Raw genomic sequence first — 46,099 nt, forward strand, 5'->3', positions numbered from 1 at the left:
GCTGTCCAGCTCCGGCAGCTTGATGCGTTGGCCCAGACTTCCCAGCAGGCCGCTTTTTCTGGGCGGCTTATTTTCCGGTCGGACTTGGGGCTCGGGAGCGGAGGAGGGCGGTGGAGGAGGCATTTGAGCCGCCTGAGGGAAGAAGGCTTCAAAACCATCTCCCTGAAAATAGCGGTCATACATGGGCTCATCTCCTTTCCAGCCCGCCCAGGGCTTCTTGGGCTGCCCGGGCCAGATTGGCCATTTTCACCGCCCGGTCGATGTCCGGTGCCCGCCGCTGCCCCAGATAGGGCTTGAGGGCCCGCAGCAGATTGACCTTTTCCGGCTTGAGATAATTGGCGTCGCCGGAAAAAGCCATCATCAGCCGGGGGAGCAGGGCCGGATCCATTCCCCTTTGTTTTTCCGTGTTTTCTTCGGCGGAGGAAGAGCCCTTTCCAAACAGCGAGAACAAAGAGGAAAGATCCAGACCTCCTTCTTTTTTTTGCTCATTTCCGGCAGGCGGGGAAGAAAGGCTCTTTCCCAAAGAGGCCAGAAGAGAAGAGAGATCCCCGCTTTTTGGTTCCTCGGATGGGGGCTTGGGTGTTTGCGCCGGAGAAGGAAACAGGGCTCCCAGCCCTCCAAAGTCAGGGGATGGGCTGGGGGCAGCATCCTGTTTTTGCAGCGCCGGAGCCAGGCCGGCGGCCAGATCGGTGACTTTTTTCATGCTTTCCGGATCGGAAAACAGTTTTTGAAGGGCATCCTGGATGTCGGCCATGGGTTCCGTCCTTTCTCCGCCCTTTCAGGAAAACACCCAGGCGGCCGGCGCGGAAGGCCGCCTGGGAGCAAAAGTCAGCGGCCCACCACTTCGATGATTTTAGCTGCCAGCTGTGCCCCTTCCGGGCTGGAAAGCAAAGTGGAGAGCAGCACACGGGCCTGATCCTGGTCGCCGCTGGCCGCGGCTGCTGCGGCGTTTTTGATGGCGTCGCCACCGTCGCTGGCCAGCATGGCAATGAGCTGACGGCCGCTTTCGGTGCTCACCACACTGTTGAGCTTATCCAGACTTTTTACAATTTTGGCCCCTTGGGGACTGGCCATGAGGACCTTGGCAAGGTTTTCGTAATCGTTTTGCATGATGTATCTCCTCCCATGGGCTTTTCAACACAGTATATGCATTGAAAAACCCTTCGGTTCCGAAAAAACGAAAAAATTTCCGCTGCCCCCTTTCTTTTTTCATGCAAGTGATGTATCCTAAAAGCCAAGATCAAACAAAACGGAAAAGAGGAGGGATGGGATGAAGCTGTGCGTGGCTTCCGACTCCCACGGGAATTTCGATGCACTGTGCCGGATGTTGGAGAAAGAAAATCCCCACTGTCTGCTTTTTTTGGGTGATGGTGTGCGGGACGCAGAGGATGCGGGAATGCTGTTCGGCTGCCAGGTGCTGGCGGTGGCGGGCAACTGCGATCTGATGTGCCAGGAGCCTTTGACCAGGACGCCTCAGCCGGAGGGGGTGCGGCTTTTTCTCAGCCACGGCCACCGTTTTGGCGTCAAGGATGGGCTGGATGAATTTCTTCGGGCGGCCCAGCAGGCTGGTGCCCAGGCAGCTTTTTTCGGTCATACCCATCAGCCGGTAGCGCTAGAAAAGTGGCCGGTCCCTTTGTATAATCCGGGAAGCATTGGTTATGGAGGTACTTATCTTCGTCTGGAGATCGACCAGGGCCAATTTTCCTGTAGTTTAGAAAGGATCGATAAGGATGTATAAACAGATTTTGCAAGGCTTCCACCGCAAGGCGGTGCCCTTTTCCCTGTGGGTAGGTTTTTTTCTGCTGATGATCAGCTTTTATGAGGCCATTTGGCAGACTCCCTACGCCACGCCGGTGCATTTTCTCATTCCGGCGCTGCTGTTTTGTCTGGTCACGGTGGTGATCTGCGGTTATTCTTTTGTATCCTATGAATACCGGCTGATGCACGATCACCTGTTTATCCGCCTCCAGCTGATGGGACATCCTATAAAGGCCAAAGTGATTGCGTTGGGAAACCCGGAATGTATTCTGGTGGAGAGCTGCTCCATCGGCAGCACGCTGGGGAGAGGCAAACAGCATTACTATCTGCCCCTCATTGGCCGGGATCGGTGCTGTATGCTTCGTTACCGGGACAAGGGCGTACTGCGGTATTTGGTGTTTCGTCCTTGCTCTGTGCTGGTGGATATGATCCGCCTTCAGCTGGAAAGCGAGCGGGCCAGCCGGAGAGAAGAGGAAGAAAAACGGGAAAATGAAAAATAGGCTATAGATGCAAGAGCAGGGAGAGGAAGTGTTTCCTCTCCCTGCTCTTTACTTTTGGATATGGCGGTGATATATTGAAATTAGTACAGAAAAATATAACTGCATTATGGTGAGGAGGTATGGGTGTGAAGAGGAAATGTTCTTTGTTGCTGGCCATCCTGTTTTGTCTTACATTGCTGCCGTTTTCGTCCTTGCCGGCGCAGGGCGCGGGAGAGACCGAAAAAACGCTGGATTTTCAGAACCAGCGCACGGTCACAGAAAATTATTTTGTCATGGAGAATGGGGACCTGTATCATGGGAACTCCCGGGCGTATGAAGGCCAGCTGACAGAAGGGTCAAATACATACACGGGCCAGTGCCAGTTTGAAAAAGTAGAAGGAATTTCCAATGTCATCCATGTGGCGGAATCGCTGAATCAGACCCTGGCCGTCACAGAGGATGGCAGCCTGTACACCTGGGGGAAAAATCACAATGGGCAGTTGGGCCTGGGTGATACAGTGGATCGGGATACTCCTCAGAAGGTGGAAGGTCTTCCTCCTGTGATTTCGGCAGATATTTCTGAGACGCATGGGATTGCCGTCACAGAGGATGGCAGTGTCTATGTGTGGGGAAGTGTCTACATGGGAGACGATGCAAAATGGAACCCGATCTGGAAAAAGTACACCTCACCCCACAAAGTGGAGGGTGTTCCTGCTGGCCTCCAGGTTTCCACTGGAGGGGGTAATTTCACTTTGGTGACCCAGAATGGTGATCTGTATACCTGGGGCGTGGGTCAAAATGGCTATGCAGAGGGGCTTCCTCAATACAGCCCTGTGCCAACAAAGATTCTTTCCAATGTGAAGATGGCAGTGAGCAGAAAGTGGAGTAGCTATGCCATTACCAACAATGGGACTTTATATGGCTGGGGTGAAAACTGGGATAGCTCTCTGGGGCTTTCGGGAGGGAAAGTTTGGGAGCCCACCCGAATTATGACCCATGTGAGCCGGGTGAGTATGGACTGGTATAAATCTGCCATTGCTATTACTGAGAGCGGAGAGCTTTATATGTGGGGATTCTATGGCGATAGAGCCTATGAAAATCATGAGATGGATGAATGGTCCTTCTCTATCCCCGAGAAGGTTGACTGCGGCGATACCGCTGTGGCCGATGTGGTGGCCCAGGGGACAGACACCCTGATTCTCACCCAGGACGGCGGGTTATATCTGTGGAATATCGGTCCGGTCTATGATGTTGGCTGGGATCTCAAACAGGTGACCACCGGCGTGATGGTGCCGGAGCAGCTGCAAAGGGAGCCGAACCCGCCGGAGGAACCTGGAAACCGCCCCTTGGATCAAAAAGGAATCTTTGATGCAGAGTATTTTGTGGACCCCGCAGGGGATCTTTATTCCTTTGGCGATGGGAGTGAAAAGCAAGTGACAACCCCTGGCAAGGTGGCCTATTGCGATGATGACCTGATCATCACCCGGGATGGCAGCCTGTATCTGTGGGAAGGCAAGTGGGTGAAGAAGGAGGGCCTGCCTCCTGTGCTCAAGGCAGACCGTTGGAAAGAAAACGGCATAGCGATAACGATGAACGGGGTCTATGTCTGGGGAAATGTGTATACCGGGGATGATGCAAACTGGAATCCCATTATAGAAAAATGGGACACGCCCCAAAATATCAACTGGTCCGCTGCGGATGTGGCCTGCGGCCCTGGTGTTTTTGCCCTTGTTACAGCAGATGGAAAACTGTATACCTGGGGCATGGGTCCCATGGGTGAGACCGGCTATGGGGAAGGAAATCCCAAGAACAGTGCAGAACCTCGTTGGATTCTTTCCGATGTACTCACAGTGCAGTGTGATGAATACACCTGCCAGGCTCTCACCGAAGATGGAGACCTTTATGTGTGGGGCGGCAATTTTGAACATCGGTCTCTGGGGATGGATGACTTCTATGTGATGGAGCCCACCCGGCTGATGCGGAATGTGCAGCAGGCCGAGCTGGATCGCTTTTCCGGCGCAGCCCTGACCCAGGATGGACAGCTGTATCTGTGGGGCTATTACCAGGGAAAGGACAACGATCCTCAGGAAGAGCAATACCGGCTGCCGGAACCCACATTGGTGGATACGGGCGATCTGCGCTTTACCGAGCTGGCCTATGGCGGAACCCGGAGCGCCCTTCTGGCCACCGATGGAACACTGTGGCAGTGGAACATCGATGGCGTGACAAAGGATCAGCTGGGTAAACAGAGCCTGACCAAGGTTGCAGAGGAAATCAGGATGCTTGGTGCCGCTTGTGGGTCGATGGACAATTTTGTTCAGGAGCGGACCTATCAGCAAGGTCAGTTCTCCGATGTGGATGAAAACGCCTGGTATGGGGCGAATCAGCAGGGCGCCATTCAGGGGGCCTATGAGCTGGGCCTGATGGATGGCATGGGAGATGGAACCTTTGCCCCGGGAGAGTACTTGTCTTGCAGCGAAGCCATTAAAATGGCCAGTGTGGTGCGCAGCATTTATACAGATGATGGTGTGGACCTGACTGGCGGGGAACCTTGGGATGCTCCCTATCGGGCTTACAGTATTTTGGAGGGAATCATCCCCTTTGAAAGGAAGAGTGAATTTTATTGGCGGTGCAGCCGTAGCCAGATGGCCTATCTCTTTGCCCGCGCTCTGCCGGAAGAGGAACTGGAACCGGTGGAGGGTGCGATCCTGCCGCCCGATGTGAGTGATGACCAGACCTACGCCAAGGAGATCCGGCTTTTGTATCAGGCAGGGATTTTGCAGGGAAGTGATGCAGAAGGCAACTTCCATCCCGGTGATTGGATCACCCGGGCGGAAGCGACCGCAATTCTCAACCGGCTGTGCCAGAAGGATGCACGGATAGGTGCATAGCAGCAAATTGTTCATGGAAAACATCCATCCAATAGAAACAGCCCGGACAGAAGCCTGTCCGGGCTGTTTTTGTGAAAATGAGACTATTTCTGGTTTTCAGGGAAAAGCTCTTCCAGCAGCTCTTCTGCCTGCGTTTTGCTCTTCGGCGGGACATGAATCCGGAGCCGCTCCTGCACACCGCCCCGCATGACAAGACCAGCACCATAGACTGGCACAGAGGTGGCGGGAATACCTGCCTTTTGCAATGCTTCCATCAGCATTTCTGCCCACATGGCCTCTTTTTCAGTGAGAAAAACATAACTGGTTTCCATCCTGTTCCTCCTTTCTTGATGGGGGGGAGCTTATGCTTTTTTCATCGTTATCACTTGGTGATAATCTTAGGTTTGCCATTTTGATAGAAAAGCCAAATGGACGATACAAGTGCGGCAATCAATCCCACCGCCAAAATCCAATTTGCCTTGATGACAAACATGGAAAGCATCAGGTTTGAAAATCCATGGAAGATTGCACAGCAAAATACACTGGCCGTCTTCTGGTACAGCACAGCAAGCCAAAAACTCAGAATCAAACCGTAGATGCAATACAGACCGAAGTGGATGTTTTGGTGAGACATGCCTTCTATGAACCAAAGGGGGATATGCCACATCATCCATACACAGCCGGTTATCAATGCTGCAACGGGGAATGGGAACTTTTTTTCAAGCTCAGGCTGCATCGTGCCGCGCCATCCCAGCTCTTCATTGCCGCCGCTGACCAATGTGGCAGATAACAGCACGACCGGCGCTGTATACCAGGGGAGCTGAGGGTTGAGTTCCATGGAGGAAAGGCCGATGACGGCTGCCTGTATAACACAGAATAGCAGCAGATACCAGAAGCTATTTTTTTGACAGGAGAAAATGAAGCGCAACACCGGTTTGGGCCCTTTTTCAGGCAGCAGCAAGATGGCAGAAATCGTCGGCCCGAAACCACCGATGGCAAACAAAAGAGTAAACAGGCCTTGGGAAGAATGAAGAATGTTCCGGTTTGTTAGCAATGCCAGGCCCCACCAGAATGTATAGGTGATGGCAAAGGTGATCACTATATATGTGATGATTTTTTTCCTGTTCATCGGTGTCACTCCTTGTGTGAATAGGTATATGTAGGCAGGGCGGCAGAACAAAAACAGCGGTGCAGCCCCTTCTTATTTGCGGGCACGGCTGGTATCCGTCCTTTTATTTCCCTTGCCCCTGGGGACAGATGTCCAGCAGGAAACAGGCAGTGCATTTGGGAGAGCGGGCGGTGCAGATATCCCGGCCAAAGTGGACGAAACGATGACAGGTGTCGTTTTGATCGGCTGGAGCAATGAGCTTTTTCAGATCCATCTCCACCTGATAGGGGTCCTTGCTTTTGGTCAGCCCCAGCCGGCCGGAGATGCGGATACAGTGGGTATCGGCCACAATGGCCGGCTTACCGAACAGATCGCCCAGGATCAGGTTGGCCGTTTTGCGTCCCACACCGGGCAGTTTGAGCAGTTCCTCCATGGTGTCGGGGACTTTGCCCTCATGGTTTTCCAGCAGAGCCTGGGCGCATTTTTGAATATCCATGGCCTTGACCCGGTACAGGCCACAGGGCTTGACCACTTCCATCAGTTCCGAAAGATCGGCTCCGGCGATGGCCTCCAGGCTGTCCCAACGGGAAAACAGTTCTTTGGTTACCACATTCACCCGGGCATCGGTGCATTGGGCCGACAGCCGGGTGGCAAATAAAAGCTCATAGTCCTTCCGGGCCACCAGGGAACAGGAGGCAGGATAATGTTCTTTCAGGGCTTCGACGATCAGAGCTGCTCGTTCTTTTTTTCGCATAGCGATTCACCGTCCAAAGAAAATATTTTGTCACATGGTAGCTCATTCCGTTTGCAGCGGGAAAAGGTCGGGCAAAATGCACAGGGCACCTGGGGATTGCCTTGGAAATTTCGACGAAGAAATGGGAGAGATGTGGGGAAAACCCGTTTTTCCACATTTTACACCGTCAAATATGGCCGAAAATAAGAATTTTCATAGGAATGAGGGGATGGATTCCATTATAGCAAAGAGTTGAAATAAAAACAATTCGAGTATATAATGGAACCAAGGTTTCGGCCTTTGATCAATGAAAATAAGGAGGTTGGATGCGCCATGTTTCGAGAGAATATGGATTTGGTGAAGCAGTTCGATCCGGAGGTGGGCCAGGCCATTGAGCAGGAATACAACCGGCAGCGCCGCAATATCGAGCTGATCGCGTCAGAAAACATCGTCAGCCCCGCGGTCATGGCGGCTATGGGTACAGTCCTGACCAATAAATATGCGGAGGGATATCCCCGCAAACGCTATTATGGTGGTTGTGAATGTGTGGATGTGGTGGAAGACATCGCCCGGGACCGGGCCTGCAAGCTGTTTTCTGCTGATCATGCCAATGTGCAGCCCCACAGCGGTGCTTCGGCCAACATTGCCGTTTATTATGCTCTGGTCAAGCCCGGCGATACCGTTCTGGGCATGAACCTGGCCAACGGCGGTCACCTGACCCACGGCAGCCCGGTAAATATTTCGGGTAATTATTATAATGTGGTTCCCTATAACCTGAACCCTGAAACCGAGACCATCGATTATGATGAGGTTCGCAAGCTGGCCAAGGAGCACAAGCCCAAGATGATCATCGCCGGCGCTTCTGCCTATCCCCGGGAGATCCGCTTTGATATCTTTGCCGATATCGCCAAAGAAGTGGGCGCCTATCTCTTTGTAGATATGGCCCATATCGCCGGTCTGGTGGCAGCTGGTCTGCATATGAGCCCGGTGCCCTATGCCGATGTGGTGAGCACCACCACCCATAAGACGCTGCGGGGTCCCCGCGGCGGCCTGATCCTTTGCAAGGAAGAGCTGGCAAAGCAGATCGACAAGGCCGTGTTCCCCGGCACCCAGGGCGGTCCGCTGGAGCATATCATCGCAGCCAAGGCCGTCTGCTTCGGCGAGGCCATGAAGCCGGAGTTCAAGACTTATCAGGAGCAGGTAGTGAAAAACGCCAAGGCTCTGGCCGATGCGTTGCTCAAGGAAGGATTCGACCTGATGAGCGGCGGCACAGACAACCATCTGATGCTGGTGGATCTGCGCAACTTCCATGTTACCGGCAAGGAGATGCAGAAGCGGCTGGACGAAGTGTATATCACTGCCAACAAAAACTCCATCGCCAACGATCCGGAGAGCCCCTTTGTCACAAGCGGCATCCGTATCGGCACACCGGCCATTACCACCCGGGGCTTCAAGGAAGAGGATATGCCCAAGGTGGCTGAGCTGATCAAGCTGGCCGCGGTGGACTTTGAGAACAAGGCCGATTATATCCGCAGCGAAGTGAACAAGCTGTGTGAAAAATATCCCCTGTTTGATTAAATGAGAAAGAAGAAAGGGCGCAAGGCTGGGCCTTGCGCCCTTTTTGTTCCTTTTGAGAGGAGACGCCAATGGAAAGACTACGAAATTTTCGCCGGGCCATCGGCTATGTGCTGATGTTTCTGGCGATCCAGTTTGCCTGTACCCTGGCAGCCGGCATCGGTGCACAGGTGTATTTTCAGGCGGTGGCGCCGGATGGAGCGGCAGAGCTGTATGAGGCCTTTGCCAGCGATTACAGCACAGTGATTTTGCTAAGCAGTCAGGTGCTCACCATTTTGATTATTATGGCCTTGGCCAAGCTGCGGGGGATGACGCTGTGGGATCTGGTGCAGGGCGGACAGAATATTGGGCGGCGGCAGGTAGCCTGTTTGCTGCTGGCCGGTGCCTGCGGCAATATTCTGGTCTCCGGTGCTATGGATCTGCTGCCTTTGCCCCAGCAGTTGATGGAGTCTTACAACCAGGCTTCCCAAGGACTGAATACCTCCCTTTTGTGGGCCGATCTGCTGTCAGTGGCTGTATTTGCCCCCCTGGTGGAAGAGATGATTTTCCGGGGATTGGTGTTTTCCCGGCTGCGGAAAGCCTTGCCTGGCTGGTTGGCGGTGGTTTTGCAGGGGTTGGTGTTCGGCTTTGTCCATGGGCAGCTGGTGTGGATCGTCTATGCCACATTGTTCGGCCTTCTGCTGGGGTATGTCCGCCTGCGCACCGGCAGTCTCAAAGCCAGTATTTTGCTTCATCTGGGATTCAATTTATCCTCCTTCTTCATCGGTATCGTCTTTTATCTGGCTCCTCAGAATTTCCTGGGCCAGCTTTCGGTGACGCTGCTGGGCGGCATTATGCTGGCTGGTTTTTTGTCCATCGCCTTTCAGGGGCTGGAGCAAGAGCCGGATGAGCAGGATCCGCCGGAGTGGGAAAACTGAAGATTGCAGAAAAAGCCCGCACCTATGGCGGGCTTTTTTCATTGGTATGAAAGCAGATCGCCGGCCTGCCGGCAGCAAAGGAGTCACCCCACGGAAAAGATGCCGCCTACGGAAACAAAGAAAAGGATGGAGTCCAGGCCAGGGGCCTGTCTTGCTTTTCCATGGCTGGGAGAGCTTGGGGGAAAGGATATTTGTATACCTTTTCCCTTGTGTCAAAAGGGAAAATAGGGTAAAATAAGCGGTGTATATTTGATATAGAGAGGGATGTCGGTTATTCGTATCAAAATTATGGCTGTGGCCTTTGACAATGTGACCATGGATGAAGCCGTGGGCTATGCCATGGAGCAGATCCAGAGCCGGAGCAAATGCATGGTGGTCACACCCAATGCAGAGATCGCCCAGGCTTGTGTCACCAATGACAAGCTGCGGGACATCGTATCCCGGGCGGGATTGGTGCTGCCCGATGGGATCGGCGTGATCTATGCCTCCCGCATCCTTCGCCGTCCCCTGAAGGGCCGGGTGCCCGGGGTGGAGTTTGGAGAAAATCTTCTGTCCGCCTTGCGGGATACAGGAAAGAGTGTCTATTTTCTGGGCAGCAAGCCGGGGGTGGCCGAAGAAGCCGCCCGGCGGATGCAGGTGAAATACCCCGGACTGAAAGTGGCCGGCTGCCATGACGGCTATTTTAAAGAAGACAGTCAGGCAATCGAAGCGGTGAATGCCGCCCATCCGGATGCCTTGTTTGTCTGTCTGGGGTCTCCCCGTCAGGAATATTTTATCGATGAACATTTCCAGGAGCTGAATGCCACTCTGATGGTGGGTCTGGGAGGATCCCTGGATGTGTATGCCGGAAAAGTGGAGCGTGCGCCGGATCTTTTCATCAAGCTGGGCCTGGAGTGGCTGTACCGTCTGCTGAAGCAGCCCAGCCGCCTGGGACGCATGATGAAACTGCCTCAATATATGTTTGCGGCTTTCCGCTGGCGCATTAGGGGAGAAGAATGATATGACGCCAAAAGTGACTTTGCTTTCTCATACGCCCCAGCCGGAAAAGCTGGTGGCCGCCGCGGCCCGGATGTGCTATTCCGCTGCCAGTGCGGACACTATCTGGGAGGGGCTGGACGAGGAAAAAACACAGAACTTCATCGATATGCTGGCGGAGATCGGCCATGAAAGCCCGGTGGAGCACGCCAGCTTCACCTTTGCCATCGAAGGGGTATCCCGTTCGCTGCTGGCCCAGATCACCCGCCACCGCATTGCGTCTTTCAGCGTGCAGTCCCAGCGATATGTGCGGGAAAAAGCATTTGAATATGTGCTGCCTCCTTCCATTGGGGACGATCCTCACTGCCGGGAGATTTTTGAAAAGGCCATGGCGGAGGATCAGCGTCTGTATGATGAGCTGGCTGCGGCCCTCACAGATCGCCATGCCGCCCGTCTGGAAGAGCAGGGAATGGCCCCGGAGGAAGCACGGAAAGCGGCTCGGAAAATGGCCAATGAGGATGCCCGGTTTGTGCTGCCCAATGCCTGCTGCACCAAAATGATGGTGACCATGAACACCCGGTCACTGTATAATTTCTTCCGCCTGCGCTGCTGCAACCGGGCCCAGTGGGAGATCCGGGAGGTGGCCCGGCAGATGCTGGAGGAGTGCCGCAAGGCGGCGCCCCATCTCTTTCGGAAGGCCGGCCCGGCCTGCCTTTATGGCCCCTGCCCGGAAGGGAAGATGAGCTGTGGTAAAATGGCTCAGGTGCGCCGGCTGTATGGGGTGGAGTGATGGCAGGACAGCTGATTGTCATTGAAGGCACCGACGGGTCGGGAAAATCCACCCAGTTTGCCCGGCTGTGTCAGCGGCTCCAGCAGGAAAAGATCGATTTTCGCAAAGCGGTTTTTCCCCGGTATCACCAGCCCTCGGCGGCCCTTCTGGAGATGTATCTGGGCGGGGCTTTCGGCACAAAGCCGGAGAGCGTCAATCCCTATGCGGCATCCACTTTTTTTGCGGTGGACCGGTATGCTTCCTATAAGACCGATTGGCAGGAATACCATCAACAGGGCGGGCTGATGCTTTGTGACCGGTATACCACCTCCAATGCAGTGCATCAGGCCGCAAAACTTCCCAAAGAGGAAACCGGGCCTTTTTTGGATTGGCTCTTTGATTTTGAGTATAATAAACTTGGGCTTCCTGCGCCCACTCTGGTTTTTTTCCTGGATATGCCGGCCCATCTCACATTCCAGCTGCTTTGCAAGCGCCAGGGGAACGAGGGAGATATCCACGAAAAGGATCACGATTATCTGGCCCGCTGCCGGGAAGGGGCGCTGGAAATCTGCCGGCGGTATGGCTGGCAGGTCATCTCCTGCGCACAGGAAGGGACACCTTTGACGGTGGAGCAGATCCACGGGAAGATCTGGGATCGGGTGTGCCATCATCTGGGCCAGGCCGGACAATAACCCATCAAAACTGAAAAGGAAAAATGGTGAAATAATGCTTCCTTTCCGAGAAATTTCCATAGAAGACAAGAAGCAGATCGAAGAAAAGCTCAATCTGGAACCGGCACGCATGACCGAACGGTGTTTTACCGATTTGTTCATCTGGCGCTGCCGGTACCGGACATTGTTCGCCATACAGGGCGAATTTCTGTATATGCTCTTCCTGGGAGAGGACGCTCCCTGCCTCATCTATCTGTTCCCTGTGGGAAAGGGGGACCGGAAAGCCGCTCTTCAGGTCATTGACCAGGATGCCAGGGAACGGGGAAAGCCTTATCGGATTCTGGGCTGCACCCAGGCCCAGAAGGAAGAAGCGGAAAAACTCCTGCCCGGCCGATATGCCTTTACAGAGGACCGGGACAATTTTGACTATATTTACTCCACAGAAGATCTGGCCACACTCAAAGGGAAAAAGCTTCACTCCAAGCGGAACTTCATCAATCGTTTTTTGCAGGAGCATGAAAACAACTGGCATTATGAAAAGCTGGAGCCTGCAAAGCATCGGGAAGAGATCCTGAAATTCCATCATCTCTGGTGCGAGCGCCACGATGCAAACACAGCGGATACAGTGGTTTACGAACACTGTGCGGTGTGGCAGGCGCTGGAGCATTACGAGGCTCTGGCCATGCGGGGCGGGGTGCTTTATGTGGATGGGCGTATGGCCGCCTTTACCATGGGAAGCCCATCTTGCAGCGATGCCTTTACCGTGCAGATCGAAAAGGCCATGGCCGACATCCCCGGGGCCTATCCCCTGATCAACCGGGAGTTTATCGCCCATGAGGTCATGGATTTCCCCTATGTGAACCGGGAGGAAGATATGGGCATCGAAGGACTGCGCAAAGCCAAGCTTTCCTATCGGCCGGTGGAGCTGACGGCAAAATACCGTATGGAGCCTCTGCCATGATCCGCCTGGGGAAAAAAGAAGACCGAAAGGGTCTGGAAGAGCTGTTTGATCTGTGCTTTCCCGGGGAAAAGGACTTTACCCACTGGTTTTTTCAAAGAGTCTGGAAGGCGGAAAATACGCTTCTCTATGAAGAAGGATACATCCAGGCCATGCTTCAGGTTCTTCCGGTGCAGCTGCGCCAGGGAGAGTTCCATGGCCGGGGTCTGTATGTATATGGAGTGGGTACGCATCCCGCCTGCCGGGGCAAAGGTCTGGCGGGCGCACTGCTGGAGGAAGCCCGGAAAGAGGGGACAGAGCGGGGAATGGATTTGCTGATGCTCATTCCTCAGGAGCCTTCTTTGTTTGATTATTACCGGCGCTTTGGTTACCGCACCGCCTTTTGGGTGGAAGAGCGGCAAGTCAAGGCCCGCAGGGAGGAAGAAGGCCGGTTGTCTTCGGCCGGGCCGGAGGATCTTCCGGAGGTGGCAGAGCTTTATGGCAAGGCTCTGGGCACTTTGTTTTCCGTGGATCGCACGCCGGAGGACTTTGCTCTTCAGCAGGAGCTTTACGGGGACAAGGCCCTGGTGCTGCGGCGGGATGGCCGCCTTACGGCCTGGGGATGTATCGAACCGGCGGGAGAAGCCTGGCGGGTCTGTGAAGCTCTGGGGCCCGATGCTTTGCGCCTGGCCGCTGCTGCATTGGAGCGGGTGGGGGCCCAAACAGGGCTGTGCCGGTTGCTGCCGCAAAACGATCCCAAGCCCTTTGCCATGGCGCTGCCTTTGACACCGGCCGGAGAAAAACTCCTGGAACAGAAGGCAGGCTACTGCAATCTGCTGTTTAACTGAGAAAAAGGAGACCATGGATGGATAAAAAAGAATGCCGCCGGCAGGCACGGTCCCGGCTGGCCAGCCTTTCCGATGCCGATGTCCGGGGGAGAGGGGAAGCCTTTGCCCGGGCACTGGGGGAAAGGCCGGAATACAGGCAGGCCGGCACTGTTTTTTGCTATTTGTCGGTGGACAGAGAACCGGACACCTTTGCCTTTCTCCGCATGGCGCTGGAGGACGGGAAACGGGTGTGCGCGCCGGTGTGCATCGGCAAAGGCGTGATGCGGGCCAGGCATCTTTCCCATCTGGACAGGCTTCAGGAGGGGAAGTACGGTATCCCGGTGCCGCCGGAAGGAGAAAGCTGGGTGGAGCCGGAAGAAATCGATTTTGCCGTGATTCCCTGTGTGGCCTGCGGCGAGGATGGCACCCGCCTGGGTCACGGCGCCGGATTCTATGACCGGTTTTTGCAGAAGGGGCGGTTTTTCCGGGCGGCTTTGTGCCATGAGGAATTGCTGCTGCCCCATGTGCCGGTGGAAGAGCATGACGAGAAGATGGATTTGATCTGCACCCAGTCCCGGGTCCTTACCTTTGGGAAAGGTCGGGATGGACAATGAAGGCTCTGATCTATTCCCTGATGCCGCCGGTGGCCATGGGCATTTTGCTCATTCTGGGTGCGCTGCCGGAAAACAACCGATGGCTTTCTCCTTTGGCCATGGCGGCCCTGGGAGAAGTGGTGGCTTTTTTTCTGTCTCTGCTGGTATTCTGGCTGTTGGGAAGAAAAGGCCCATGCCCGATGAATCTCCGCTTGGGGAGAAGCCGGCTGCGGTTTGCTCCCTTCGTCTTTTTTTCCTCTCTGGCAGTGTCCCTTTTGTCCTTTTTCCTCAATTACCTGGTGGCTCTTTTTACTGGCGGCACATTGCTGGAGGACACGGCATACAGCGCCTGGAGCCAGTATGGAGGCACCCCCACCTGGATTTTGGTGCTGGTCATTGCCTTTTTGCCCGCTTTGACGGAAGAGCTGTTTTTCCGGGGCGGATTGCTTTCCGGCCTGGAAGGGTGGGGACAGACATCGGCTATTTTGATTTCGGCCCTGTGCTTTGCCATGATCCATGGCACAACGGCCAATTTCCTGGGGCCGCTCACGGCCGGACTGCTGTTTGGATATATGACCGTGATCACCGGCTCGGTGTGGCCGGCGGTGTTTGGCCACTGCTTCAACAATGTGTTTTACCTGGTGGTGAGCTATTTGTTCAAGCGGTATGCCGCTTTCGGCATCTGGCCCTACTTTGTCATGCTGGCCGCAGCGGTGCTGTTTCTCAGCATCTATGGAGCGGCGTCCTGCCTGGAAAGCCTGATCGAAAAAGGGCGGGTACCCCGGCTGCGGGGCAGCGGCGGCGCCAAAGCAGTGGTGCGTTCGGTGCTTTGCCCCGGTGTGCTGGCTGTGGCGGTGCTGTTTGTGCTGAAAGCCCTGTTGACTTAACCGATAACCAATAGGAGGTGTATCATGAGCCGTACCAGCGGAGAATATGAGCAGAGCCCGGCTCCCCGGGCTGGCAAGAGAAGAAAAAAACGCCGGAAAAACCGGGCGGGGAGTATGATGCATGCGGTGAGCTATCTGGTGTTCATCCTGGGTGTCTCCCTGATTCTTTCCGGTTTCGGCATCTACATAGCAAATGATATGTTTGCTCTGGTCAAACCGGAAAAAACAGCCATGCTGGAACTGAGCAAGGACACCACCCATGGAGAGGTGGCAAAAATGCTCAAGGAAGAAGGGATCATCCGCTGCCGGTGGGCCTTCACGCTGTATGCCAATTTTTCCAATGGAGACAAAACCTTTGACTCGGGAAAATTTGAAGTCAGTGCAGATATGGACTATGGCCAGATCATCAACACCCTCAACCGGGTGTCCACCTATACCGAGGTGGCCGAGGTGACCATTCCCGAAGGCTATACCATCCAGCAGATTGCCCAGCTTCTGGAAGATGCCCGGGTGTGCGGCGCCGAGGATATCATTGAAACGGCCAATACCTATCCCTTCAAGCATGAAATGCTTCAGGATGTGCCCATGGAGGAAAACCGTCTGGAAGGGTTCCTCTATCCCGACACCTATCAGTTCTATATCAATGACAATCCGGTGCGGGTGCTCAACACCATGCTGAATAACTTCAACAACAAATATACTTCCGAAATGCGGGAACTGACCGAGCAGTCGGGCTACTCCATGCGGCAGATTCTCACCATTGCTTCCATGGTGGAGCGGGAAGCGGTGCTGCCTGAGGAACAGGCCACCATTGCCGGGGTCATCTATAACCGGTTGAATGATCCTCAGAATTTCCCCCATCTGGATATCGATGCCACCGTGCAATATGCTCTGGGAGAACACAAGGAAAACCTGACCTATGAGGATCTGGAGATCGACAGTCCTTATAATACCTATAAGGTCACCGGTCTTCCCAAAGGGCCCATCTGCAATCCTGGTGTGCCTGCTATTCTGGCGGCATTGCAGCCGGAGAATCACAATTATTATTTCTATGTGGCCGATCCGGAAGACCAAAGCCATCTGTTTGCCCAGACTTACAGCGAGCATGAAGCCAATGTGGCTGCCATGCAGGAAAAGAAGGAGCAGATGGGATGAGAAAACCGGAACTGCTCAGCCCGGCCGGAGACTTTGAACGGCTGGAATACGCCCTTGCTTATGGGGCGGACGCCTGTTATCTGGCGGGCAAGGATTTTGGGATGCGTACAGCACCGGGGAATTTTACCGGTGAAGAATTGGAAAAGGCCTGCAAGCTGGCCCATAGCCTGGGAAAACGGGTGTATGTGACGGTAAATACCATGCCCCGCAGCGAAGAAGCCGAACGAATCCCCGCTTTTCTGGATTCCCTCCAGCAAGCGGGGGCCGATGCTGCCATTATCGCCGACCTGGGCGTGCTGGAAATGTGCAAGCAGTATGCCCCGCGCCTGGAGCGGCACATCAGCACCCAGGCCAACATCACCAACTACCAGGCCGCAGAAGCCTGGCACAAGCTGGGGGCTCATCGGGTGGTGCTGGCACGGGAACTTTCCCTTGGGGAGGTAGCTCTGATCCGGGAAAAGACTTCGCCGGAACTGGCCATTGAAGTGTTTGTTCACGGGGCTATGTGCATGTCTTATTCCGGCCGGTGTTATCTGTCCGCTTATCTCACTGGGCGGGACGGAAACCGGGGAGCCTGTGCCCAGCCCTGCCGCTGGCAGTATTCCCTGGTGGAGCGTCAGCGTCCAGGCCAGGTGATGGATGTATTCGAAGGGGAGGAAGGGGCCTACATCCTCAACTCCAAGGACCTTTGCATGCTGGATCACATTCCGGAACTGATCGAAGCCGGGGTGGACAGCTTCAAGATCGAAGGCCGGGCCAAAACCGCCTATTATACTGCCATTACCGCCAATGCCTATCGCAGGGCCATCGACCTGTATTGCAAAGATCCAGCCGGATATGTTTTGCCGGACTGGGTGCGGCAGGAAGTGGAGAAGGTCAGCCACCGGGAATATTACACCGGTTTCTATTTCGGAGATACGGACAGCCAGCGGCCGGAGGACGGTGGATATCAGCGGCCTTGGGAGGTGAGTGCCCTGTCTCTGGGAGAGCAGGGGCCCTATGGGCCGGTGTTTCTCCAGAAAAACCGGTTTTCCCTGGGGGATGCGCTGGAGCTGATCGACCCTGTGGGGGCGCCGGTGGCCTTCCAGGTGGAAAGACTTTTGGATGAGGAAGGACAGGAACTTACCTGCGCTCCCCACCCCCACCAGCGTCTGGTGCTGCCTCAACTGACACAAGTGCACGAAAAAGCCTTTTTACGCCGCCGGGCGAAAAAGGAAGAAAAATAGCAAGGATGGAGAGAAGAACCATGGAAAAATTGGGACTCAATGAAATCAGAGAGCGGTTTCTCCGCTTTTTTGAAAGCAAGGGCCACCTGCGGCTGAAAAGCTTTCCCCTGGTGCCCCAGAACGACAATTCCCTGTTGCTGATCAATGCCGGTATGGCGCCGCTGAAGCACTATTTCACCGGTGAACTGACCCCGCCGGCCAGCCGGGTCACCGACTGCCAGAAGTGCATTCGCACTCTGGACATCGACAGCGTGGGCAAGGATGCCCGCCATGGCACCTATTTTGAGATGCTGGGCAACTTTTCCTTTGGCGATTACTTCAAGCGGGAAGCCTGTCAGTGGGCCTGGGAGTTTATTACCCAGGAAATGAAGATGCCGGTGGACAAGCTGTATGTATCGGTGTTTCTGGACGATGACGAAGCCTATGACATCTGGACAAAGGAGATCGGCGTCCAGGAGGATCACATGGTGCGCCTGGGCCGGGAGGACAATTTCTGGGAGATCGGCTCCGGCCCCTGCGGCCCCTGCTCGGAGATCTATTTCGACCGGGGCGAGAAATACGGCTGCGGCAGCCCGGACTGCGCCCCCGGCTGCGACTGTGACCGGTATGTGGAGTTCTGGAATCTGGTATTCAGCCAGTTCAGTAGCGACGGCAAGGGCAACTACACCCCTCTGGCCCGGAAGAATATCGATACCGGTATGGGCATTGAGCGTCTGGCCTGCATTATGCAGGATGTGGACAGCCTGTTTGATGTGGATACCGTTCATCGGATCCTGGATCATGTGGCGCAGCTGGCCGGCGTCACCTATGGCAAGGACAAGAAGCAGGATGTATCCCTGCGTATCATCACCGATCATATCCGCAGCAGCGTTATGCTGGTGTGTGACGGCGTCATTCCCTCCAACGAAGGCCGGGGCTATGTGCTGCGCCGCCTGCTGCGCCGGGCCGCCCGTCATGGCCGCCTGTTGGGACTGACCCAGCCTTTCCTGGCGGAAGTGGCCGAAACGGTCATCCAGGAGAACGAGGGCGCTTACCCCGAGCTGCGGGAAAAAGAAGAATATATCAAAAAGCTCATCCGCACCGAGGAAGAGCGCTTTGCCGCCACGGTGGAAAGCGGTCTTGTAAAGCTGGATGAGATGATCGCCGCTCTCCGGGGCAATGGGGATACCCTGTCCGGTGAGGACGCCTTCAAGCTGTATGACACCTATGGATTCCCGGTGGATCTGACAGTGGAGATCCTGGAAGAGCAGGGCTTTAAGCTGGCCCAGGAAGCTTTTGAAGAGATGATGCGCGCCCAGCGGGAGCGGGCCCGCCAGGCCCGGGGCAACACGGTAGGTCTGGGCTGGGCCGGGGACGATGTGTCCCTCAAGGAGCTGCCTGCCACTGTGTTCACCGGCTATGACAAGCTGGAGGATATGGGAAAGGTGCTGGCCATTGTCACCGAAGGGGAACTGGCCGGTTCCCTCAGCCAGGGGGCCCAGGGCACTCTGGTGCTGGATCAGACTCCCTTCTATGCAGAAAGCGGCGGACAGAGCTGGGATACCGGTATGCTGAGCCGGGAAGGAGTTATGCTTCGGGTGTTGGCTGTGCGCAAGACGGCCGACGGCAAGTTCCTCCATCAGGTGGAATCCCTGGAGGGAACGGTGAATGTGGACGACACTCTGTGCGCTCATGTGGATGAGTCTCGCCGCCGGGCCATTATGCGGGCCCACTCGGCTACCCATCTGCTGCAGAAGGCGCTGCGCAGTGTGCTGGGCAACCATGTGGAGCAGGCCGGTTCCTTGGTGGAGCCCGACCGTCTCCGTTTTGACTTCACCCATTTCAGCGCCGTTACCCCGGAAGAGCTGATGGAAGTGGAAAAGCAGGTGAATGAGGAGATCCTGCGGGATGATCAGGTGGACATTTCGGAAATGCCCATTGACGAAGCCAAGAAGCTGGGGGCCATGGCTCTGTTCGGCGAGAAATACGGCGATCAGGTCCGGGTGGTCCGGATGGGCGATTATTCCATCGAGCTGTGCGGCGGTACCCATGTGCCCAATACCGCACGGGTAGGTCTGCTGAAGATCGTCAGCGAAGCCTCGGTAGCCGCCGGGGTCCGCCGTATCGAAGCCGTTGTGGGCAGCCAGGTAACTGCCATGCTCCATGAAAAAGAGCAAACCATTGCCCAGGCTGCGGCGGCCATCAAGTCCTCTCCCATGGAACTGGTGAACAAGGCCCAGCAGACCATGAACGAGCTGCGCCAGGCTCTCCACAAGGTGGACAAGCTCAGCGCCCGGGTGGCTGCACTCCGGTCGGTGGAAATGCTCAACTTTGCCCATACTGCCGGGGACAGCGATATCAATGTGCTGGCCATGAAGGTGGACGATATGAGCGCCGATATGCTGCGTACCCTCAGCGATGATCTGCGGGATAAGGCTCCCAATCTGGTGAGTGTGCTGGCTCTGGTCACAGAGGAAGGCAAGATCAACTTTGTGGCGGCCTGCGGCAAGGAAGCGGTGAAGAAGGGGGCCCATGCAGGCAACATCCTCAAGCAGGTGGCCAAGATGACCGGCGGTGGCGGCGGCGGACGCCCGGACAGCGCCACAGCGGGCGGCAAAGACCCCTCCAAGCTGGAAGCGGCTCTGGAAGCAGTGAACAACATCGTGGAAGAAATGGTAAAGTGAGGGATTTGTAATGGATTGCCTGTTTTGTAAGATCGTAAAGGGAGAGATCCCTTCCAAAAAGGTTTATGAAGATGAGAAGGTCTATGCCTTCTATGACATCGAGCCGGCAGCGCCGGTACATTTCCTGGTCATTCCCAAAGAGCATATTATGAGCTCCTGCAATGAGGTGACCGAGGAAAACAGCGCCATCATCGGCCATATTTATCAGGTGATTGCCAAACTGGCCCGGGAGCTGAAGCTGGATAAGGGCTATCGGGTGGTGACCAACTGCGGCGAAGATGCGGGACAGACGGTGCAGCACATCCATTTCCATGTGTTGGCCGGCGGGCCTCTGGGCAAGATGGCCTGATTTGAGATGAAGCAGTGGCTGGAACGGTTTCCGGTGCAGCGGCCCCTTTGCTGGGCCGCTGCCGGTGCTGTCTGCGCCATGTTTGGCAGTGCGCTGGCATTTTGCCACGGCTTCGCTTTGGGAAAGCTGGCATTGGCCGCAGCACTGTTTTTCGGTTTGTTTCTGCTGACCCTGCCTTGGGGCCGCCGGAATGGGCTTCTGCTGTGCCTGGCCTTTGTGGGGCTGGGCACAGCCTTTTTCGGATTTTGGCGTCTTGTCCGGGCTGAAGCCCAGCTGGCCTTCAGCGGTTGGTCGGGGGCCATGGAGTGTATGGCCTTGGAGGAGGCTCAGGGTGAAGGCAGCTATGGGCTGGTACAGGTGCGTGCTTTGGCTCTGGGGGAGCAGGAGGTGGATTTTTCTCTGCCTCTTTATCTGGAGGACGCCTCTCCTGAAATAGAGGCCGGAGAGCACCTTACAGTGGAAGTGCGCCTGTCCAGAGCACCTTTGGAAACCGAGCGGGGCTTTTCACCGGAGGGGATCTTTTTGCAGGCATCCCAGACCGGAGCACTTGAGAAGAGGGATGGAGAAAAGCCTTGGCGGCTTCGTTTGCAAAGTTTGAGCCAGCAGGTGTCAGAAGTGGCTGGGAAATGGCTTCCTCAAAGGGAAAGTGCTTTGCTCACCGGCATCATCACGGGCAATAAGGAGGACTTTACTGCCCAGCAAAGGCGGGATCTGAATCTGAGCGGAACGGCTCATTTGGCAGCGGTGTCCGGGCTTCATGTGTCCAGTCTGCTGGGTGTAGCTTTTGCCTTTTTCGGAAAAAAGGGCGGAAGTCTTGTGGGCATCCCGCTTTGTCTGATGATGATGGCCTTGGCCGGAGGAACACCTTCGGTGCTGCGTGCGGTGATCATGGCCTTTTTAGGTATGGCTGCTTTTTGGATGGGCCGGGAAAAGGACACGCTGACTTCTCTTTCGGCGGCGCTTTTGCTGCTGCTTATGATTTCGCCCATGGGTGTGCTGGATGTGGGATTGCAGCTTTCCTTTGCTTCGGTACTGGGAATCGCACTGCTCTTCCCGCCGATGCAGCAGGCCATACAGGAAAAATTGGGCGGAAAACATCCCCTGTGGAGAAAAGCTTTGGAGAGCATGGCGGTGACGCTGGCGGCTCAGGCTTTTACTCTGCCCATTTCCGTGCTGGTATTTCAGAGGGTATCTCTGGTGGCTTTGGTTTCCAACCTGCTCGTTGTACCGTTGCTGGCGCCGGTGCTTTTGCTGGGGTTTTGCTTTGTGTTGGCCGGAAGTTTCTGGCCTGTATTGGGAAGGGGATTTTCCTTTGTGCTTTACCCCATGCTGCATCTGATCGATCTGGTGCAGCGTAAAACTGCGGCACTCCCTTTTTCTTCGGTGAGCAGTGGCGGTGTGATGCTGTTCTTTTCTCTTTTGGGATTGGGCGTGGCTCTTTTCTTTTTCCGAAAGAAAGAGGGCGTGGTACGAGGGCTTGCCACTTATTTTCTCTGTGGGTTTCTCTGTCTCAGCGGAATCGGAATGGAACAGACGCTGACCCTTTCTCTGTCGGTTGTCAATTGCGGCGGAAGCGGACTTTTGCTGGTGGGAGAGGCGGGACAGCTTACCGCATTCAGCGCAGGGGATCTGAAAGGGGACGATTTTTATCAGGGTGCGCAGAATACCTTGGATCGGATGGGGCTGGCCCAGGTATCCCGTTTGTGGCTGACAAATCCAGACGGAATCGCTCCCATTGCACCGCCGGAAGACCGGTGGGCCGGAGTGCAGCGGGTGATTGCGCCCAAAGGAGTCCATCCTTCGCTGCTGTTGGGGGAAGAAACACAGGTCTATGAGCAGGGAGGACGCTTTTTCTTTCAGGGAGGGGAAGGTGCTTTGATCCCTGGGACAAAAGGCTATTTGCTTCAGCTGGCTTTGCCCGCCTGTACCGTGCTGGCCACCTGTGGTCAGGAGATGGGAAAGGTGCTGACGGCGGTAAAAGAGCAGTCTCTCCAGTGTGAGATCTTGCTGGTGGATCAAAAAGCGGCAGAAGATCTGCCCCGGCTGACAGCCATTTGCCGCCGCACCGGCTGTGAAACGCTGGTGTGTGTCCGTTCCTCTTACGGAGAGGAAAGTGTCTCATTGGGAGCAGCCTTTTCCGGGCCTATTCTTTACTTGGAAGAGGGGGAGCGGATGGATATGGAGATGTGGGCGGCTGGGGCCGCCAGGGAGGGAGAAGGATGAAAAAGGGCGAAAAGAACACGGCCTATGATAAATTGCGTCAGGATGTGGATCAGGGCAGTCTGGAAAAGCTTTACCTGTTTTTCGGGGAAGAAAGCTATCTGAAGGAGCATTACCGGGACAGGATCTTTTCTCTGATAGGAGGAGAAGGCTTTGCCCAGTTCAATCAGGTGGTGCTGGATGGGGACAGTCTGACCCTGGACGAGCTGATCGACAGTGTGGAGAGCTTGCCTGTGATGAGCGATAAAAAGCTGATCTTCATCCGGGATCTGAATCTCAGCCGTCCGCCGGCCGGGCTGCGGGAGCAGCTGCCAGAGATCTTTGAAAATCTGCCGGACACCCTGTGCATGATTCTCTATTTTGACGCTCTGGAATATAAGCCGGACAAAAGGCTGAAAACCTGGCAGGCCGCTTTGAAAGCCGGGCAGGCGGTGGAATTTTCCAGGGCACCCCAGCAGGAGCTGACGCCGTGGATCAAGCGGCGCTTTGCTGCATTGGAAAAGGAAATTGACAGCAGAGAATGTGAATATCTCACTTTTGTCTGCGGCAGCCTGATGACCAATCTGGCCAGTGAAATTGATAAAATTGCCGCTGGAACCATGAAAAAACAGATCGACCGGCAGGCCATTGACCAGCTGGCATCACGGGCGTTGGAAGCCCAGATCTATCAGCTGACAGACTGTGTTTCCAAAGGGGATACGGTGGCGGCCATCCGCACATTGCGGGATCTGCTGGCGCTGAAATTTGAGCCGGTGGTGCTGGCCGGGGCCATCGGCAAGCAGGTGCAGAAGCTGTACGGGGCAAAACTCACGCAGCAGGCAGGTCTGGGAGAGAGCGCCCTCATGGAACTGTTCCATATGCGCTCCAGTTATCCGGCCAAGCTGTTGCGCCAGGCGGCAGGAAAACGCAGTCTGCCCTGGCTGCGCCGGGCGCTGCTTTTGTGTGATCAGGCCGACAAAGAGCTGAAAAGCAACAATGCAGATGGCGCTCGGGTGCTGGAACTGCTGCTGCTGCGTATGGCGGCAGAAAAGGAGCGGGTATCGTGATATCCATTGAACCGGTCATCATTGTGGAAGGCCGTTATGACAAGAATAAGATCAAACAGATTTTTGATACAGTGGTACTGGAGACAGCAGGGTTCGGCATTTTCAAGGACAAGGAAAAAGCTGCCCTCATTCGCCGTCTGGCCCGGACACGGGGGATTTTGGTGCTCACCGACCCGGATCATGCCGGTTTTCTCATTCGGGGATATCTGAAAAACATTGCAGCAGAGGGAAAGGTGTACCATGCCTATATTCCCGATCGTCTGGGGAAGGAAAAGAGGAAAGCCCATCCTTCCCGGGAGGGAAAGCTGGGAGTGGAAGGGGTTACCGAAGAGGAAATCATTCAGGCGGTGCGGCGCAGCGGTGTGGCCATGGACGGCCGGCAAGAAGCAAGAGAAGAAACACCAGTGACCAAAGCCGACCTTTATGCCTTGGGACTGTCCGGCGGCCCGGACAGCAAGGAGAAACGCCGCCTGCTGCTGAAAAAGTTGGATCTGCCGGAGAATATGACAGCAGGAGCCCTTCTGGAGATGATCAACATCCTGGGCGGGGCGCCTCTTTTGAAGCAAGTGATGGAAGAAATCTGAATATGCAGCAAAAAAGCCGCCAGAATGGCGGCTTTTTTGCTGTGTGAGATGATGAGGATAAGAGTACAGAAGGATCTCCGCCTGTCCCAGAGGGCAGTCCGGGAAAATAGCGGAAACGGATGGCATAAAACCGGGGGCTTGATACCACCCGTTTCGGTTATTTTGGAAGCAAGGAAGGAGAATATCCTCAGTTTCCTGAGGCCAGAGGCATGGGATAGGGCAAAAGAGCGGTAAGAGCCTGCTTTCCTTCGGGAGAAAGGGAGGAAACTACAGTCATGGCTTCCTGCTCTGCCGATTGGGGAGAAAGGCCCAGCTGGACAAACAGACGATGGAAAGTCTGTTGTTCTCTTTGGTACTGGAGGGCCAATCGCCGGCCCAAAGGGGACAGGCGCGCCTTGCCATAGTGGGCTTTTTCCACCAAGCCTTCTTCCGTAAGCTGAGAAAGGGTTTTGGCCACGCTGGAACGGGTTACATTCAGCTGACGGGAAATGGCCACCGAAGGGATGGGGCGGTTGTCCGGACTCAGACGATGAATGATGAGCAAATAGCGAATCACAGTGGATGAAAGCATAAAATTCACCTTTTTCAGAAGGAGGACGGCAGGGGCCTTCCGGCCCCCGCCGGCGGAGATCATCCCCGCTAAACAGTAAGATCACATCAAAGGATCCAGGATCAACAGAGAATCCAAAATCAGGCCAGTGCTTTGCCCAGGGCAATGCAGCGGGCTTCGTCCTCACCAGCAGGAGCGCCACAGACAGCTAAACCCTCACCGCCGACGAGAGAGGCCCCGGCGGCCAGGCACCGGTCCTGCCAGGAGCGCATCCACTCTCCGTCGCCCCAGCCGAAGGAGCCGAAAATAGCCAGAGTGCGCCCTTGCAGGTGGCTTTCCAGCTGGGTGAAGAAGGGTTCGAACTCGGCTTCCTCCAGCACTTCCGCGCCCATGGCCGGGCAGCCCAGAGCCAGTCCGTCATATTCCAGAGCCTGCTCCGGTGTCAGGGAGGATACCGGCATGCATTCCACCTGTGCTCCCCCCTCCAATGCGCCCTGAGCAATCAGCTGGGCCATTTGCTGGGTGTTGCCCGTCTGGGACCAATAGATCACAGCGACTTTTTTCATAGGTATATTGCCTCCTATATCATAGATGGTATACGATCAAGCACATTCAAGAACCTGGGGAATGGTTTCACCCCGGGCCACGCGGGAACAGAGATAGTCCCGACAGGAGTCGTAGCGGCGGAAGAGAAGCCTGGCACGGCATAAGCCGGAATAGACCTTCCAATAGCCGCACAATTTGCAGCATCGTCCCTGGTTTTGCTGAAAAGCCAGTACATCTCTGGGAGGATACCCCAGAAAAAGACCGATCTCATGGGGGAAATCCTGGCTTTCTGCCAGCCGGGATTGGAGGAAAAGCAGCTGATGGCTCAGCTCATCCAAAGGATATCCCTGCTGAAAGAGCATCCGGCGGCAGGACTCCTGATCCAGATGCCGCTTTAAACCGGCAGGGGAATAGATCAGTAGCAGAACGGTTTCACACCGGCGGGTTAAGGTGAGAAACCGCAGTCCACGCTGGCGAAGCACATGGCTGTACCAGGCAATCTGTGGAGCCAGAAGCCGGTATTCTTCCCAGGTCAGTCCGATCAGATTGGCAGGTTTGACCCCCAGAAGAGCCGGGGCACAGTGGCGGGCCAGCAGCCGGTCCAAGGATTGTTCCATGAGCACCTCCTGTGGTTAGCGTAAGCTAACCTTAACTGAAAAAACAAAGGGAGACCACTCCCGATTCATCCCGTGGTTAGTCTTTGCTAACCACGGGTACATAATACCATGCCAGATGGAGAATGTCAAGGGGTATTTGGCTTTTTTTCAAAGACATCCGATTGCCCGGGAAGGCATAGCGTGCTACAATAGAATCAGATGGAAACAGGTTTGGCGGCTCATTGCTGCCAAAGGGTAAAAAAGAGAAAGGATGATCCTCATGAGTGTGATGGAAGCCATTTTGCAGCGGAAGAGCATTCGGGCCTACCAGGATAAGCCCATCGAGCAGGAGAAGCTGGAAAAGATCCTGGAAGCCGGTAGAATGGCGCCTTCGGCCACAAACCAGCAGGCGTGGAAGTTTGTAGTAGTCACCGATCCGGCCCTGCGCCATGAACTGGTGGCAGCTTGCCGGAATCAGGCTTTTGTAGAGCAGGCCCCGGTGGTCATGGTCCTTTGCGCCGACGAAGTGCGGGATATGGCCTGCGGACAGCCGGCGCGCACCATTGATTGTTCCATCGCTCTGTCCTATATGCAGCTGCAGGCGGCTGAACTGGGCATTGGAAGCTGTTGGCTGGGGGCTTTTTCCGCACCGGATGTGGCAAAACTGCTGAAGATCCCTGCTGGATTCCAGGTGGTGGCGGTATCTCCTTTTGGCTATCCTGCCGAAGAAGGCCGGGTGCGCAGCCGCAAACCCATGGATGATATTGTGCGGTATGATGCCTGGGAAACGAAAAATAAATAAGGTTTTGTAACAAAGAAAAGACCCCAAGAAATGTTCTTGGGGTCTTTTGTAGTGAAAGGCCATAGAGCAGAGAGTGTTCTTGCATTTTAAAAGCCGGCCTTTTCAATATGGGCTTTCAGTTTTTCAAAAGTTTCATTGCTGATATCGTGTTCCATACGGCAAGCGTCTTCGGCGGCCACCTCAGGGGACACTCCCAGAGCCGTCAGCCATTTGGTCAGCAGCCGGTGGCGTTCGTAAATACGGGAGGCCACTTCCATACCGCTTTCCGTCAGCTGAATCCAGCCTTCCTTGTCCATGGTGATGTATCCGTTTTCCCGCAGAAGCCCCATGGCCCGGCTGACGCTGGGTTTGGAGAAATTCATTTGCCGGACAATATCGATGGAACGGACCGATCCTTTGCTTTCTTTCAGCATCAGGATGGTTTCCAGATAGTTTTCACCAGATTCCAGTATTTTCACTTGATGACCTCCTTGGGAAATGGATTGGCAAATTTTATTGTATCACGAATCTTGTTTCTGCTCAAGGGTGGAAGGACTGTGCATTTGTTCCTGTTGGGGAGCGTTGGGCCGGGCCCCCAGCTTGTTGACCCCGTAAACGCCCAGCAAAATCAAAGCAACGGCAATGACCTGCAATATGGAAAAGGGTTCATGGAGCAGCAGCACGCCGGCCAGCACCGATACCACAGTAGTGAGATTGCTGAAAGAGGCGGTAACGGTGACGCTGATATGGGTCAGAGCGTAGTTGATCATCAGGAAGGCTATCACCGAAGAGATCACCGACAAATAAAGGATGGCTCCCCAGAAAGAGAGGGAGGACAGGGCCTGGGCTGTGCGATGGAAAAGCTCACCCCGGTTTTCCACAATGGCCAGCAGCACGAAAGAACAGGAGGACACTGCAAAGGTCACATAGGTCCGGTCAAAGGCGGTGAAATCCTGAGAGTATTTCCGGGTGAGCAAGGTATAGCAGGCGCTGCTGATGACAGCGCCGATCAGCAAGAGAAAACCGGGCAGAGTGACGGTGCCACCCTTTTGCCCCCACACCGATATGAGAATCACACCGGCAATGGAGCAGAGCATGGAAAGGGTTTGCAGCAAAGTGGGTTTTTCTTTGAGAAAGACGGCGCCCAAAGCCATAGCGGCCACCGGAATGAGAGCAATCACTGAGCCGGAAAAAGAAGCGGAAGTCCATTTGATGCCGTAGCTTTCACAGATGAAATACAGAGTGGGCTCCAGCAGACTGACCAGGAGCAGTTTGCGGATATCCCGTCCGCCGATGCGCAGGCGTACCACTTTGCACAAAACCAGCACATTCAAAAGGGCAAATGCCAGCAAAAAGCGGATGGACAGGGCAATCATGGGGCTGGTTTGGGAAAAAGCAATTTTGGAAAAAAGGAAGCTGAAGCCAAAGATCACATTGGCGGCCAGCAAGCAAAGCAAAGCCTTGTGTTTTTGGGACACAGGAAAACACTCCCTTCTCAGGTGGAATAAAAAGATAGAAAGAAAAGGCGCCGGTTTCCCGGCGCCTTTTTCAAAGGTATCAGATTTGATTGTTGTTAGAATACACGACCGGCGCCGATGTAATTTCTGGTGTAATAGCTGCTGTTCATGGATTCGATGCACACGGTCTTGCCGCTGGAGGGGGAATGGATAAACTGGTTGTTGCCTATGTACATTCCCACATGGCTGACGCTGCCGCTTCCGAAGAACACCAGATCGCCAGGCTTCAGCTCGCTGCGGCTGACTTTGGCCAGGTAATTGTACTGGGCCGAAGAGGTACGGGGAAGGGTGATGCCGAACTGCTTGTACACATAGCCGGTATAGCCGGAGCAGTCAAAACCGCTGGGGGTGGAACCGCCATACACATAAGGGGTACCGATGAACTGCTTGGCATAATCCACAATGCTGCTGGTCACAGAAGTGACAGTGGACTGGGGAGTCTGGGTGGCAGGAACCACTTCCACATAATCGGGGCTGATATAACCCTGCACGCCGTTGTATGTAACCCGGTACCAGCCCCGGTTGACGCCGTCAATGGTGGCCACAGCGCCCTGAGGAATCTGGGTGAGCACGGTGCTGCTGGTGGAAGGATAGGAGCGAACATTCAGGGAAGAAGCGGTGACCTTGGCGCCGCCGCCGTTCACATCCATCACATCCAGGATGTCCAGATATTCGGCGCTTACATAACCGGGATTGCCGTTGCAGGTGATGCTGGCCCAGCCATTGTCGATGCCGAGAATACATACTCTGTAATCGTCGTACAGACTATCGATTATCGACGCCGACTGAGAGGGGGCGCTGCGGAAATTCAGAGAGCTGGTGGTGTCCACAATACCGCCCTTGACTCCTGCGGCCTGGGCAGTGGCCATGACGGTCACGGCCAAAGCCGCAGTCGTCATAGCCGTTTTCAAAACCTTGATACCTTCGTAAAGCATTTGTACCTCCTATGGTTGCAAAAGACGGATTATTTCTGGTGAAGCGCCCGCTCCAGCCAGATGGAAGCGATGTCCATGGCATTGTAAAGTCCGTCTTTCTCGGTGGATTTTACGACCTTGTCTGTGGCAGAAATATCGGGATCGGTGAGCTGGAGTTCCACCCGGACTTTGGTGCCCACAGGCAAGTCCTTGTTTTTGGCACTCTCCAGAACCTTGAGCATGATGATGTATTTTTCGGTCATGCTGCCATAGTAGATCGTGTCGTCTTTTCTCATCAAAGGGCGGCCCTTGTAAGTGAGGGGCCACTGCGCTGTTGTGTTCTTTGTCGTCATGTGCTTACCTCCGACAGTAATTATTATATCAAAAGAGTAACAAATGTCAAACAAAATAGTTACAAAAGATAAACAAAAATTCTGTTACTTTTTTGTAACCCGTTGGGGCCCAAGGGGTTTGGAGGTACAAAATGCAATAAATTGGCAAAAGGCAAAGGCGGTATTTTGTTATCAATGTGCATTGTTATGCGGGAAAACGCATGATAGGCGGCAAAGGGACCCCTGCCTGGGCGGACAGGAGTCCCCGCTGAAGCCGTAATGGATCAATCGTTGAGATAATGGCGTACCAGTTCCTGCAGCAGCTCGTCCCGATCGATGCGGCGGATCAGGCTGCGTGCATTGTTGTGGTTTGTGATATAGGTGGGATCCTCAGAAAGGATATAGCCTACGATCTGGTTGATGGGGTTGTAACCCTTTTCCCGGAGAGCATCATACACCGTGGTGAGGATGCGCTTCATCTCTTTGTCAGAGTCATCCATGATGGCAAATTTTCGTGTTCCGTCAAACAAGTTGGTGCCCTCCTTTTGTGGGTGTGTATCCCAAATGAAACCCATAGTCCATTATACACAGTTTTGGTACAAATGTAAAGGCGGAGACGGGGGAAATCCATGGGCACTGGGAAAAAGACCGGCTCTTTTCATAAAAGAGCCGGTCTTGAAAAAACAGGTCGATCAGCGGCGGATCAGAGCACCGCACTCTTTTTCCAGAGCATGGAGTACACGCTGCATCACTTCATCCGACTCTTTGTCGGTGAGAGTGTGGTCGGGGGAGCGCAGGGCCAGGGAGAAGGCTACGCTCTTCTTGCCCTTTTCCACCTGCTCGCCCTGGTATACATCGAAGAGCTCCAGATGTTCCAGCGGATCTCCGGCCGCCTGACGGATGGCCTTTTCCAAAGCCAGAACCGGCAGCTTTTCGTCGCAAAGCAGAGCCAGGTCACGGGTGACGGCGGGGAACTTGGGCAGAGGCTTGTATTCCTTCCGCCGGTCTACCAGCCCGAAGAGGGAAGGAAGGTCCACCTGGCACAGATAGGTCTCGCTGCCCAGGCCATACTCCCGCATCACCAGGGGATGAGCCTGGCCCACCGTGCCCAGCTTTTGCTCGCCGGCCATGATGGAGGCAGTGCGGCCCGGATGATAGGAAGGATCGTTTGTGCAGGGTACAAACTCAATGTTATGGATGGAAAGCTGCTGGAAGACGGCTTCCAGAGCACCCTTCAGAGTGAAGAAATCACCGCTGCCATACAGACCCATTACCAACTGGGGCCGTTCGTCGGGCAGGGTATCCAGATCGGCTTTGCCCTCCTTCACCTGGGGCAGATAGATTTTGCTCAGCTCAAAGAACCGTCCGGCAGGGACCCGGCGGTTGTAGTTGCGGGCGCAGATCTCCAGCATGGCAGGCAGGGGAGTGGTGCGCATCAGGCTCTGGTCCTCGCCCAAGGGGTTCTGGATCACTGTGGCGATGCGCAGAGGGGAATCCTCGGGCAGGCGCAGCTTGTCAAAGGCTTTGGGACTGAGGAAGGACAGAGAGATCACTTCGTTATACCCTGCGGCCATGCAGGCGCCTGATACATCCCGCTCGAACTGCTGGTAAGGAGTGAGGCCGCCCTGGGTGGTGGTGCCGGCAAACAGGGTGGGCTGGATCTTGTCATAGCCATAGATCCGGGCCACTTCCTCGGCAATGTCGGCCATGGTTTCCACATCGTCCCGCCAGGAAGGCACGGTGATGGTGCGGCCTTCTACGGTGAACTGAAGATCACGCAGATAGCGGACCATATCTTCTTCGGAAATCTGAGCGCCCAGGAAGCGGCAGATCTTCTCCGGCTCCAGGGGCAGCTGGCGCACCTGTTTGTGCTCCGGGTAGGCATCGATGACACCGGTGATGATTTCGCCGGCTCCCAGCTCTTCCACCAGCTGGCAGGCCCGCATCAGGGCCGGCATGGTGTTTTCGCAGTCCAGGCCCTTTTCATACCGGCCGGATGCCTCGGTGCGCAGGCCCAGCTTCCGGGATGTCACCCGGATGGAGGGGCCGTGGAAAGTGGCCGACTCAAAGACGATCATCTGGGTGTTTTCGGTGATCTCGCTGTTGAGACCACCCATGACACCGGCTACGCCCACCGGCTTTGTAGGATCGGTGATCAGCAGCATATTTTCGTCCAGCTGCCGCTCCACGCCGTCCAGAGTGGTGGCTTTTTCTCCGGCATGGGCCCGGCGGACGATGATGGCGTCCTCAGCGATGCACCGGTAGTCAAAGGCGTGCATGGGCTGGCCATATTCCAGCATGACAAAGTTTGTGATGTCCACGATGTTGTTGATGGGCCGCACACCGGCTTCCCGCAGACGGTCCCGCATCCACTTGGGAGAGGGAGCGATCTTGATGTTTTTGGCCATGGCGGCACAGTAACGGGGGCACAGGTCGGCGTCCTCAATGGTCACCTTCAGCAGGTTTTCGATTTCCCCCTTTTCTTCCCGGGCCGGAGGGGCGGGAAGATTCAGCGGCAGTTCGAAGGAAGCGGCGGTCTCCCGGGCCAGGCCGATGACACTGAGACAGTCGGGACGGTTGGGGGTGATTTCAAACTCAAAGACGGTATCATCCAGGCCCAGGGCCTTGGTGACGCTTTCACCCAGCACTGCTTCTTCCCCTTCGTTCTGGTATACCAGGATGCCGTTGGGGTCGGCATAGGGCAGGTCGTTGTGGGTCAGGCCCAGTTCGGCAAAGGAGCAGAGCATGCCGTTGGATTCCACGCCCCGCATATCGGTTTTCTTGATTACAACGCCCCCGGGGAGTTTGGCGCCGTCCAGACAGGCAGGCACCACATCGCCCACCTTCAGGTTCTTGGCGCCGGTGACGATCTGCACCTGCTTTGTGCCCACATCCACCTGGCAAACTACCAGTTTGTCGGCATCAGGGTGCTTTTCGATGGAGAGGATTTTTCCCCATACCACATTTTCGATCGCATCGGCGGCATTCTCCCAGCCTTCGATCTTGGAGCCGGTCATGGTCATACGGGCGGCATAGGTTTTGGGATCTTTGTCGATCTTTACATAGTCATTGAGCCATTTGTAAGGCAGATTCATTTCCCACTTGCTCCTTTCACTTAAAACTGGGTCAAAAACCGCAGGTCGTTTTCATAGAACAGCCGCAGGTCATCGATCTTGTACCGCTGCATGACGATACGCTCCAGGCCGATGCCGAAGGCAAAGCCGGAATAGACCTCCGGGTCGATGTCGCAGCCCAGAAGCACCTTGGGGTGAACCATGCCGCAGCCCAGGATCTCAATATAGCCCTCGCCTTTGCACAGAGGACAGCCTTTGCCGTGGCATTTGAAGCAGGTCACATCCATTTCGGCAGAAGGCTCGGTGAAGGGGAAGTGGTGGGGACGGAAGCGCACGCCGGTGTCCTCGCCATACAGGCGCTTGGCAAATACTTCCAGGGTTCCCTTCAGATCGCCCATGGTGATGCCTTTGTCCACCACCAGGCCTTCGATCTGATGGAACACAGGGGAGTGAGTGGCGTCCACGGCGTCACTGCGGTAAACACGGCCGGGAGCGATGACCCGGATGGGAGGGCGCTGTTTCTCCATGGTGCGCACCTGCATGGGGCTGGTCTGGGTGCGCAGGACGATGTTGTCATTGATATAGAATGTGTCCTGGGTATCCCGGGCCGGGTGGTTTTTGGGGATATTCAGGGCTTCGAAGTTGTAGTAATCGTATTCCACTTCCGGGCCTTCAGCGATGGAAAAGCCCATGCCGGTGAAGATGTCATAAAGTTCGTGAAGCACGGTGTTCAGGGGATGCTGTTTGCCCAGAAGCACCTTCTGGCCGGGCATGGTCACATCGATCTGTTCCTTTTCCAGCTTGGCCGCGATGAGACGCTGGGCCATGTCCTGCTGGGCCTTTTCGATGGCCTGCTCGATCTGCGCCCGCACCTCGTTGGCCAGCTGGCCGATCACCGGCCGCTCTTCGGCGGAGAGTTTGCCCATGCCCCGCAGGATGCCGGTGAGTTCTCCCTTTTTGCCCAGGAATTTCACCCGGACCGCTTCCAGCTCTTGCTGAGAAGTCACCGAAGACACCTGCCCAAGAGCCTGGGAAAGGATCTGGTTGAGCTGCTCTTTCATGTTCTGCACTCCTTTTGTGAGTTTGGATAATTTTGATGCTGCCGCCAGGGGCAGGTATAAAAAAAGCCTTCGCCCCCAAAAAGGGACGAAAGCCAAGCTTCCGCGGTACCACCCTGATTCCCGCCTCAAAAAAGCGGGCACTCCACAGCCTTAACGCGGCCGGACGCCGTGGCCTACTCCGTTCAGCCCGGTGCTCAAAAGTGAACTTCGCTGCGCTCTTCCGCAGGCGGCTTACAGCCGGTGACCGCCATTCTCTCGCCGGAGGGGGCGCAGGTACTCTCTTTCTCATCGCATTTTCCAGTTGTTTGCGGTAAAAAATACATCTCCATTATATATAGCACAAGGGCGAAAAAATTGCAAGCCCCCCGGCATAAAGCCTGGCAGGTGCCGTATAGATAGGGTGGAGAGTGATGAAAAGTGGTGAAGCAAAAGAAGAATATTTTTGTTGTTTTTGTTTTTCTGTGGATTTTGCTGTTGGCCTTTGCCGGATGCAAAGGCCAGGAAAGCCCCCAGCAGAAGGTGAGCGAATATTATAGCTCCCTGACCCAAGGGTCGGTGGGGGCCATTGTCACGGCCGACTCCGGTGTGATTATGGAATATGAACTGTCGGTTTCCTGGGAAGGGGAGGAAAGCCAGTGCACTGTGGTATCCCCGGAGGAGATTGCCGGGGTCAGCTGCCACATCAGCCAGGGGGGAGCCACCCTTCAGTTTGAGGATGTGCAGCTGGATACACTGCTGGCTCCCATCCGGGGATTTACGCCGGTGGACTGCACCGACGGCCTTCTGCGGACCCTGGCCGGGGCGGCGCCCACCCAGTGGGGAAGGGAGAAAAAGGAAGGGCAGGAGTGCATCAGCCTGACTTATGAGATGGAGGCTGACGGCAGGCAGGCCGTCAAGCAGGTGTGGCTGCGGGAGGACACTTTAGAGCCGGTGTGCGCCCGGTGGTTTCTGGAGGGGGATCAGATCATGCACGCTGTGTTTTCCGGATTTTCCGGGGTGAAAGAATAAAAATGGCATTTTTCCGGGAAGGTTGCTCCGGGGAGAAAAGTATGGTACACTAAAAAATAAGTTCGGCTTTCAAGGGAAGCACCGGACAGTCTCCCTTTGCATAAGATGCAAACGGGGGAAGATGCTGCGCGCCGCCCACCGGTGCAAATTGCGGTGAAGATGATTAAAACCGGGATTTGCGTGGAAAAATAAAAAAGCGGTTTAACCGACTTTACCGGCGGAGCGTGAGTGAAATTGGATCATTTTTCTTCCAATGTCAGACGAGGTGACATTTATTATGCCGACCTGAGCCCGGTGGTGGGCAGCGAACAGGGCGGTATGCGCCCGGTGCTCATTGTGCAGAACAATGTGGGCAACCGGTATAGCCCTACCGTCATCGCGGCGGCCATCACCTCGCAGCTGAACAAAGCAAAACTGCCTACCCATATTGAAATCGAGGCCCGCACCTATGGCCTTTCCAAGGATTCTGTCATTTTGCTGGAGCAGGTGAGAACATTGGACAAACGGCGGCTACGGGAAAAGATGGGACGCCTGGACGAACAGGTGATGGGACAGGTGGACGATGCCATTGCCGTCAGCTTCGGGCTGCGAAGCGGCGGACAGGAAAGAACCCAGCGATAAGGAGCGACTGCAATGAAGAGGAAGTTTATGGTATCGGCCATGGGCGCTTTGTGCGTGCTGGCCATGGGGGGGATCTTTACGGCGCTGGCGGCCGGCGGATATGGTTCCCAGGATGATCCTCTGGTGACCCTGAGCTACATAACCGATGTAGCGGTGCCGGAGGCCAACGCCCGGATCGATTCGGTGTTTTCCCAAAAAGAGACGGCGGTCAAATTGGATATCCAGAGCAAAATGGATTCGGTACGCTCTCAGCTGGAAAGCCAGATCTCCCAGCTTCAGAATGTGAGCCAGGACACCATCAACCAGGTGGTAGAGCTGGTGAAGGACCAGATCGGCTCTTCCTCCGGCAGCAGCACCTGGAAGATGATCACCCTGCAAAATGGCCAGCAGATCAAGGCCGGTGTGGGTACCCAGCTTCTTTTGCGCCGGGGCAGTGCCAACTGTTATTCCGGCATGATCAATCTGTCCAGCGGGGAGATCCTCACCCATGGACAGTCTGTGCTTCAGAACAATATGTATCTTGTCGGCACCGACGGCTGCGGATTCATCGCCAAGGGAGAATGTACCGTTCTGGTGGATGGAACCTATACCATCGGCTGAGACGCATGGTTTCAGAGCCTTCTGCATACAATGGTGTGCAGAAGGCTTTTTCTTTTGCGGCGATGACAGAGGGAAAGGGGGAGACCCCATGGAGCAATGGGATCTGTGGTTGGGAGAAAAGCGGGTGGGAACGGTCTCCGGCCGGGAAACCGGATGGGGGTATACCCTTTTGGCCGTTTGCCCGGCGGAAGAGGGGTATATCTACCGGGTGGCATTGGACCGGGAGAATGAGAATGTTCTGGTGGCCGGGGTCATGCTGCCCCAGGGCCAGGAGTTTTGGCTGGAAAAAAAGATGGATGGGCATTTTGCACCGGAAAAAGTAAGAGGCGCATTTATCCTTCGGTCAAAGCCCGGGGAATATACCGGGTTCAGTCCGCTGCCTTTTCCCCTGGAAAAGTTCCGCCCTTTTGCTCTTTCCCACCCGCCTTGGGAGAAAAGCCTGTTGGGCAGTCTTATGGCCCACGAAAAGACCAAGGTCTGCCAATATCAGGACCAATGGTATGCGGCGGCGCCTCTGGAGAAGGGATTGCCTTTTGCACTGGCTCCTTTTTTTCAAAAAGTCACGCCTTTAGAAATAAATGGGAAACTTTATGGTTTGGTGGTCTGCGACGAAGAAGGCCAGGTTTCTTTGGCGCATAATGTGAAAGAAGCCAGGGAATACTGGAAGGGAAATCAATGAAAGGAAGTGGCCTTATGCCCGAGCTGACCACAAAGGAACTGGCTTTTCTCAAAGAGCAGTTGAAGGGAGAACAAAGCGAAGTGGCCCAATTCAATCTGATGGCCCAGCAGTGCACCGATCCCCAGCTGAAAAATATGCTGGCCGGCATCGCCTCCCGTCATCAGAGTCATTATGACACTCTGTACCGTTTCCTGCAGAATTGAGAAAGGAGAAAACGCCATGTGTAATGACCAGATCATCATCACCAATGCCCTCAACACCCAGAAACATCTGACTTCCCTGTATAATACAGCGGCAGGGGAATGCTGCCACAATCCTCTGCGCAGCGCCATGATGGAGCTGCTGCGGGACGAACACGAGATCCAGAACGATATCTTCACCGGAATGAGCAGCCGGGGCTGGTATCCGGTGCAGCAGGCCACGAACCAGGCCGTAAACCAGGCCATCCAGGAGCTGAACGGCCAGAACTGATGGTTTACTTTGCCGGACTTTGGGGAAATTTCCCCAAAGTCCGGTTTTCTTTTTGCCCATTTTGTTTGAAAAAAGCGGCAAGATAGTGTAGAATGAATCCATTCAATCAAAGGCCAAAGGGCCTGTTTCCGGGGAAGGAAGGAACCAGTATGAAATGGGGAACAAAAATGACAGCGGCCGCTCTGGCCCTGACTTTGGCTGCTGCCTCTGTGCCGGCCAAGGCATATAGCCTGCCCTATGAAGATGTCAGCGATCAGCATTGGGCGTATGCAGATATTTTGTATGCCAGCCAGTGGGGGCTGCTCCGGGGGAGGGAGGACGGCAATTTCCATCCGGAGGATGCGCTGACCCGGGCGGAGTTTGTATCCATTCTGGCACGGGTGGGCAATGTGCAGCTGAGCCGGTATCCGGGCAGCGATTTTCAGGATGTGCCCGAAAACGCCTGGTATGCCCAGGCTGTGAACTGGGCCAATCGTATGGGGGTTGCATCCGGTGTGGGCAATGGCCGCTTTGATCCGGGTGGCGCCGTCACCCGGGAACAGATGGCCACCATGAGCTATCAGTTCCTCAAAAGCATGGGCATTACCTATGGCAATGACAATACCGTTCTGCCCTACTCGGATGCCGGCTCCATCAGTGATTGGGCACTGGACGCAGTAAAAGCCATGTACACATCCAAGCTGATTACAGGCCGGGAAGACGGCTCTTTTGATCCCTTTGCGCCCACCAGCCGGGCGGAAGCTGCGGCCATGATCCGCCGTCTGTATATCAATCTGGATGACCAATCTGCTCCTGCTCCCGATGGAGGAGAGGATAATACCGGTGGACAGAATCCGGGAGAGGATACAGGGGAAGATACATCCGGCAATTAAAGAGCAATCCGATGGAAATCATGGTTATGTGAGGTCTGGATGAAAACAAGATGGTATATTCCATTGCTTGCAGCGTGTATTGTATGCGGTGTGATTTTTGGTGTATTGCAGGGAAGGGAACTGGGCCGCAAGGAAGCAATCCGGCAGATGGCCCAGACCAGTGCTGCCAGCGCCTGTGAGGAATTTGCGGAATATCAAAGGAAGGGACATGACAGCAATTACTGGTATGGAGTAGCGGAATTCCGGGCTTTCCAGATGGCGTATCATATGCTGGTGGAAGACACCAATAAGGCACCGAACTTTACTTTCTGCAATGAGGTTTATGGAAGTCTGGTCCTGGAACCGGAGAAGAGCCGGAAGCATATGGAAGAGATCGTGGCCGTTATGGAGATCCTGGCAGCCGATGTGGAAGACGATACCGGATATGCCCGGATGGATGAATTGCGGCATCGGCTGAGTAAATAGTATCCCGTATCCCGAAAGGACCTTTTGCAGGGAAAACAGACTGTAGTACAATAAAATCAAAAGGGCGCTTGTCCTTTTGTATTTCCATGGATCAAAAAAGAAAAGAAGGTTTTTTGTGGATCTGCTCATTGCATTTGTGGTATTTTTATTGTCCATGGTGGTCTGCCTGACCACCGGCGCCTCCATGCTTATTGCTCTGGCCATCGGGATGGTGTGCTTTTCCGCTGTGGCATTGAAAAGAGGGTTCCCTCTGGAAGATGTGCTGCGGATGATTCTTTCCAGCACTCGTAGGTCTTTTATCGTGCTGCGGGTGCTGTTGCTCATTGGCCTGGTCACGGCTTTGTGGCGCACCAGCGGCACCATCGCCTTTTTTGTCTATTACGGCGTACAGCTGATTACGCCTCATTTTTTTGTGCTTATTGCCTTTGTTCTTTCGGCCGTGCTCTCCTATGCCCTGGGCACCAGTTTCGGTGTGGCCGGAACGGCTGGGGTGATTTTTATGACCCTGGCCCGCTCCGGCGGAGTCAACGAGCTGGTTACGGCGGGGGCGGTGATCTCCGGGGCCTATTTTGGCGACCGGTGCGCCCCTTCTTCCTCTTGCGCCAACCTGGTGGCCGCTGTCACCGAAACCAAATTGTATGACAATGTGCGCATGATGTGGAAAACCGGTGCACTGACCACTGTGCTGACATTGGTGGGCTTTGGGATCTTTTCCTATTTTCACCCTATTTCCCAGGTGGACCCGTCCATTGTGTCGGCATTGCAGAATAGCTTCGATCTTTCCTTTTGGGCTCTGGTGCCTGCCGTGCTGATGCTGGTGCTGCCTCTTTGCAATGTGCCGGTGGGATGGGCCTTGTGCGCCAGCATCCTCTCGGCTTTCGGGGTATCGGTAGTTGGTCAGGGCATTTCTGTGAAAGAGACCCTTCTGGCGGCTTTTTGGGGGTATGCACCGGAAAATCCCGCTCTGGCTTCGGTGCTTTCCGGCGGAGGTGTGGTGTCCATGGTCAGCGTGGCGCTGATCGTGCTGCTTTCCGGTACATTCTCCGGTATTTTTCAGGGAACCCGTATGCTGGACAGCGTGCAGGACAAAATTGCCCAATGGGCGGGAAAAATCGGATTGTTCCCCACCATGGTGATCACAGGGATCTGTACCAGCGGAGCCTTCTGCAATCAGGCCATTGCAGTTATGCTTTCCACCCAGCTGCTCACCCGGGTCTACGATGACTCTGGCGCATCCCGCAGCTTGCTGGCCATGGACATGGCAAACTCGGTGGTCACCATTGCCGGATTGCTGCCCTGGTCCATTGCCTGTGCCGTACCTTTGCAGATGCTGGGCGTGGGATCCGGCGCCATTCCTTATTGCTTGCTTTTGTGGCTGACCCCCTTGTGCTACGGCTTTGTCACAAGGCGCCTGTGTTTTGGACGAAAAAAGAATTGAATATTTATCAAAGTTCCCTGTCAGCTGTGGTTGACAGGGAACTTTTAATGTGCAATAATTGTTGTATAACATATGTTTTATAATGAAGAGAGGAAGAGCAGGATGCCGCCGAAGGTGAAGATCACAAGAGAGATGATGCTCGATGCCGTATTGGCCCTTACCAGAAAACAGGGATTTGAATCGGTGAATGCCAGAAATATTGCAACTGAGCTTGATTGCTCCACCCGTCCTATCTTTACTGTGTATCAGAATATGGAAGAGATGAAGAAAGATTTTTTGGAGTTTGCCTATTCCTTTTATTGCAGTTATGTGGAGCAATATAAAAAGAAAAGCGGTGTGGAAGACGATCTCCTTTGGCCGTTGTCCTATTTGTCCTTTGCTCAGGAAGAGCCAAACCTGTTTCAGCTGCTGTTTGTGGATGATATGGCGCTGGATCTGGGCAAGGCCATGGATTTCTATCAGGAAATGGAGAATGGTGAAAAAGCCGACGCTTTTGCTCAAAGACAAGGCCTGGAGCGGCAGAAGGGCCGAAAGGTTTTTCTGGATTTGTTTCTGTATGCCCATGGGATGGCGGTGCTGACCGCCATAGGAAAAATGCATTTGCAGCAAAAGGTGCAAGCAGCCATGGTGCGTACCATGCTGGAAGCCAGGATTCAGTGGGAGAAAGGAGAGAACATGGGATGAAGGAGAGGGATTATTTAACGGCATTTTACAGTGAGTATGACGAAGAATCCCGCTTGCAAAGCCGTCATGGTTCTGTGGAATTCATTACTACAATGCGGTATATTGAGAAATATATCAAACCTGGAGACCGGATTCTGGAGATTGGTGCGGCCACCGGTCGGTATTCCCATGCCCTGGCACGACAGGGATATCAGGTGGATGCAGTGGAACTGGTGGAACATAACATCGCAATTTTTAAGAAAAACACCTTGCCCCAGGAAAAGGTGACCATCACCCAGGGAAATGCATTGGATCTTGGAAATTTCCCCAACGATCGGTACGACATCACATTGCTTTTAGGGCCGCTGTATCACCTGTATACGGAGCAAGATAAGCGTCAGGCCATTGGAGAAGCTCTTCGGGTGACGAAACCAGGAGGTGTGGTTTTTGCCGCCTATGTGATTTCAGACGGGTGCTTGTTGGATGAAGGGTTTCATCGGGGGAATATTGATGTGGCAGGATATATTGAACAGGGCCTTTTGGATGGAGTGACCTTTGCGGCCCATTCTCTGCCCAAAGATCTGTTCGAATTGGTGCGCAAAGAGGATGTGGATCGGCTGATGGAGGGATTTCAGGCCGTGCGGCTCCATTATGTGGCTACCGATGGCAGTTCCCAGTGGCTGCGGGAATCGCTGGAAAAAATGGATGAGAAAATTTTTCAGCTTTATTTGAAGTACCATTTGGCAACTTGTGAGCGGGAAGACTTGTTGGGGATCACCAGCCATGCGGTGGACATTTTCCAAAAACAATAAAAGGAAAGACCCAACGCTTAGCGTTGGGTCTTTCCTTTTATTGTAAATAATTTCATTTTTGTTTGTTTTTATGTTTCTGCTGCCTATGGCATTTTCCGGCCATGGGACAAGCGGAGCAGCCGGCAGAGCAGGAGGAGCTGCCCCGGCGGACTGCCCGGAAAGCCAGCACGGCACACAATGCCAAAAGCAGAAGGAGAAGAAGGTCGGCAAATCCCATAAGCTCACCAGATCAGAAGAGCCAGCCGGTAGAAAAGGAAGGCAGCCACCCAGGCCACAGCGGTTTGGTAAAACACCACGAACAAGGCGCTTCTGGCGCCGCCCATTTCCCGCTTGACGGCGGCGATGGCGGCCACGCAGGGAGTATAGAGCAAGGTGAACACCAGGAAGGCCAGGGCGGCAGGGAGGGGAAGGGCGCCGGAAAGAGTCTGGGGCAAAGTGGCCATGGAAGAGCCGGTGAGCACAGCCAGGGTGCTGACCACCGCTTCTTTTGCGGTAAAGCCGGTGAGAAGGGCGGTGGACATCTGCCAGCTGCCGAAGCCCAGAGGGGCAAAGAGGGGAGCGATGAGCCGGCCGATCTGGGCCAGGAGGCTCTGGCTGCTGTCGGACACCACATTGATCCGGCTGTCGAAGGTCTGAAGCACCCAGATGATGATGGTGGCCAGGAAGATCACGGTAAAGGCCCGGGTGATAAAGTCCTTGGCCTTATCCCACACCAGCCGCATCACGCTTTTGGGAGCCGGAAGCCGGTAAGCGGGCAGTTCCATCACAAAGGGAACCGGGTTGCCTTTGAAGGCGGTGCGGCCCAGGATCAGGCCGGAAAGGATGCCCAGCAGAATGCCCAGCACATACAGGCCGATCATCACCAGTGCTCCATATTCCGGGAAAAAGGCGGCGGTGAACACGCCATAAATAGGCAGTTTGGCGCTGCAGGAAATGAACGGGGTGAGCAGGATGGTCATTTTCCGATCCCGGTCGCTGCTCAGGGTACGGGTGGCCATGACGGCAGGTACCGTACAGCCAAAACCGATGAGCATGGGCACAAAGGAACGGCCGGAAAGGCCAATCTTCCGCAGCAGTTTATCCATTACAAAAGCCACCCGGGCCATATAGCCGCTGTCTTCCAGCAGGGAAAGGAAGAAAAACAGGGTGACGATGATGGGCAAAAAGGACAGTACGCTGCCGATGCCTGCAAATACGCCGTCGATGATGAGGGAATGGACCACCGGATTGATGCCGTAAGCGGTGAGCCCTTGGTCAGCCAGGTTCGTGACCCAGTCGATGCCCAGAGACAGCAGATCACTGAGGAAAGTACCCACCAGGCCAAAGGTCAGCCAGAAGATCAGCAGCATGATTCCCAGGAAAATAGGGATGGCCAGGAATTTGTGGGTGAGGAAACGGTCGATGCGCACCGAACGCTGATGCTCTTTGGATTCGTGGGGACGCACCACCGTGGCGGCACACAAATCGTCCAGGAAGGTGTAGCGCATATCGGCCAAAGCGGCGTTGCAGTCCATGCCGCATTCCTCTTCCATTTCCTCCACCGAGTGCTGGATCAGTTCCCGTTCGTTGGGGGAGAGGGAAAGCTGGGCCATCATGGGTTCATCGCCCTCCAGCAGTTTGGTGGCGGCAAAGCGGGCGGGAACACCGATGGCGGCGGCATGGTCCTCGATCATGTGGCTCACCGAGTGAATGGCCCGGTGCACGGCACCCTGGCAGAAGTCCAGCCGCTTGGGTTTCTGACGCTGCTGAGCGGTGCGCAGCACCACATCGATCAGCTCGCTGACACCTTCGTTTTTGCTGGCGGTGATGGGAACCACCGGAATGCCCAGCTCCTGGGACAGTTTGGATACATTCACCGAGCCGCCGTTTTGCCGTACTTCGTCCATCATGTTCAGGGCAAGGACCATGGGGATGCCCAGCTCCATCAGCTGCATGGAAAGGTACAGGTTGCGCTCGATATTGGTGGCATCCACGATGTTGATGATGCCGTCCGGTTTTTCTTTCAGCAGATAATCCCGGGTGACGATCTCCTCGGCGGTATAGGGGGAAAGGGAATAAATTCCTGGCAGATCCACCACCGTCACATCCTCGTGCCCCCGGATGATGCCGTCTTTCCGGTCCACCGTTACGCCGGGAAAGTTCCCCACATGCTGGTTGCTGCCGGTGAGCTGGTTGAAAAGAGTGGTCTTGCCGCAGTTCTGGTTGCCGGCCAGTGCCAGTTTCATACCGGTGCGCCCTCCTTTTCTGTCGGATTTCCGCTGTGATGGCCATGGTGGCCGTGGTGCCGCGAGGGGGTAAAGGAGGGCACCGAATCGCATTTTTCACGGCGGGAACAGCTGTCGCAGCCCTTTTCTCTGAATTGCTGAGGCAGAGGACAGACAGTGATGGTGCGGGCATCATCCAGGCGGATGGTCAGCTCATAGCTGCGGACATGAAGCTCGATAGGGTCTCCCATCGGGGCTGTTTTGCGGATGGAAACCAGCGTTTTGGGTGTCAGTCCCATGTCCAGCAGCCGGCGGCGCAAAGCCCCTTCGCCGCCCACAAAAGTGATGGCGGCGGTATCGCCGATGGGCAGTTGGTCCAGTGTCATGAAAATTCCCCCTCTTTTTGGTAAAAAACAAATGGGAAAAAGGATCTTCCCGAAGTTAGCCTATGTAAACATTCTAATGGCTGTGCCTATTCCCGTCAAGCGGAATATCGCACAATCCACCAGAGAAAAGAGAGAGGGATGCTGGGTGCAATATACAGAAAAGGCCCCGCCCGAAAAAGGGGGGACCTCAGAATGGAAGGGGAAGGATCAATCGGAATAGGGGGTGTTTTCAACGCCCTGGGCGTTGAGCCGGCGCACCAGTCGGTCCAGAAACCTTTTCCAGAAGGCGGTGAACCAGGGGTTTTTCCCCAGCAGCCGGACCAAAGAGGGACTGACGGCGTAATAAAAGCGTATGAAAGCTCGCCCCGGCCATGCGGCGGCCAGGGTATTGTCCCGGAAACGGCGCAGCGTCCAGACCGGAGGACAGTCATAGGAGCCGTAGACCGCTGTGGCGATATAGCAGCCTTTGCCGGAAGACTGCCGGGCGGAGTGGCCGTCCAGCAGGTTGTTCAGCTGATCTTCGGCGGAGTGTTCCGCCTTTGTTTTACGCTGAAATTCAGCCTTCTGATTGCTTTGTTCCCACTCAAATTCCTCCTGCATTTCGGCAAAAAAACGGCGGAAGGCATTGGCAGCTTTTTGAGGATCGCCGGTATAGGGATTGAGTTTTTCCAGGGCGGCTGCCGGACTCAAGGGGTAGAGCCGCGGCCCGCGGGAGGCATAAAGGGAAAAACCGTAGGGAATAGTGGGAAAACGGTAGACGCCGTTTTGATAGGGGAACTCCGTCCTGGAGAAAAACTCATAGGCCCGGATAGGGTGGTTATCCTCTCTCTGTTCGATGACAACGATAAAAGGATAGTGATCCGATGGGCCGGTGGTACGGAGCAGGATTTTTGCATCGGAAAAATCCACCTTAGGGCCGCTCACAGCAGTGGAGCCGGTGCCAAGGGTGGGAAGGTAATAATAAAGATGCTCCAGTTTCATTTCGAAATAAGACCGTTTAATGTTTTTTGCCATGTTTCCATCTCCTTCCTGTTTTGGGGGATAAATACCGGTCCAGGATTTTTTCTGCCTGTTTCTCCCGGGAAAGCAGCCCGGTTTCCTCCAGAAAAGTCTGGAAGGACAGGTAGTGGGAATTGGGATTGATTTTGCGGATCGCCCGGGCATCCAGCAGGTTTTTTCCCGGAGCCGTGAGTTTTTCCATGTGGGAGATCAGGGAAGGGGGAAAATCCTGCCGCTCCAGATAGCGGATATACCGGGGAAAGTAATATTCGGTCATTACATAGGAATTGCCGGCCAGCCAGCAGAGAAAAAGATGATAAAAGCAATAGATGTCGCTGTCCCGGTTGACCATGGGGCGGCCGTTTTGTTCCACATATTTGCCGGGGATATCCGGCGCCAGACGGGGGACGGTGAGCTGGAAGCCGTCCCGGAGGGAAAAACCATCGATGTCGATGAGATGAATGCGTCCTATGGGATCCACCAGCGCATTTTCTCCATGCAGATCCCCGATGAACACATCCTCCGGCAGAGCGCAAATTACTTCGGCCAGCTGAGCCAGGACATCCAACTGCCCGGTTCTCCCGAGACTCGGGTCCGCCAGATAGTCGGTGAGGGTGCGCCCCGGGATATAGGGCATGGTATAGCCGATGGGGCGGCCCTCCAGGCAGAAGAGGGAGAGGGGCATGACCAAAGCGGGAATGGCCTTCAAGGCGGCGTGGTTTTGTAGCAATCGAAGGTTGCAAAGATTCTGCCGGGTCAGCTCCGGCTGATCCACAAAAAGCTTGGTCACTCGCTGCCGGTCTGTAATAAAAAGGCGGGTGTAGGCATTCGGATTGTTTTCCTGGGAGATCTCTTCTTTTCCCACCAGCCATTCGTCCAGCGCCGCCGGGGTGTAATCCTCTGTGGGGAACAAACAGGCCCCTCCTTTTTCTCCGGCCGGAGACCGGGAATGAATATTACTGTTATACCATGGCGGCCTTTATTTTTCAATCTGCCCTCCATGAGAAAGAGAAAAGCCCCGGCTGCTTCATCCAGGCAGCCGGGGTTTTTTTGTGCTCTGAAAACCACTCGCTAGGCGAGTGGTTCAAAAAAAGACTTATGTCGATAATGGCGAAATAAAAACTCCCTTTGCTATAATAGGAGTGCGGTCTGCCAACTGCACAAACAA

General features: G+C 54.9%; 52 protein-coding genes and 1 other annotated feature (1 of these 53 only partly in view). Of the genes, 31 read left to right on the forward strand and 21 right to left on the reverse strand.

Translation table 11 applies throughout. The features are described 5' to 3' along the window. The 3 genes from H6A25_RS06855 to H6A25_RS06865 all read right to left on the reverse strand — a co-directional run. A protein-coding gene (locus H6A25_RS06855; protein ID WP_204751224.1) for a hypothetical protein crosses the window boundary here: on the reverse strand, window positions 1–183 show its 5' portion. Its footprint begins 123 nt before the window's first position; only the first 183 of its 306 coding nucleotides appear in the window; it begins with the start codon at window positions 181–183; the stop codon falls past the left edge of the window. Window positions 184–187: 4 nt separating this feature from the next. Continuing rightward, entirely contained in the window at window positions 188–754 is a 567-nt protein-coding gene (locus H6A25_RS06860) for a hypothetical protein (RefSeq protein WP_204751225.1), read from the reverse strand. Between the two features lie 74 nt (window positions 755–828). After that, window positions 829–1,110 (reverse strand): hypothetical protein, encoded by a 282-nt coding sequence (locus tag H6A25_RS06865; RefSeq protein WP_204751226.1) that lies wholly within the window; start codon window positions 1,108–1,110, stop codon window positions 829–831. Between the two features lie 160 nt (window positions 1,111–1,270). Here H6A25_RS06865 and H6A25_RS06870 point away from each other — a divergent pair, with 160 nt between their 5' ends. The 3 genes from H6A25_RS06870 (at window position 1,271) to H6A25_RS06880 (ending at window position 5,128) form a co-directional block, all read left to right on the forward strand. Then, window positions 1,271–1,738, forward strand: a complete 468-nt coding sequence (locus H6A25_RS06870; RefSeq protein ID WP_204751227.1) for a metallophosphoesterase family protein — start codon at window positions 1,271–1,273, stop codon at window positions 1,736–1,738. After that, entirely contained in the window at window positions 1,731–2,258 is a 528-nt protein-coding gene (locus tag H6A25_RS06875; RefSeq protein WP_204751228.1) for a hypothetical protein, read from the forward strand. The genes H6A25_RS06870 and H6A25_RS06875 overlap by 8 nt, the downstream gene beginning before the upstream one ends. A gap of 125 nt (window positions 2,259–2,383) precedes the next feature. After that, the gene (locus tag H6A25_RS06880; RefSeq protein ID WP_204751229.1) at window positions 2,384–5,128 is read left to right on the forward strand and encodes an S-layer homology domain-containing protein; all 2,745 of its coding nucleotides are present in this window, start codon (window positions 2,384–2,386) and stop codon (window positions 5,126–5,128) included. 83 nt (window positions 5,129–5,211) lie between these two features. Here the strand turns inward: H6A25_RS06880 and H6A25_RS06885 are convergent, their stop codons facing one another. The 3 genes from H6A25_RS06885 to nth form a co-directional block, all read right to left on the reverse strand. After that, a complete protein-coding gene (locus tag H6A25_RS06885) occupies window positions 5,212–5,439 on the reverse strand; it encodes a hypothetical protein (protein WP_204751230.1) in 228 nt (75 codons plus the stop codon). Between the two features lie 50 nt (window positions 5,440–5,489). Further along, the gene (locus H6A25_RS06890; protein WP_204751231.1) at window positions 5,490–6,236 is read right to left on the reverse strand and encodes a CPBP family intramembrane glutamic endopeptidase; all 747 of its coding nucleotides are present in this window, start codon (window positions 6,234–6,236) and stop codon (window positions 5,490–5,492) included. Window positions 6,237–6,339: 103 nt separating this feature from the next. Continuing rightward, entirely contained in the window at window positions 6,340–6,969 is a 630-nt protein-coding gene (nth, locus tag H6A25_RS06895) for an endonuclease III (RefSeq protein ID WP_204751232.1), read from the reverse strand. A gap of 312 nt (window positions 6,970–7,281) precedes the next feature. On the opposite strand from nth, the gene glyA reads away from it, so the two are divergent. The 16 genes from glyA (at window position 7,282) to H6A25_RS06975 (ending at window position 24,342) form a co-directional block, all read left to right on the forward strand. Continuing rightward, window positions 7,282–8,526 (forward strand): serine hydroxymethyltransferase, encoded by a 1,245-nt coding sequence (gene glyA / locus H6A25_RS06900; RefSeq protein ID WP_275951886.1) that lies wholly within the window; start codon window positions 7,282–7,284, stop codon window positions 8,524–8,526. Between the two features lie 68 nt (window positions 8,527–8,594). Beyond that, the gene (locus H6A25_RS06905; RefSeq protein WP_204751233.1) at window positions 8,595–9,440 is read left to right on the forward strand and encodes a CPBP family intramembrane glutamic endopeptidase; all 846 of its coding nucleotides are present in this window, start codon (window positions 8,595–8,597) and stop codon (window positions 9,438–9,440) included. Between the two features lie 264 nt (window positions 9,441–9,704). Next, a complete protein-coding gene (locus tag H6A25_RS06910) occupies window positions 9,705–10,439 on the forward strand; it encodes a WecB/TagA/CpsF family glycosyltransferase (protein ID WP_204751234.1) in 735 nt (244 codons plus the stop codon). A gap of 1 nt (window position 10,440) precedes the next feature. Continuing rightward, a complete protein-coding gene (gene thyX, locus H6A25_RS06915) occupies window positions 10,441–11,205 on the forward strand; it encodes an FAD-dependent thymidylate synthase (protein ID WP_204751235.1) in 765 nt (254 codons plus the stop codon). After that, window positions 11,205–11,876, forward strand: a complete 672-nt coding sequence (locus H6A25_RS06920) for a dTMP kinase (RefSeq protein WP_204751236.1) — start codon at window positions 11,205–11,207, stop codon at window positions 11,874–11,876. The genes thyX and H6A25_RS06920 overlap by 1 nt, the downstream gene beginning before the upstream one ends. Window positions 11,877–11,910: 34 nt before the next feature. After that, the gene (locus H6A25_RS06925; RefSeq protein ID WP_204751237.1) at window positions 11,911–12,816 is read left to right on the forward strand and encodes a DUF2156 domain-containing protein; all 906 of its coding nucleotides are present in this window, start codon (window positions 11,911–11,913) and stop codon (window positions 12,814–12,816) included. Continuing rightward, window positions 12,813–13,640 (forward strand): GNAT family N-acetyltransferase, encoded by an 828-nt coding sequence (locus tag H6A25_RS06930; RefSeq protein WP_204751238.1) that lies wholly within the window; start codon window positions 12,813–12,815, stop codon window positions 13,638–13,640. Before H6A25_RS06925 ends, H6A25_RS06930 begins: the two co-directional genes overlap by 4 nt. Window positions 13,641–13,657: 17 nt before the next feature. Then, entirely contained in the window at window positions 13,658–14,233 is a 576-nt protein-coding gene (locus H6A25_RS06935) for a 5-formyltetrahydrofolate cyclo-ligase (RefSeq protein ID WP_204751239.1), read from the forward strand. Then, the gene (locus tag H6A25_RS06940; RefSeq protein ID WP_204751240.1) at window positions 14,230–15,099 is read left to right on the forward strand and encodes a CPBP family intramembrane glutamic endopeptidase; all 870 of its coding nucleotides are present in this window, start codon (window positions 14,230–14,232) and stop codon (window positions 15,097–15,099) included. The genes H6A25_RS06935 and H6A25_RS06940 overlap by 4 nt, the downstream gene beginning before the upstream one ends. A 24-nt stretch (window positions 15,100–15,123) precedes the next feature. Next, window positions 15,124–16,254 (forward strand): endolytic transglycosylase MltG, encoded by a 1,131-nt coding sequence (mltG, locus tag H6A25_RS06945; protein ID WP_204751241.1) that lies wholly within the window; start codon window positions 15,124–15,126, stop codon window positions 16,252–16,254. Then, window positions 16,251–17,480, forward strand: coding sequence for a peptidase U32 family protein (locus H6A25_RS06950; RefSeq protein ID WP_204751242.1), 1,230 nt, complete (start codon window positions 16,251–16,253; stop codon window positions 17,478–17,480). The genes mltG and H6A25_RS06950 overlap by 4 nt, the downstream gene beginning before the upstream one ends. 20 nt (window positions 17,481–17,500) lie before the next feature. Then, a complete protein-coding gene (gene alaS / locus H6A25_RS06955; protein WP_204751243.1) occupies window positions 17,501–20,143 on the forward strand; it encodes an alanine--tRNA ligase in 2,643 nt (880 codons plus the stop codon). A 10-nt stretch (window positions 20,144–20,153) separates the two neighbouring features. Further along, on the forward strand, window positions 20,154–20,492 hold the full coding sequence (locus tag H6A25_RS06960) for a histidine triad nucleotide-binding protein (protein ID WP_204751244.1): 339 nt from the start codon (window positions 20,154–20,156) through the stop codon (window positions 20,490–20,492). Window positions 20,493–20,498: 6 nt separating this feature from the next. Next, window positions 20,499–22,715, forward strand: a complete 2,217-nt coding sequence (locus tag H6A25_RS06965; RefSeq protein WP_204751245.1) for a ComEC/Rec2 family competence protein — start codon at window positions 20,499–20,501, stop codon at window positions 22,713–22,715. Further along, on the forward strand, window positions 22,712–23,758 hold the full coding sequence (gene holA / locus H6A25_RS06970) for a DNA polymerase III subunit delta (RefSeq protein WP_204751246.1): 1,047 nt from the start codon (window positions 22,712–22,714) through the stop codon (window positions 23,756–23,758). Before H6A25_RS06965 ends, holA begins: the two co-directional genes overlap by 4 nt. Then, window positions 23,755–24,342 (forward strand): DUF4093 domain-containing protein, encoded by a 588-nt coding sequence (locus H6A25_RS06975; RefSeq protein WP_204751247.1) that lies wholly within the window; start codon window positions 23,755–23,757, stop codon window positions 24,340–24,342. Before holA ends, H6A25_RS06975 begins: the two co-directional genes overlap by 4 nt. Window positions 24,343–24,529: 187 nt before the next feature. On the opposite strand, the gene H6A25_RS06980 is transcribed toward H6A25_RS06975, so the two are convergent. The 3 genes from H6A25_RS06980 to H6A25_RS06990 form a co-directional block, all read right to left on the reverse strand. Then, window positions 24,530–24,913, reverse strand: coding sequence for a metal-dependent transcriptional regulator (locus H6A25_RS06980; protein ID WP_204751248.1), 384 nt, complete (start codon window positions 24,911–24,913; stop codon window positions 24,530–24,532). A 119-nt stretch (window positions 24,914–25,032) separates the two neighbouring features. Next, window positions 25,033–25,458: a flavodoxin gene (locus tag H6A25_RS06985; protein ID WP_204751249.1), complete on the reverse strand. Its 426-nt coding sequence runs from the start codon at window positions 25,456–25,458 to the stop codon at window positions 25,033–25,035. A 36-nt stretch (window positions 25,459–25,494) separates the two neighbouring features. Next, window positions 25,495–26,055 carry a DUF3793 family protein gene (locus H6A25_RS06990; RefSeq protein ID WP_204751250.1) on the reverse strand — a complete coding sequence of 187 codons (561 nt, stop codon included), beginning with the start codon at window positions 26,053–26,055 and terminating at the stop codon, window positions 25,495–25,497. A 259-nt stretch (window positions 26,056–26,314) separates the two neighbouring features. Here H6A25_RS06990 and H6A25_RS06995 point away from each other — a divergent pair, with 259 nt between their 5' ends. Continuing rightward, window positions 26,315–26,836: a nitroreductase family protein gene (locus H6A25_RS06995; RefSeq protein ID WP_204751251.1), complete on the forward strand. Its 522-nt coding sequence runs from the start codon at window positions 26,315–26,317 to the stop codon at window positions 26,834–26,836. Between the two features lie 86 nt (window positions 26,837–26,922). Here the strand turns inward: H6A25_RS06995 and H6A25_RS07000 are convergent, their stop codons facing one another. The 7 genes from H6A25_RS07000 to pheS all read right to left on the reverse strand — a co-directional run bounded on the left by H6A25_RS07000 (window position 26,923) and on the right by pheS (window position 33,713). Next, window positions 26,923–27,294 carry a metal-dependent transcriptional regulator gene (locus H6A25_RS07000; protein WP_204751252.1) on the reverse strand — a complete coding sequence of 124 codons (372 nt, stop codon included), beginning with the start codon at window positions 27,292–27,294 and terminating at the stop codon, window positions 26,923–26,925. A 42-nt stretch (window positions 27,295–27,336) separates the two neighbouring features. After that, entirely contained in the window at window positions 27,337–28,293 is a 957-nt protein-coding gene (locus H6A25_RS07005) for an EamA family transporter (protein WP_204751253.1), read from the reverse strand. Between the two features lie 95 nt (window positions 28,294–28,388). After that, complete coding sequence (locus H6A25_RS07010; RefSeq protein WP_204751254.1) at window positions 28,389–29,267, reverse strand: C40 family peptidase; 879 nt, start codon at window positions 29,265–29,267, stop codon at window positions 28,389–28,391. Window positions 29,268–29,296: 29 nt separating this feature from the next. Further along, entirely contained in the window at window positions 29,297–29,599 is a 303-nt protein-coding gene (locus H6A25_RS07015; protein WP_118428707.1) for a hypothetical protein, read from the reverse strand. 263 nt (window positions 29,600–29,862) lie between these two features. Next, window positions 29,863–30,108, reverse strand: a complete 246-nt coding sequence (locus H6A25_RS07020) for an IreB family regulatory phosphoprotein (RefSeq protein WP_275951887.1) — start codon at window positions 30,106–30,108, stop codon at window positions 29,863–29,865. A gap of 162 nt (window positions 30,109–30,270) precedes the next feature. Continuing rightward, complete coding sequence (pheT, locus tag H6A25_RS07025; protein WP_204751256.1) at window positions 30,271–32,673, reverse strand: phenylalanine--tRNA ligase subunit beta; 2,403 nt, start codon at window positions 32,671–32,673, stop codon at window positions 30,271–30,273. A gap of 20 nt (window positions 32,674–32,693) precedes the next feature. Beyond that, a complete protein-coding gene (gene pheS / locus H6A25_RS07030) occupies window positions 32,694–33,713 on the reverse strand; it encodes a phenylalanine--tRNA ligase subunit alpha (protein WP_204751257.1) in 1,020 nt (339 codons plus the stop codon). Window positions 33,714–33,791: 78 nt separating this feature from the next. After that, window positions 33,792–34,011: a binding site (T-box leader), on the reverse strand. A 119-nt stretch (window positions 34,012–34,130) separates the two neighbouring features. Between pheS and H6A25_RS07035 the strand changes: the two genes are divergently transcribed. The 11 genes from H6A25_RS07035 to H6A25_RS07085 all read left to right on the forward strand — a co-directional run bounded on the left by H6A25_RS07035 (window position 34,131) and on the right by H6A25_RS07085 (window position 41,342). Beyond that, complete coding sequence (locus H6A25_RS07035; RefSeq protein WP_204751258.1) at window positions 34,131–34,721, forward strand: hypothetical protein; 591 nt, start codon at window positions 34,131–34,133, stop codon at window positions 34,719–34,721. A gap of 228 nt (window positions 34,722–34,949) precedes the next feature. Next, window positions 34,950–35,342: a type II toxin-antitoxin system PemK/MazF family toxin gene (locus H6A25_RS07040; protein ID WP_345941590.1), complete on the forward strand. Its 393-nt coding sequence runs from the start codon at window positions 34,950–34,952 to the stop codon at window positions 35,340–35,342. Between the two features lie 12 nt (window positions 35,343–35,354). Further along, window positions 35,355–35,942 (forward strand): hypothetical protein, encoded by a 588-nt coding sequence (locus H6A25_RS07045; RefSeq protein WP_204751259.1) that lies wholly within the window; start codon window positions 35,355–35,357, stop codon window positions 35,940–35,942. 88 nt (window positions 35,943–36,030) lie between these two features. Continuing rightward, the gene (locus H6A25_RS07050; RefSeq protein WP_204751260.1) at window positions 36,031–36,621 is read left to right on the forward strand and encodes a hypothetical protein; all 591 of its coding nucleotides are present in this window, start codon (window positions 36,031–36,033) and stop codon (window positions 36,619–36,621) included. A gap of 14 nt (window positions 36,622–36,635) precedes the next feature. Further along, on the forward strand, window positions 36,636–36,824 hold the full coding sequence (locus H6A25_RS07055) for a spore coat protein (protein ID WP_118428792.1): 189 nt from the start codon (window positions 36,636–36,638) through the stop codon (window positions 36,822–36,824). 16 nt (window positions 36,825–36,840) lie between these two features. Beyond that, window positions 36,841–37,092 carry a spore coat protein gene (locus tag H6A25_RS07060; protein WP_204751261.1) on the forward strand — a complete coding sequence of 84 codons (252 nt, stop codon included), beginning with the start codon at window positions 36,841–36,843 and terminating at the stop codon, window positions 37,090–37,092. A 149-nt stretch (window positions 37,093–37,241) separates the two neighbouring features. After that, the gene (locus H6A25_RS07065) at window positions 37,242–37,964 is read left to right on the forward strand and encodes an S-layer homology domain-containing protein (RefSeq protein WP_204751262.1); all 723 of its coding nucleotides are present in this window, start codon (window positions 37,242–37,244) and stop codon (window positions 37,962–37,964) included. 39 nt (window positions 37,965–38,003) lie between these two features. Then, window positions 38,004–38,429, forward strand: coding sequence for a hypothetical protein (locus H6A25_RS07070; RefSeq protein ID WP_204751263.1), 426 nt, complete (start codon window positions 38,004–38,006; stop codon window positions 38,427–38,429). A gap of 115 nt (window positions 38,430–38,544) precedes the next feature. Further along, the gene (locus tag H6A25_RS07075; protein WP_204751264.1) at window positions 38,545–39,867 is read left to right on the forward strand and encodes a Na+/H+ antiporter NhaC family protein; all 1,323 of its coding nucleotides are present in this window, start codon (window positions 38,545–38,547) and stop codon (window positions 39,865–39,867) included. 114 nt (window positions 39,868–39,981) lie between these two features. Further along, window positions 39,982–40,551 carry a TetR/AcrR family transcriptional regulator gene (locus tag H6A25_RS07080; protein WP_345941591.1) on the forward strand — a complete coding sequence of 190 codons (570 nt, stop codon included), beginning with the start codon at window positions 39,982–39,984 and terminating at the stop codon, window positions 40,549–40,551. Continuing rightward, complete coding sequence (locus H6A25_RS07085) at window positions 40,548–41,342, forward strand: class I SAM-dependent methyltransferase (protein ID WP_204751266.1); 795 nt, start codon at window positions 40,548–40,550, stop codon at window positions 41,340–41,342. Before H6A25_RS07080 ends, H6A25_RS07085 begins: the two co-directional genes overlap by 4 nt. A 221-nt stretch (window positions 41,343–41,563) precedes the next feature. On the opposite strand, the gene feoB is transcribed toward H6A25_RS07085, so the two are convergent. The 5 genes from feoB to H6A25_RS07110 all read right to left on the reverse strand — a co-directional run. Then, window positions 41,564–43,567, reverse strand: a complete 2,004-nt coding sequence (feoB, locus tag H6A25_RS07090) for a ferrous iron transport protein B (RefSeq protein ID WP_204751267.1) — start codon at window positions 43,565–43,567, stop codon at window positions 41,564–41,566. Beyond that, window positions 43,564–43,932, reverse strand: coding sequence for a FeoA domain-containing protein (locus H6A25_RS13070; protein WP_204751268.1), 369 nt, complete (start codon window positions 43,930–43,932; stop codon window positions 43,564–43,566). The genes feoB and H6A25_RS13070 overlap by 4 nt, the downstream gene beginning before the upstream one ends. Window positions 43,933–44,139: 207 nt before the next feature. Continuing rightward, a complete protein-coding gene (locus tag H6A25_RS07100) occupies window positions 44,140–44,946 on the reverse strand; it encodes a CFI-box-CTERM domain-containing protein (RefSeq protein ID WP_204751269.1) in 807 nt (268 codons plus the stop codon). After that, window positions 44,930–45,844 carry a hypothetical protein gene (locus tag H6A25_RS07105; protein ID WP_204751270.1) on the reverse strand — a complete coding sequence of 305 codons (915 nt, stop codon included), beginning with the start codon at window positions 45,842–45,844 and terminating at the stop codon, window positions 44,930–44,932. The genes H6A25_RS07100 and H6A25_RS07105 overlap by 17 nt, the downstream gene beginning before the upstream one ends. 73 nt (window positions 45,845–45,917) lie before the next feature. Further along, window positions 45,918–46,099, reverse strand: a 182-nt coding sequence (locus H6A25_RS07110) for a hypothetical protein (RefSeq protein ID WP_204751271.1), incomplete at its 5' end; no start/stop codon positions are given.

The sequence above is a fragment of the Intestinimonas butyriciproducens genome (genome assembly GCF_016901775.1).
In the GTDB taxonomy this organism is placed as follows: domain Bacteria; phylum Bacillota; class Clostridia; order Oscillospirales; family Butyricicoccaceae; genus Pseudobutyricicoccus.

Coding starts and splice junctions, on each gene's coding strand:
- H6A25_RS06965 (WP_204751245.1), top strand. CDS start 20,499: ATGAAGCAGTGGCTGGAACGGTTTCCGGTGCAGCGGCCCCTTTGCTGG.
- nth (WP_204751232.1), bottom strand. CDS start 6,969: ATGCGAAAAAAAGAACGAGCAGCTCTGATCGTCGAAGCCCTGAAAGAA.
- H6A25_RS13070 (WP_204751268.1), bottom strand. CDS start 43,932: ATGACACTGGACCAACTGCCCATCGGCGATACCGCCGCCATCACTTTT.
- H6A25_RS06870 (WP_204751227.1), top strand. CDS start 1,271: ATGAAGCTGTGCGTGGCTTCCGACTCCCACGGGAATTTCGATGCACTG.
- H6A25_RS06865 (WP_204751226.1), bottom strand. CDS start 1,110: ATGCAAAACGATTACGAAAACCTTGCCAAGGTCCTCATGGCCAGTCCC.
- mltG (WP_204751241.1), top strand. CDS start 15,124: ATGAGCCGTACCAGCGGAGAATATGAGCAGAGCCCGGCTCCCCGGGCT.
- H6A25_RS07050 (WP_204751260.1), top strand. CDS start 36,031: ATGGAGCAATGGGATCTGTGGTTGGGAGAAAAGCGGGTGGGAACGGTC.
- H6A25_RS06990 (WP_204751250.1), bottom strand. CDS start 26,055: ATGGAACAATCCTTGGACCGGCTGCTGGCCCGCCACTGTGCCCCGGCT.
- H6A25_RS07100 (WP_204751269.1), bottom strand. CDS start 44,946: ATGGCAAAAAACATTAAACGGTCTTATTTCGAAATGAAACTGGAGCAT.
- H6A25_RS06985 (WP_204751249.1), bottom strand. CDS start 25,458: ATGAAAAAAGTCGCTGTGATCTATTGGTCCCAGACGGGCAACACCCAG.
- pheT (WP_204751256.1), bottom strand. CDS start 32,673: ATGAATCTGCCTTACAAATGGCTCAATGACTATGTAAAGATCGACAAA.
- H6A25_RS07015 (WP_118428707.1), bottom strand. CDS start 29,599: ATGACGACAAAGAACACAACAGCGCAGTGGCCCCTCACTTACAAGGGC.
- H6A25_RS07055 (WP_118428792.1), top strand. CDS start 36,636: ATGCCCGAGCTGACCACAAAGGAACTGGCTTTTCTCAAAGAGCAGTTG.
- H6A25_RS06940 (WP_204751240.1), top strand. CDS start 14,230: ATGAAGGCTCTGATCTATTCCCTGATGCCGCCGGTGGCCATGGGCATT.
- H6A25_RS07065 (WP_204751262.1), top strand. CDS start 37,242: ATGAAATGGGGAACAAAAATGACAGCGGCCGCTCTGGCCCTGACTTTG.
- H6A25_RS06950 (WP_204751242.1), top strand. CDS start 16,251: ATGAGAAAACCGGAACTGCTCAGCCCGGCCGGAGACTTTGAACGGCTG.
- pheS (WP_204751257.1), bottom strand. CDS start 33,713: ATGAAAGAGCAGCTCAACCAGATCCTTTCCCAGGCTCTTGGGCAGGTG.
- H6A25_RS06925 (WP_204751237.1), top strand. CDS start 11,911: ATGCTTCCTTTCCGAGAAATTTCCATAGAAGACAAGAAGCAGATCGAA.
- glyA (WP_275951886.1), top strand. CDS start 7,282: ATGTTTCGAGAGAATATGGATTTGGTGAAGCAGTTCGATCCGGAGGTG.
- H6A25_RS06885 (WP_204751230.1), bottom strand. CDS start 5,439: ATGGAAACCAGTTATGTTTTTCTCACTGAAAAAGAGGCCATGTGGGCA.
- H6A25_RS07060 (WP_204751261.1), top strand. CDS start 36,841: ATGTGTAATGACCAGATCATCATCACCAATGCCCTCAACACCCAGAAA.
- H6A25_RS06905 (WP_204751233.1), top strand. CDS start 8,595: ATGGAAAGACTACGAAATTTTCGCCGGGCCATCGGCTATGTGCTGATG.
- alaS (WP_204751243.1), top strand. CDS start 17,501: ATGGAAAAATTGGGACTCAATGAAATCAGAGAGCGGTTTCTCCGCTTT.
- H6A25_RS06980 (WP_204751248.1), bottom strand. CDS start 24,913: ATGCTTTCATCCACTGTGATTCGCTATTTGCTCATCATTCATCGTCTG.
- holA (WP_204751246.1), top strand. CDS start 22,712: ATGAAAAAGGGCGAAAAGAACACGGCCTATGATAAATTGCGTCAGGAT.
- H6A25_RS06960 (WP_204751244.1), top strand. CDS start 20,154: ATGGATTGCCTGTTTTGTAAGATCGTAAAGGGAGAGATCCCTTCCAAA.
- H6A25_RS06920 (WP_204751236.1), top strand. CDS start 11,205: ATGGCAGGACAGCTGATTGTCATTGAAGGCACCGACGGGTCGGGAAAA.
- H6A25_RS06890 (WP_204751231.1), bottom strand. CDS start 6,236: ATGAACAGGAAAAAAATCATCACATATATAGTGATCACCTTTGCCATC.
- H6A25_RS06995 (WP_204751251.1), top strand. CDS start 26,315: ATGAGTGTGATGGAAGCCATTTTGCAGCGGAAGAGCATTCGGGCCTAC.
- H6A25_RS06875 (WP_204751228.1), top strand. CDS start 1,731: ATGTATAAACAGATTTTGCAAGGCTTCCACCGCAAGGCGGTGCCCTTT.
- thyX (WP_204751235.1), top strand. CDS start 10,441: ATGACGCCAAAAGTGACTTTGCTTTCTCATACGCCCCAGCCGGAAAAG.
- H6A25_RS07010 (WP_204751254.1), bottom strand. CDS start 29,267: ATGCTTTACGAAGGTATCAAGGTTTTGAAAACGGCTATGACGACTGCG.
- H6A25_RS06935 (WP_204751239.1), top strand. CDS start 13,658: ATGGATAAAAAAGAATGCCGCCGGCAGGCACGGTCCCGGCTGGCCAGC.
- H6A25_RS07085 (WP_204751266.1), top strand. CDS start 40,548: ATGAAGGAGAGGGATTATTTAACGGCATTTTACAGTGAGTATGACGAA.
- H6A25_RS07070 (WP_204751263.1), top strand. CDS start 38,004: ATGAAAACAAGATGGTATATTCCATTGCTTGCAGCGTGTATTGTATGC.
- feoB (WP_204751267.1), bottom strand. CDS start 43,567: ATGAAACTGGCACTGGCCGGCAACCAGAACTGCGGCAAGACCACTCTT.
- H6A25_RS06860 (WP_204751225.1), bottom strand. CDS start 754: ATGGCCGACATCCAGGATGCCCTTCAAAAACTGTTTTCCGATCCGGAA.
- H6A25_RS07045 (WP_204751259.1), top strand. CDS start 35,355: ATGAAGAGGAAGTTTATGGTATCGGCCATGGGCGCTTTGTGCGTGCTG.
- H6A25_RS06930 (WP_204751238.1), top strand. CDS start 12,813: ATGATCCGCCTGGGGAAAAAAGAAGACCGAAAGGGTCTGGAAGAGCTG.
- H6A25_RS06910 (WP_204751234.1), top strand. CDS start 9,705: ATGTCGGTTATTCGTATCAAAATTATGGCTGTGGCCTTTGACAATGTG.